Origin of the sequence: Marinobacterium arenosum (assembly GCF_019795155.1) — a bacterium.
GTDB classification, from domain to species: domain Bacteria; phylum Pseudomonadota; class Gammaproteobacteria; order Pseudomonadales; family Balneatricaceae; genus Marinobacterium_C; species Marinobacterium_C arenosum.
In genome coordinates this window covers 57,672-114,991 of sequence record NZ_JAILYN010000002.1, presented here as the reverse complement: position 1 = coordinate 114,991, position 57,320 = coordinate 57,672, and the positions used below count along the sequence as shown (strand labels likewise).

Below are 57,320 nucleotides of genomic sequence, written 5' to 3'. Positions count from 1 at the left end.
GCTGGAGTCCGAAGCGCGCACCCTGACCGCCGAAGAGCGTGAGCGAAAGTAAGGGGCAGCCATGAGCTTCACAGTGATAATTCCGGCGCGCTACGCGTCGACCCGCTTTCCCGGCAAGCCGCTGGCGGATCTGGCCGGCAAGCCGATGCTGCAACATGTCTACGAGCGTGCCTGCCAGAGCGAGGCCAATCGTGTCATCATCGCCACCGACGACGATCGCATCGCCGCTGCTGCCCGTGGTTTCGGCGCCGAGGTCTGCATGACCTCCAGCGAGCACCCGTCCGGCACCGACCGGCTGCAGGAGGTAGTCCACCAGCTGGGTTTCTATGCCGACGATATCGTGGTCAACGTACAGGGTGACGAGCCGCTGATCCCGCCGCGGATCATCAATCAGGTGGCCCATAACCTGAAGGCGGTGCCCAGTGCGAGTATCGCCACCCTCAGCGAGCCGATCGAATCACTCGAAAGCCTGCTCAATCCCAACGTGGTCAAGGTGGTCAGTAGTGTCGACGGCAGGGCGATGTACTTCAGCCGGGCGCCGATCCCCTGGCCCCGTGACCAGCATCAGCAGGCTTTGGAGAGCGGCGAGATGCCGACTGGCTTCAGCTGGCAGCGCCATATCGGTATCTATGCCTACCGGGTCAAGCTGCTGAACGACTTCGTCAAATGGCCGCCGGCACCGCTGGAGCAGACCGAGTGCCTGGAGCAGCTGCGCGCCATGTGGCAGGGCGCCGGTATTCATGTCGAGCAGGCGGATGAACAGCCGCCGGCCGGCGTCGATACGCCGGAAGATCTTGAGCGTATCCGTGCGCTGCTGGAGGGTTGACGGATGACCCGGGTGTTATTCGTTTGTCTGGGCAATATCTGTCGCTCGCCGACCGCTCACGGGGTGTTCCTGCACAAGGTGAGCCGGTCCGGTATGGCGGATCTGATCGAGGTGGATTCCGCCGGCACCGCCGCTTACCACATCGGTAAGGCGCCCGATGCCCGCGCCACCGCGGCGGCGGCTCGGCGTGGCTATGATCTGAGCCCGTTGCGGGCTCGCCAGGCCAAACCGGTCGATTTCCAGCGCTATGATTATGTGCTGGCGATGGACAGCCAGAACCTGGCTGACCTGCGGGATATCTGTCCGGCGGATTACCAGGGCCATCTGGGGCTGTTTCTGGAGTTCGCCGGGCTGTCCGGCGCGGAAGTGCCCGATCCCTATTATGGCGGCGACGCGGGCTTTGAGCGGGTGCTCGACTTGGTCGAACAGGCGGCCGACGGCTTGCTGCAACGGATCCGGACCAGCCGATGAGCCTGCAGATCGTCGAAGACTATCCGCTGACTCGCTGTAATACGCTGGGCTTTCATGCGGTCGCCGAGCGTTTTGTCGAGATCGCTTCGCTGGATCAGTTGCAGCAGGCCCTGCAGTTGGCCGACCAGCAGGCATGGCCGTTACTGGTGCTGGGCGGCGGTAGCAATCTTATCCTGGCTGACCGGCTGCCGGGGCTGGTGGTGCGGCTCGAGAACCGCGGTATCGAACTGCTCGAGGAGCAGGGCGGCCAGCTGCTGGTCGAGGTGGCCGCTGGTGAGTCCTGGCATGGCCTGGTTGAGAGCGCGCTTCAGCGTGGCTGGCATGGCCTGGAAAACCTGGCGTTGATTCCGGGTACTGTCGGCGCCGCTCCGATTCAGAATATCGGCGCCTATGGTGTCGAGCTGAAAGACAACATGGTTTCGTTGACCGCCTGGGATCGTCAGCAGCAGCGGTTGATAGAGTTCGGCAACGATGACTGCGGTTTTGGTTATCGGTGGAGTCGTTTCAAAGGTGAGGATGCCGGTCGGTATATTATCTGGTCGGTGCGCTTCAGGCTGAGCCGTACGCCTGTCGTCAACCTGGCCTATCGTGCGCTGGCTGAACAGCTCGCAGCGGACGGTATTGTAGAGCCGACCCCGCAGCAGCTGTTCGACACCATCGTTGCGATTCGGCGCAGCAAGCTGCCGGATCCCGCCCAGCTGGGCAATGCCGGCAGCTTCTTCGAGAACCCGATTGTCGAGCAGAGCGTCTATGAGGCTCTGAAAGGGCGTTTCCCGCGCTTGGTGGCGTTTCCCGATAAGCCGGGTCATATGAAGCTGGCGGCCGGCTGGCTGATCGACCAGGCTGGCTGGAAGGGGTATCGTCAGGGCGCTGTCGGTGTCTATGACCGGCAGGCGTTGGTATTGGTCAATCATGGTGGTGGTGATCGCCAGCAACTACTGGCGCTGGCCGGCAGTATCCAGCGGTCGGTGCAGCAAACCTTCGGTGTGCAGCTGCAGATCGAACCGCGTCTCTACCCACAACCGGCTTAAGTCGGTTTTTTTACAGCTATTTTTTACAGTTAAGAGTTGTCAGTGTTGAGTTAACAGTTTTGCCTGGCGGTGGCTTATAGCAGGGTGGATAGGTTGGTATCTGTTTAAGTCTATGCAGCTAGGCGAGATGCTGTCGCCGGGCTTGTTACCAGTGGCGGGGCCGGATGCTTACTGTTTACTCAACTCTGTCATCTGTTCACTGCGAACAAAAAAATACCCGCATCCAAGGATGCGGGTATTTGCTTTCAGCTTAAGGCGTTGGCCGTTTCGATCAGCCGTCAGACTGCTGGCGGCGCGCTTCGCGTGGATCGTTCGGGGCGCGGCGGCTGCGACGACGGCGCGGACGCTCTTCGGCGGCCGGTTTCTCCTCGACCGCTTCTGCTTCCGCTTTATCCTCAGTCACTTCAACCGCGACGACGGGTTCTGCTTCGGCAGCTTCGGTCGTTTCGGCTTTGGCTTCGTCGGCGCTCGGCTTCGGAGCCTCTTCTGCGGCTTCAGCTTCGGTCGCTTCAGCAGTTGCTTCGGTCGGAGTTTCGACGGTCGCGACAGCTTCGGCAGGGGCTTCGGCTTCTGTAGTTTCGTCGGCCGGTGCTTCCGCCGTTGACTCGGCTGCTTCGGCTGCCGGCTCTGCGGTTTCGGTCTCGGCTGTTGCAGGCTCGGCGGCCAACTGCTGCTGCTGCTGCTGCTGCGGCTGTTCTTCGGCTACTGCCGCTGCTTCCGGCTCAGCCTGTTCCTTTGTGGCTTCGACGGATTCAGTTTCTGCAACCGCTTGTCCGGTCGGGGCTTCGGCTTCGGCTGTTTCGGTTTCGGCCGGTTCCAGCTTGGTCTCGGCTTCGCCGATAGCGGTTTCCGCTTCTGCGGCTGCCGTCTGCTCGATGGCTTCGGCTGTTGTGCGCTCTGTCTCAACCGCTGCCGGTTGCTCTGCGGTCTGAGCTACCTGCTCAGGCGCTTCGCTGGTGGCTGTCTGTACGGCTTCGGTTGCTTCCACCACATCGGTGATCTGACCGTTGACCGGTGTCGGCATCGCTTCGGCCTCTACGGCGGCTGCGCTGTCGGCAGCGGCTGCTACCGCCGGAATGGCCTGTTCGGCGACTTCGCTGCGCTGGGCGACCCGTTCCTCGCCGCGGCGACGACGACCACGACGGCGCGGATTGCGGGCGACCACTTCCTCTTCGGGTGCGGCTTCGGTTGCTGCTTCGGCGCGATCGGCTGCCACGGCGCTATCGGCAGCGTTGGCGGTTGCCTTGGCTTCCAGCGGCGGCTGCTCCTCCTGCTCCTTGCGGGATTTGCGGCGGCGGCGGCGCGGTTTCTGCTGCTCTTCGCCTTCTGTTTTCTCCGGTTTGGCTTTCGGCAGCGGCTGATCCGGTTCCGGCTGGATGGTGATCACTTCGTCCTGCTCTTTGCTCGGACGGCGGCGGTCACGATCATTGTCGCGGCGACGGGACTTCGGCTTGCGGCGGCTGTCGGAGCGGCCTTCCGGGCGTTCCTTGCGCGCCGGTTTTTCCTCTTTTTCAACAGGTGCCGGTTCTGCTTTCACTGCCGGTTCGGCGGTGGTTGTACCGGTGCCGAACAGGGCGCCGATGATACGACCGAACAGGCCCGGTTTGGCGGCTGCCGGTGCGGGAGCCGGGGCTGCTGCCGGTGTCGGTGCCGCTGCTGCCGGTTTGCTTTCGCTGCCGGCGGTGGCCGGGCTCTCGGCAGGTTTCTCAGTGACCGGGGCAGGCGCCTTCGGAGCCAGGGTTTTCACCGCCGCTACTTCGCGCGGTGCGGGGGCCGGCGCGCTGGTTTCCAGTGACAGGTCCAGCTCCGGTTCCGGCTGCAGGTTGTAGCTGGCGTCGTTGGTGGTGGTGACGCTGTGGTCGTCACGCAGCCGTACCACTTCGTAGTGCGGGGTTTCCATGTTCGGGTTCGGCACGATCACCACCTGCACGCTGTGGCGCAGCTCGATCTCGTGTACCGGGCGGCGCTTCTCGTTCAGCAGGTAAGTGGCCACGCTGACCGGCAGGATCGCCCGGATCTGGGCGGTGCGGTCCTTGGCGGACTCCTCTTCGATCAGGCGCAGGATCGACAGTGCCAGCGATTCGGTGTCGCGGATGATGCCCTGGCCGGAGCAGCGCGGGCAGACCACGCCGCGGGTTTCGGCCAGCGACGGACGCAGCCGCTGGCGGGACATCTCCAGCAGGCCGAAGCGGGAGATGCGGCCCATCTGAACGCGGGCGCGGTCCAGCTTCAGCGCGTCGCGCAGTCGGTTTTCCACCTCGCGCTGGTTCTTGATCGGCGTCATATCGATGAAATCGATCACGATCAGGCCGCCGATATCGCGCAGACGCAGCTGGCGGGCGATCTCTTCCGCCGCTTCGAGGTTGGTGTTCAGCGCGGTTTCCTCGATATCGCCGCCACGGGTGGCGCGCGCCGAGTTGATGTCGATCGATACCAGTGCCTCGGTCGGGTCGATCACGATGGAACCGCCGGACGGCAGTTTCACTTCGCGCTCGAAGGCGGTCTCGATCTGGGTTTCGATCTGGAAGCGGTTGAACAGCGGGGTCTGCTCGCTGTAGTGCTTGATCTTCTGTTCGTAGCTCGGCATTACCTGCTGTACGAAACTTCTGGCTTCGTCAAAGACGGCCTTGTCGTCGATCAGTACTTCACCGATATCGGCGCGCAGGTAATCGCGGATCGCGCGGATCACCACGTTGCTGTCCTGGTAGATCAGGAACGGGGCTTTCTTCTCTGACGCCTGGGTGATCGCTTCCCACAGGGTGGCCAGGTAGTCGAGGTCCCACTGCAGCTCTTCGCTGGAGCGGCCAACACCGGCGGTGCGGATGATTATGCCCATCTTGTCGGGCACGGTGACGCCGGACAGGGCTTCCTTCAGCTGTGTCCGCTCGTCGCCTTCGATGCGGCGTGAGATGCCGCCGGCACGCGGATTGTTCGGCATCAGCACCAGGTAGCGGCCGGCCAGACTGATGAAAGTTGTCAGTGCCGCGCCCTTGTTGCCACGCTCCTCCTTGTCGACCTGAACGATCACCTCGGTGCCTTCTTTCAGCACCTCCTTGATGTTCGGGCGGCCGCCACGTTCAGGCTGCTTGTGGAAGTATTCGCGGGAGATCTCTTTCAGCGGCAGGAAGCCGTGACGTTCGGCGCCGTAGTCGACGAAGGCCGCTTCCAGGCTGGGTTCGACGCGGGTGATGCGGCCTTTGTAGATGTTGGCCTTTTTCTGTTCCCGGCTACCGGATTCGATATCCAGGTCGTACAGGCGCTGGCCATCTACCAGCGCGACACGCAGCTCTTCCGGTTGAGTTGCGTTGATTAACATTCGTTTCATCTAGAAGGTCTCTAAAGTGAAACGCTTTTCATGCCAGGAGTCTCGTCGCCGGTGTATCCGAGGCGCGGTCTTGTGCTGTGATGCGCCACTGTGCCTGTATCGTCCGTAGCTGTATCCGGGAAGCGCTTCTTTTTTGCGCTTACTCAGCAGGTCTGGCCGCAGCCGGTAGGCCGGTGCGGTGATCAGGTAGTGTTCGGGTGCCTTTTGTGCCAGCACCCCATTACAGCGCGGTGTAGGAAACGTCGACCTATGTTGTTCTTGTTACTTGTTGTGGCTGCGTGTGATCGCAGGTTCCTGGTCGGCGTGCGTCTGCACCTCCAACTGCGCCTTGTCGCGGACAGTTGGTCAGAAAAGCGTTACATCTAATTAATAATTCGGCATTGCCGCTACGTTATGGGGCTGGGCCTATCTTGTGATTTACGGACAGACCGAAAATGAAATAAAGTACAGCCTTCCTCGCACGGCAGCGTTAAAATATAACAGCTATCAAATACCGCATCAATTTTCGACGCTTAACGGCTAAATTTCCTATGTCTGAACAACAGGGCGCCAACGCCGCGCAGGTCCGTTTCGTTACAATCACGGACGCGCAGGCGGGGCAGCGCATCGATAACTTTCTCCGTACCGAGCTGAAAGGTGTCCCCAAGAGCATGATCTACCGCATTGTTCGCAAGGGCGAGCTGCGGGTCAACAAAAAGCGCGTCAAGCCGGAATACCGGCTGCAGATCGACGATCTGGTGCGGATACCGCCGCTACGGGTCGCCGAGCGTGATGCGCCGCCGCCGGTCAGCGACGGCATGCAACAACATCTCGAAGACGCCATCCTGTATGAGGATGCCGATCTGCTGGTGATCAACAAGCCGTCCGGACTGGCCGTACATGGCGGCAGCGGCGTGTCGCTGGGGCTGATCGAGGCATTGCGCCAGATCCGCCCGCAGGCCCGCTTCCTGGAGCTGGTGCACCGGCTCGACCGCGATACCTCCGGTTGCATCATGGTGGCCAAGAAACGCAGTGCATTGAAGTTCATGCATGAAGCGCTGCAACGCAGCAAGGTGACCAAGATCTATCATGCGTTGGTCTGCGGTCACTGGTCGGCCAGCAAGCGGCGGGTCGATGCACCACTACGCAAGAATGAGCTCAAATCCGGCGAACGAGTGGTCAAGGTCCAGGCCGACGGTAAGGCGGCGTTAACCGAGTTTAAGGTATTAAACCGGTTCGGCCGGCAGGCGACCCTGGTAGAGGCGCGTCCGATCACCGGGCGAACCCACCAGATCCGTGTCCATGCCCAGTTTGAAGGGCATCCGATTGTCGGTGATGATAAGTACGGTATTGACGAGATCAATCGGCAGATGAAGACGATCGGCTTCCGGCGTCTGTTTCTGCATGCGGCGGAGCTGCGTATTCCGCTGCCGTCTGGCGGCCGCAAGATAATCGAGGCGCCGCTCGACGAGACATTGATCGCTGCCATGGAACGACTGGCCGCAGGGCAGCGCGGTCAGCAACAACAGAAAGTAAACGGTCATGGGTGAACAGATGCTCAGCGAACAGATTTTTCAGGTTGCGGAAACGCTGTTGTTGGATGGTAAGGAGCCGCAGCCGGCGCTGATCGCCGAACAGGTGGGCTGCGAGCTGGCGGCGGTGGAGGCGGTTTGGTCGGAGCTCTGGCGCAATCTGCCGAGTCGGCTGCTGGCGCGTGAATCCCAGGTGATGCTGACCGAGGTGCCGGCAGTCTTGAATCAGGCATTCGTGCGGATCTGGCAGCATGCCTTGCAAGAGGCCAACGCCCGGATGGCACTGGAGAAACATCAGGTCGACCTGGGCGCCGAGGAAGCTCGGCGCAGCACCGATGATGCGGTGCGGCGTGCCCAGTCACAGGTTGTTGAGAGCAACGAACGGCTCCGCCAGGAGCAGGAACGACTGGCCGAGGCCAATAGCCAGATCAAAGGGTTGGAGGCGGAGATCCAGGTACTGAAGACCAACCTGGGTTCGGAAACGTCACTGCGCAAAAAAGAGGAGCAGCGACGCTCCAACCTGGAGCAGGAGCTGGCGCATCTGCGTAAGGCCCACGAGGATTCGAAGCGCACCTTTGATCAGCGCATCAAGGACGAGCAACGCCACTCGGTGGAGGCGGTCAGCAAGGCGGAGGCGGACGTACGCTATTTCCGCAACGCGCTGGAAAAGCTGCGTGACGAAGTCGGCAAGAAAGAGTCGGCGATGACCCGCACGATCCATGACCTGCAGGCTGAACTGGCCAAACGTGACGTTAAGATCGACGGTGCTAAGCTTCAGATTAAATCGCTGGAAGAGGATCTCAAGCAGCAGCAGACCGACAGCAGCGGTCGCAGCCGGGATATCGCCAAGCTAAGCAGCCAACTGTTGTCGGAGACCAACAAGAGCAAGCGGCTGGAGGACAAGGTGCGTGAGCTCGAGGAGGAGATCAAGCGTCAGCGCTCCAAGCAGACCAACACGGTCACGGAGGCATCTCGCCGCGAGAACGGTCTGCGCATTCAACTGAAAGACAAGGATGAGGAGCTGATGCGGGCCAATGCCAAGCTGAACTCGCTGGAGCGTCGCCTGATCGCTCAGGAAGAGGAGCTGCGTCGACTCAGTGCCCTGAGCTAATTAGGACCTGCGGATGCTGAATGCGCTAGACGCATTTTCCTGTTAACAGGCCCTGCCCAGATTATTCTATAGTGTTATAGTTAGCGCCGATTTAATTCTATAAACGATATAAGGCTGCACTATGAAACTGCAACAACTGCGTTATATCTGGGAAGTGGCCCGTCACGACCTGAATGTATCCGCAACCGCACAGAGCCTTTACACCTCCCAGCCGGGCATCAGTAAGCAGATCCGGCTGCTGGAGGACGAGCTGGGGGTGGAGGTTTTCGCCCGTAGCGGTAAGCACCTGACGCGGGTAACGCCGGCCGGCGAGGCGATTCTCGATGTGGCCGGGCAGATTCTGCAGAAAGTCGAGAGCATCAAGCAGGTCGCCCAGGAGTTCTCCGACGAGAAAAAGGGCAGCCTGGCGGTCGCGACCACCCATACCCAGGCACGTTACGCGTTGCCGCGTCCGATTACCCGGTTCATACAGCAATACCCTGAAGTGTCGCTGCATATGCATCAGGGTACGCCGATGCAGATCTCGGAGATGGCGGCTGACGGTACCGTCGATTTTGCGATCGCCACCGAGGCGCTGTCGCATTTCAGCGATCTGATCATGATGCCCTGCTATCGCTGGAACCGTTCGGTGGTGGTGCCGAAGGACCATCCGCTGACCCAGGTTTCCAAGTTGACGCTTAAAGACGTCGCCGCATTCCCGATCGTGACCTACGTGTTCGGCTTTACCGGCCGTTCCAAGCTGGACGACGCCTTCAAGCGTGAGGGGTTGCAGCCGAAAGTGGTGTTTACCGCAGTCGATTCCGACGTGATCAAGACCTACGTCCGGCTTGGGCTAGGTGTTGGCATCATCGCCTCGATGGCCTACGAGCCGGATCAGGACAGCGACCTGGTGGCGCTGGACTGCAGTCACCTGTTCGAATCCAGCACCACCAAGATCGGTTTCCGCAAGGGGACCTTCCTGCGCGGTTATATGTACGACTTTATCGAGCTGTTCGCACCGCACCTGAGCCGCGAAGTGGTGATGCAGGTGCAGGCCTGCGGCAATCGGGCCGAGATCGACGAGCTGTTCGCCCATCAGGAATTGCCGGATCTCTGATCGGTTTCGGCGCGCTCACTTGAACGGTGGCTTTGGCCACCGTTTTCATTTCGGGTGGTGACCGGCCGGCTGATGCTGGCCACGGGCGGCGGTGCCGTCGCCGATGGTCGCGTTGCAAGGGGGCGGGGCAGCAGGTACATTGTCGACCGACCCACTACCGCGCAGGCCGCCACCACCTATTACCTGCAACCGGCTGGCTGCGCGATCAACCTGCACATCATTAAGGAGTCTCCTGTGGAACTCGCCTGCCTGGACCTGGAAGGGGTCCTGATCCCGGAAATCTGGATCGCCTTTGCCGAAGAAACCGGTATTGATGAACTGAAAGCCACCACCCGCGACATCCCCGACTACGATGTGCTGATGAAACAGCGCCTGCGTATCCTGGACGAGCACGGCCTGACCCTGCCGCAGATTCAGGACACCATCAGCCGGCTGTCGCCGCTCGAGGGCGCACGCGAGTTCATCGACTGGCTGCGTGAGCGCTTCCAGGTGGTGATCCTGTCCGATACCTTCTACGAGTTCGCCGCCCCGTTGATGAAACAACTCGGCCATCCGACCCTGCTGTGCCATAAGCTGGAAGTGGATGGCGAAGGCCGCATCACCGACTATACCCTGCGTCAGCGCGATCCCAAGCGTCAGTCGGTACGTGCGTTCCAGCTGTTGAATTACCGGGTAATCGCCACCGGCGACTCCTACAACGACACCACCATGCTGACCCAGGCGGAAGAGGGTATCCTGTTCCACGCGCCGCAGAATGTGATCGAGGAGTTCCCGCAGTTCCCGGCGGTCCACAACTACGAAGATCTGAAGAAGGCCTTTATCAAGGCCAGCGACCGCGCGTTGACGCTGTAAACGGATTGCACCAATCAGTGCGTGGGCACAAAAAACGTGCCCACCCTGCCGTGCTGTAGGGCGCCACCCGGGGTGCCATCGCCGCCGGCGGTTGATGCCGTTGTCGTTGTTTGACCGGCCGGATCTTCCGATCCGATGCGCCGCTTGCCGCTTTTCCCTCCTTGTCGCTGGAAGCTTTTAGCTCCCTCCGCAAAAACATCTGGTCCGTTAATTGCTTGCATGTAAGCGATGAAACCTTTGCCAAGGAGCGAACCGATGTGGTTTCTATCGCCAGGACTGGATCTGCTGTGCCGCTTTTCACCGGCTGTCGCCGGGTCAATCATCTCACTTCTCTGGGCGGCATTGGCCGCCGGACTTTTTCTACAGCTGCCGGGTTTGATCTGGCTACTGCCGCTGATGCTCTATCTGCAGGGATGTTACTGCCTGTTGTTCGGGCAACGCTGGCATAGGTTGCGTCAAATCAGTGCAGACTGCCGTCGTCAGCGGCTGCAGGCCCGCACCGGTCTGCCGCCGATCGATCGACCGTTGGCGGAGGTCGCGGAAGGTTTTTATGCACTGTTGCGTAGCTATCACGAGTTGCAGACCCTGTCGCAGCAGTTGGCTGGCGAGATGTGTTTTTCCAGCCATGAGTTGGAGGCGCAGGCGACGAATGCGCTGGAGGGTTCCAGGGCGCAGCAACAGCAGCTGCTGACCGTGGCCAGTGCATCGGAACAGATGAGCCAGACGGTACAGCTGATTCGTGAGCATGTGCTGAGCACCCGGGGCGCGGCGGAGCAGACCAGCGACCGTTGCCAGGACGGTGCTGCGCAGGCGGGACAGCTCAGCGACACCCTGCAGAATATGCAGGCCCAGCTGGGCGATACCTCCGCCAAACTGACCGAGCTTAGCCAGGCCGCACAGGCGATTCAGGATTTTGTCGTCACCATCGAGACGGTGGCCTCGCAAACCAATCTGTTGGCGCTGAACGCGGCGATTGAGGCGGCCCGAGCCGGCGAGGCCGGTCGCGGCTTCGCGGTGGTGGCCGATGAGGTTCGTCAGCTCGCTGGCAGCACCGAACGGGCGACGGCAGATATCACCAGGCTGATGGATTCGATTCTGGCCGGTGTGCATTCGGTGATCGACAGCGCCGTGGCCAGCGAGCAGCGTTTGCAGGATGGCTTGCAGGTCTGCGAGCGGATGGTAGAACTGCTGGAGCAAATCGCCGACGACAGCCGTGGCAGTGTCGAGTTGATCCAGCAGGTTGATCGATCCATCGAGGAGCATGCCGGTGCCAGCGAAGCGATCAGCGAGCAGCTCAGCCGGCTGGGTGTCGCGTTGCAGAACCACAATGACCAGGCGTTGAACCTGCGTGAACTGACCGGCTACCTGGAACAGCTGACACAAGGTTTCCAGCAACAGGAGGCTGAGCGATGAGTGAGCTCTACGTGCTGACCTGGGTGATAGTTGGGTGGCTGTTGGCGGCACGCTGGCATGCGCTGAATATCGCTCGACGGCGGCGTCAACAAGTGAAACAGGGTATTGAGCAGCTGGCGTTACTGCTGGAACTGGTTCAGCTGCTGCAGCGCCATCGCGGGCTCTGCCTCAATGAGGCGGCAGTCGGCGGGGCGGAACAGCGAAGCCTGGCAACTCAAATCGACCAGCATTGGCGCGAGTTGTCAGGCAATGGTTATCCCGGTGATAGGCAGCGCCTGGCGCAGCAGGCCCATCACTGGCAGCAACTACGGCCCGGTCATGCGGACAGCTTCCAGCAACACTGCCGGTTGATCGACCAGTTGCTGCATGAGCTGACCGTGGTCGCCGATAACAGCACACTGACCGCAATGACGGATCAGGCGGCGAGCCGCCAGTTGTGGGACAACCTGCTGTATCGGCCCTACTACGCGGAGGCACTGGGGCGTATTCGTGGGCTCGGCAGCCTGGCCGCACGGACCGGCCACTGTTCGGCACGATTGCGGGTGCAGTTGCAGTACCTCGGCCGCGAGCTGGCGTGCTACCAACTGGCCGACAGCCGTAGCCAGCAGGTACTGGCACTGTTGAACGAGCAGATACTCAGGCCGACGACTATCGATATGGAGGCGCAGAGGTTTTTCGCCCAGATGTCGGCCTTTATCGACGAGCAGATCCAGCTGACCCAGGGTTACCTCGTACGATTGAAGGTCGGCTGAGTTCGGGGCTGTCGAGTTGTTAGGGGGCAGCAGGGCGAGCAGTCGGTCGCTGTCATATTACCGTCGCATTGGCTTTCTATACTGCCGCGCAATCTGGTTACTGGATAATCAGCCTCATATCTGTTTGGCGCAAAGGAAATAAAAAGGAGACTTTGATATGCCATCCATCCCGAGACTGCTCGCGGCAGTTGCGATCTCTGTTGCTATGCCCGTGCTGGCGACCGGTAGCCAGGGGACGCCGGACGAAGCCCTGGCACTGGTCAAGAGGGCGGTTGCCTTCTACAAGCTCAACGGGCAGCAGAAGACCATGGCGGCACTGAACGATCAGCAGGGCGACTTTATCGATCGGGATCTCTACGTATTCGTACACGATGACCAGGGGATCTATTACGCAATCGCCCCCAAGCCCAAGTTCATTGGCAAGAACCTCTCCAAGGTGCGCGACGCCAAGGGTAAGTTCATCGTTCAGGAGCAGCTCGACATGCTGAAAAGTGCCGACAGCATGTGGCAGGAGTATCACTGGGAAAACCCGGTATCCAAGAAGATTCAGCTGAAGAAGACCTACTGTGAAAAGGTTGACCAGCTCCACTTCTGTTCCGGCGCCTACGCCGTCAACTGACAGGACGTTGAATCATAAAGACCGGCCGGCCAGCCGGTCTTTTGTTATGGAATCGGCAGATGAAAATTCTACATCGTATTTTGATTGCACCGGCGCTGGCGGTGCTTTTTCTGGTGCTCTGCGGCCTGGTGGCGTTCGACGCCATCTCCCGGCAGCAGTCGGCAATGGATGAGATCAACAATGTTCGCTTTGCCCACCTGACCAAGGGGGCCGCCGTGGCGGACCAGATTGCCCAGGTGCATACCGATATGTTCCGCCTGGTCAGCTGGTACAACGCTTATGACGAAGCCACTCAGAACGCGATGAAGGCCAAGGTCGGTAAAGATCTGGCGTCGATCACCGAGCAGCTGAGCCGTTGGCAGCAGCAAAGTGAATTCAGTGACCAGGAGAAGGCTCAGCTGGAACAGATTCTGATGGGCCTTGCGAGCTATGCCTCAGCCACCGAAGCGGCGATCTTCATGGTCGACCTGGATCAGACCTCCGCACTGGGCGATATGCGCCATATCGAGCGGCAATTCATTGCCTTGAAAGAGCTGTTCGATGGGTATAACAACCTGCAGGCAGAGATGTCGGTGTCGCTGTTCGATACGGTAGCGGATGAATCCGGCCGGGCAACGTTGATCAACCTGTTGCTGGTGGCTGTGGCGGTGCTGATCTCAGGCCTGGTCGCGGTGGCCACGGCGCGCAGCCTGATGCGCCAACTGGGCGGTGAGCCGGCCGAGGCGGTACGGATCGCCCGGCAGATCGCGGCCGGCGACCTGACCGAGCAGCTGGCGCCGGCGACTGAGGGCAGCATTTTGGACGCGGTGGCGCGGATGCAGCAGAGTCTGCGCGGTATGGTCTCCACGCTGACCGACAACGCGCATCAGCTGGCCGACAGCGCCGAGGCACTGACCCAGGCGGCGGATACGGTAGCGCAGAGCTCCGGCAGCCAGAGCCAGGCGGCTTCATCGATGTCGGCGGCGATCGAACAGTTGCGTACCAGCATCGGCGAGGTGTTCCACAATGCCCAGTCGGCCAGTGAAACCTCACGCGAGTCGGGTGAGCGGGCAGTGAGTGGCAGTGGCATCATGCTCGATACCACCCGCTCGATGGAGCTGATGGCCGAGGCGGTGAAAGCGGTCTCCAGTTCGGTGCAGGATCTGGGCGATAAAACCGATCGGATCTCCTCGGTGGTGAACGTGATCCAGGGGGTGGCCGAACAGACCAACCTGTTGGCACTGAATGCGGCGATCGAAGCGGCCCGGGCCGGCGAGCAGGGCCGTGGTTTCGCTGTGGTGGCCGATGAGGTGCGCGAGCTGGCCCAGCGGGCGGCCCGTTCAACCGATGAGATCAGTACCATTATCCGCGAGATCCAGCTGGGGGTAGCAGCGACCAGCGAGGCGATGAACACTTCAGTGCAGCAGGTCGAAGAGGGGGTGGCCTTGGGCAATGAGGCCGGTGACTCGATCACCCGTATCCGCGTCTCGGTCGAGCAGGTTCTGACGGCGGTGGAGGGGATCTCACAAGCGTTGCAGGAACAGACCGCATCGACCGACGAGATCGCCGACGGCATTATCCATATCGCCGAGATGTCGGTTGATAACAGCGATCGCGCCCAGGCCAGCGCCGAAGAAGCCCGGACGGTGGCGCAGCTGTCGAAGAATATTCACAGTGCGATGGGGCAGTTCCGCTGTTGAACGACGGCCGTCGTTGAGGCGAGGTTAGTCGCTCAGGGTTTCGCTCTGGAACAGCTCGACCTGTACCTGGTCGCTCCAGAAGTCCGTCGGCAGGCCGATTTTGCGCTTCAGCTGGCGGACGAACTCGTCTGGCTTTGGCAGGCTCTGCCAGACGGCGGGCAGAAAGAGTCCCCGTTTTTTACCAAAACCGATGATCAGGCCGTGGCGGTTCGGTTCCAGCGCAGTCAGCAGTTCCGCTTCACTGGCGACGGGGAAGGGGCGGGGTTCGCTCAGTACCGAGATCTCGATTCGGCAGCGATCCAGCTCTTCCGGCTGCAGCGGTAGGAAGCGCGGGTCGCGGAAGGCCGCGGCGCGCGCGTTATGTTGCACCGCTTCAGCCAGCGGCCGGTCCTCCTCCAGCGTGCCCATGCAGCCGCGCAGCTGGTCGGCCAGCAGCAGGGTGACGAAGCAGCAGGACGGTTGCTGCAGTCGCGTCAGCCCGGCGCAGTCGATGGAAATACCGCTAGTGAGTTTGTCCGGCGATTCGGCCTGCTCGAAACAGTCGCGGATCGACCGGCGGGCAAGCGTCAATAGCCGGTGTTTTTCCAGCTCAGTAAACGGCGTAGGCGCCATAACCCACCACCTGGGCCTTGTCGCCGGCGGTATCGCCGGAGTTACAGCGGGCCAGTTGCTCCAGTCGGTAGCCCTTGCCTTCGCAGGCCGCCAACAGGCCATTGATTGCATTGCTGCCACAGGCCTCTTCCGGTATCAGCGAGGCCTGCTGGCTGAGGATCTTGTTGCTGGTCAGCCGGTCGATCTGCTGACAGGCCTCGTAGTCATGGTAGTGGCTCAGGTCGGAGCTGATCAGGGTCAGTACCTGATCGTCGGCCAGCGCGTCGTGGATCAGCGCGGCAACCTGCTCTTTAGCAGCCTGGCCCACCACCACCGGCAGGATCGGCCCCTGGATATCGAGAAACTGCAGAAACGGCAACTGAACCTCCAGGCAGTGCTCCAGCCGGTGCGGTTCGTCGGCGCTTTCCACCAGGCCCTGTTGCCGCAACCGTTCCTGCTCATCTACCGCCAGCGGCACGGTGCCCAGCGGCGTCTCGAACTGCTGTGCGCTGGGGACCGCCATGCCGTGTAGTGGTACCCGATGGTTGGGGCCCAGCAGCAATATGTACTTGTAGTGGTGGCCGGCGACAGTTTGGTAGGCCTGGGCGGCGACAGGGCCGGAGTAGATCAACCCGGCATGGGGCACAATCAACGCTCGCGGCACGCTCTTAAGCTCCGGCGGTAGTGGCAGGCAGAGCTGTTCCAGCAGGGCTTCCAGGTCGGCGCGATCGGCCGGATAGAACATCCCGGCCACCGCGGCGGGGCGGGTTTTCATCAGTGCTACTCCGAGGTTCAGCTAATCTGAAAGTATAGCGTTATTGAGGATTCTGCCATGACCATGCCCGCCAGCCAGGTGCCCGCCAGCTTCTGGCACAAGTTTGACGACAAGAAGCTGCAATGCGACCTCTGCCCGCGTTACTGCAAGATCGGCGACGGTCAGCGTGGCCTCTGTTACGTGCGTGGCAACGAGGGCGGCAAGATGTACCTGTACACCTACGGCCGCTCCAGCGGGTTCTGTATCGACCCGATCGAAAAGAAACCGCTCAACCACTTCCTGCCGGGTACGCCGGTGCTGTCGTTCGGCACCGCCGGCTGCAACCTGGCCTGCAAGTTCTGCCAGAACTGGGATATGAGCAAGGCCCGCGAGATGGACCGGCTCTGCGACAGCGGTAGTCCGCAGCAGCTGGCCGATACCTGCCTGCAGATGGGCTGCCGGTCGATCGCCTACACCTACAACGATCCGGTGATCTTCCTGGAATACGCCGAGGATGTGGCGGCGGCCTGTCGGGCGGTTGGCGTCAACAGCGTGGCGGTCACCGCCGGCTATATCACCGACCAGGCCAGGCCGCGCTTCTTCGATGCGATGGATGCCGCCAATGTCGACCTGAAGGCGTTTACCGAGCGGTTCTACAAGCACATCTGCGGCGGCCACCTGTCGAACGTGCTGGATACCCTGTTGTACCTGCACAACGAGACCGAGGTCTGGTTCGAGATCACCACCTTGCTGATCCCCGATGAGAACGACAGTGATCCGGAGATCGAAGCGCTGTCGCGCTGGGTGATGGATAACCTGGGGCCGGATATTCCGCTGCATTTCACCGCCTTCCATCCGGACTGGAAGATGATGGACAAGTCGCATACGCCACCGGAAACCCTGCAGCGCGCCCGTCGCATCGCCCGTCAGCACGGCTTGCACTACGTTTACGTGGGCAATGTCCACGACAGCGAAGGCAGCTCGACCTACTGTCCGAACTGCGGCCTGCGGCTGATCGAGCGCGACTGGTACCAGCTGGGTGAGTGGAACCTCAAGGATGGTTGTTGTATCCACTGCGGCACCGAAATTCCCGGCCGCTTCGAAGCCGAGCCCGGCCATTGGGGCGCCCGTCGCCAGCCGGTTTTTCTGCAGGGTTGAATGAGATGTTTCCCGCCATCCAGCCGACAGCCTCTATCTGACTGCTGTCTGCTAGATTGAGACTACAGGCTGCTGCGGTCTGTGGTCTCCGGAAACTTGCTAAATCTCCATATGTTGCTGATCTCCGGGGTGGTCCGCTGGCGGTTCACTCCTTACATGGATGTCCTGTCCGATCCATCAGATTAGATGCAAGGAGATCAACATGACTGCACTAACCATAGCCACACTGGAGGGTGGTCAAACCCAGGTAGAGCAGGCCGAGCTGGATGCGCTGGCCGAGACATTGAGGGGCGAGCTGTTGATGCCCGGCAGTGCGGGTTACGACAATGCCCGAACCCTCTGGAACGCAATGATCGACAAGCGGCCGGCGGTCATTGTCGAATGCCGGGGCGCGGCCGACGTGATCCGGTCGGTCAACTTTGCCCGCCAGCATAACCTGCTGCTGGCGGTGCGCGGCGGGGGGCACAATATAGCCGGCAACGCGGTCTGCGAAGGCGGGTTGATGATTTCGCTCGGCCAGATGCGTTCGGTACGGATCGACCCGCAACAACGTACCGCCCGGGTGGAACCGGGGGTGACGCTGGGCGAGTTCGATGCCGAGGCGCAGATGCACGGCCTGGCGACGCCGATCGGCATCAACTCGACCACCGGTATTGCCGGGTTGACGCTAGGCGGCGGCTTCGGCTGGCTGAGCCGCAAATATGGCCTGACCGTCGATAACCTGCTGTCCGCCGATGTGGTGACCGCCGATGGTCGGTTGTTACAGGCCAGTGCGCAGCAAAACGAGGATCTGTTCTGGGCGATCCGCGGCGGCGGCGGCAACTTCGGCGTGGTGACCTCGTTCGAGTTCCGTCTACATCCGGTCGGGCCCGAGGTGTTGGCCGGCTTGATCGTCCATCCGTATAAGGATGCCCGCGCGGTACTGGATTTCTATCGGCAGTTCGCGGCGCGGGCGCCGAATGAACTGAGTGTCTGGCTGGTGCTGCGCAAGGCACCGCCGTTGCCGTTTCTGCCGGAGTCGGTGCACGGTAGCGAGGTGGTGGTACTGGCCGCACTCTATGCCGGTGATATCGCGGAGGGGGAGGCGGTATTGGCGCCGCTACGCGCGTTTGGTGATCCCATCGCCGATGTGATCGGCCCCCACTCCTACTGCGCTTTCCAGGCCGGCTTCGATCCGCTGCTGGCACCGGGCGCCCGCAACTATTGGAAATCCCATGACTTCTTTGAGCTGAGCGACAGCACAGTCGATACGCTGCTCGACTTTGTCGGGCGCTTGCCAGGGCCGCAATGTGAAGTCTTTGTTGCGCAGATGGGCGGTCAGACCAACGAGGTGCCGACCGGTGATACCGCGTACTGGAGCCGGGATACCGAGTTCATTATGAATGTGCATGGCCGCTGGGACGATCCTGCTGACGACCAGGCCTGTATCGGCTGGTGTCGTGAGCTGTTTGAGGCGACCGAGCCAGAAGCCAGCGGCAGTGTCTACGTGAACTTTATGACCGCCGACGAAGGGGGCCGAGTAGAAGCGGCTTACGGCGACGGTTATGAGCACTTGAGTCGACTGAAGCGCAAGTATGACCCGACCAACCTGTTCCGTATGAACCAGAACATTAAACCGGGCTAAGCCGTAGCTACGATAGCGGTGGCGGCTGGAACGTGGCTGCGACGAAAGCGATCAGCAAAGGCCGGTAGCCCGAAACGGTTACTGGCCTTTGCTGAAGGCGGTGTTTTTATCCTCTAAATTGGTGTCCGGCTTCACTAGACCACTACAACCATTTCAGACCGAAACAGGCGAGTGTTGAGTTGAAAATGTCATCCAGGTGCCGCGAGGGGCGGCCGTAGCCGGGCGTTTTTGAAGGAAAAGGTTAAAAAACGGTACTGGATCAACGCTCGTCAAGTATTTGTTGTTGGAGTTGTCGCCGCGCAACAGAGGCCATTATTAGCTCGTTCCGGAAATGGGTTTTAGCCATTATTTACCGTAAATAGGCGGATAGATTGATAGCCGTTCTGCCGATTGGAGAGGGCCTGCTTGCCTATACTTTTGTTACTTGGTCCCGGCCGTGGGGGGCAAGTTGACGCAGGAGACAGCCATGAACATAACCAAGCTGCTATTTACCGTTGTATCGGTATGCCTATTTGCAGCCTCGCCAACAATGGTATTTAGTAAGGCGCATATTCCGACACATAAAGTACAGGTTTGCCACCTTCAAAAAGGTGAAAGCGTACCAGTGACAATTACCGTAGGCGCGGGAGCATTGGACGGGCATCTGGCCCATGGTGATTGCCAGTTGCCGGCCTGTGATTTTAATAACATCTTTCGAACCGGCGATCCCTGTCCGATTACGGATACCAGCGGCGATGGCCGTTGCGATCTGAGTTTTCCACGAGACAGTGCCGAAGGTGTGACCGAGGCTTGCCCTGAGGGAACCTACTGACGTATTGATATAGCTGCAGTCGATCGTTGAGCGCTATACGCCTTCCGTATAGCGCTTTTTCGAATCAGTTTCAGGGCTTCAATCCAGGCTGAAACTAAACGAGGCCCAGTAGCTCTCCCAGTCCACGTCAGTACAGGCCACAACATCCGACTGATCGCGACAAGGCAGCAGGTGCATCAGGCGAAGCAGCCAGGAGCCACTGCCGGTGAGGCTGAAACTCGCCATGCCGTTGTCGTCGGTATGTTTTATGTAGCTCGAGACTACGCCCTGTTCGTTCGCATGATAGGCGGTAACCGCCTTGCCGGGCAGTGGTTTTCCCTCAAACAGTACCTGGGCGGTCAGTTCATCACCGGTCTTGAGTAAGTAGGGATTCTGTAACAGCACGATTTCGATTCTCTGGCCTATGGCCCGTCGGTGCAACTGGCTGCCTGCAGGCTGAAGCTGGGGCTTTTCAGGGGAGCCAACTTGCAACAGGCTCTTGATAGAACGGCTATAGCGTTCACGCTGTATCGAGCGTTCTCCCATATGAGCCAGATAGTTATCGCGGGCTAGGTTTTCGTGAGCCAGGTACTTCCTGAATTCTGTCGAATGGTGGTCCATATAGATAAAATCATGCTCCATCGCCAGCAGCGTCAATCCGGCAGTATTCATGGTTCTCTGGAAAACAGGTTTGATGACCGGCACTGACCGTTCACTGGGTAGTTTTGCCAGGAGGTCGATTGAACCTTCCGAGTTCAGCATTTCAAATGTCCCGGTCAGACGCCTGAGCAGTGGCAACTCCTCCATTTTGCCCGGTTCAAGGCTGACTTCGTCTCCCGCCAGTTGACGGACCCTGAGGGTATCGCCTAGTGCCGGCGTGAACTGTTCGGGCAGCAACCAGATATCGTGAGCATTGCCGGTGGTGGTTAGACAAAGCATCAGGGCGGTTATCAGCCAGCGGATCATGAAGGTATTTTTCATTCGCACGTAGAATCCTCCCCAGGCTGTATCATTGCCGCTGGCAATCGTGGCGGTTTATTGGCCCGAGTTTGCAAATAAACGGGCGTACCCTAGAGTTTAGTAACGACCCGCCAATCCGTGGCTGGTTATAGATCTGGTGTTTCCGACGATCATGGATCGCGTGTCGCCTCAAGCTTGCCAATGAAACCATTCCTTCATCTGCGTCTTTTAAACATTCTGTTATCTGCCGTTGTTTCGCTGATGTGCTGGGGGCTGCCATATCTGGCGGAAGCCGCTGAACATCCGATGGACCCGCTTTCAAAAGTGGAATATGAACGCGCTTTCGCGATCTTGAAGGAATCGGGTCATATTGGTGCCGGTACGCTTTTTCACCAGCTTTCCCTGTTGGAGCCAGCCAAGACTGAGGTGCTTCAGTGGCGAAAGGGAGATCCGTTTACTCGGTTGGCGAAAGCAATTATCCGCCAGGGGAGTCGCACTTTTGAGGTCGTTATCGATATCCGCAATGGCCGGGTGAAGGCCAGCCAGGAGCTTCAAGGGAAGCAGCCGGGGTTGTTGCTGTCTGAAGAGTGGTGGCTCGCCTATCGCCTGGTGTTGGCCAACCGGGAATGGCGTGAAGCGCTTCAGCGAAGGGGTATTGCATCCGTCAAAGGCATTGTCTGTATTCCCTATACGGTCGGCTATTACGGCCAGCCGGAGGGGCGGCAAGTTAAGGTTGTCTGCTACCAGTCGGAAGGGGTGGCAAACTATTGGGGGCGTCCGATCGAGGGGCTGATTGCAATCGTCGATCTGGATAAGGGAGCCGTGGTGCGGGTTGTCGATTCGGGCGCGGTAACGCTACCTTCGGCAGCGGTCGACTTTGCAAGTGCTTCCGTAAAACCACAGAGAAAAGCCCCGCATCCGATCTCGCTGGAGCAGAAACAGGGGCCGAGTTTCAGTGTTCGTGGACATATTGTCGAATGGCAGAAGTGGCAATTTCATTGGCGAATCGATCCGCGGGTTGGGCCGGTCATCTCCCTGGTCCGCTATCAGGATCAAGGCCGCAGCCGCTCCATCCTTTATCAGGGGGCCTTGTCCGAGCTGTTTGTGCCCTACATGGACCCGTCGTCGGCTTGGTACTTTCGCACGAATCTGGAGGCGGGCGAATACGGCATGGGCAAGCTGGCCGTACCCCTGCAGCCGTTGCAGGATTGTCCTTCTAACGCAGTTTTCCTGAAAGCGGTTTTTGTCGATGACTGGGGGCAACCCCATGAAAGCCAGCGTGCCGCCTGCCTCTTCGAGCGTGATGCCGGTGATATTGCCTGGCGTCACTATGAATCCCATAGCGGCCGTACGGAGGTCCGCAAGCGAACCGATCTGGTACTGAGATTCATTGCCGCGCTCGGTAACTACGATTATGTGTTCGACTGGATTTTTCGTCTGGATGGCACCTTGAAAGTTGCTGTCGGGTCCAGCGGCACGTTACAGGTTAAAGCCGTAAACAGCCGTCGGGCGCAGGACGATGAGGGCGGACGGGAGGCCCGCTATGGCCGTCGGGTGGCCGAGCATACAGTGGCGGTCAATCATGACCACTTTTTCTCTTTCCGACTTGACCTGGATGTGGACGGCCCGACAAACAGCTTCGTCATTGATCGATTGGTGCCGCAAACGACGTCGGGCCAGGGCCCGCGGAGCAGTCTGTGGGTTTTGGATCAGGTAGCGGCGAGTAGAGAGCAGGATGCGAAACTGCGGATCAATATACGCAAACCGGCCCTGTGGCGGGTCGTCAACCCTGCGACGACAGGCCCGTTGGGATACCCCACGAGTTATCAGTTGAAACCGGGCGCCAATGCCCTGTCCTTGCTGGAGCCGGACAGTTTTCTCCAGCGGCGAGCCAGCTTTACGAACTACCATGTCTGGGTTACCCCGTATGATCCGCTGCAGCGGTACGCTGCTGGTGACTATCCCAATCAGGGGCGGGGCGATGATGGGCTGGCGCACTGGACGCGGCACAACCGCCCGATAGACAGCCGGGATATCGTGCTCTGGTATACCCTAGGTTTTCACCATGTACCACGAGTGGAAGATTGGCCGGTCATGCCGATGGTGTGGCATGGTTTCGAACTCAGGCCGTTCAATTTCTTCCAGAACAATCCAGCGTTGGACCTGCCCGGCAACGACCCCACCGAGTGACTGTCGGTCAGCATCGTCCGGAGTCAATGGCCGGTATACGAGTCGACGACTCGGTAGACGCGACACCGCTGGCTGCCCTTGTGGTTTTCGCATCTAGACCAGTAGGCACAGGCCTTGTCCTCTTACGCGGTCCATAAAAAACCTCTCAGCCGGTGCATCGGCTGAGAGGTTTTTGGTGGTAGTTTTGGTGGTAGGTTGCCGGTGGTCGCAAGCTCGGAATATCGACCGGCTGGCTCCGTTGTCGCGCTCAGCGGCGGCTCAAATAGCGGCTGACCATGGGTGAAATCCGGAGTTGGTCAGGCTTTTGCCGGGGCTGCCGCATTGGCGGCCTGGCTACGCGGAAAGCCGACCAGGATCGACGCCAATGCGACCAGCCCCAACAGCCAGCAGTAGTGTACCGAGCCGACCAGCTCAAGCGGTGACAGCTTGGCGATCGAGCCGGCCAGCAAGACCTGGGCACCGTAGGGCAGCAGCCCCTGCACCACGCAGGAGAAGATATCCATCAGACTGGCGCTGCGGCGCGGGTCGACGCCGTAGCGACCGGCGATATCCTTGGCCAGCGAACCGCTGATGATGATCGCCACGGTGTTGTTGGCGGTGCAGGCGTTGGTCAGTGCCACGGCGGAGCTGATACTCAGCTCGCCGGCCCGCGGAGAGGGTTCGCGGGCGCCGCCGCGCTGGGTCAGCGTGTCGATCAGCTTGGCCAGGAACTCCAGGCCGCCCTGGGCCTTCATCAGTGCGCCCAGGCCGCCGATCAGCATCGACAGGATCAGGATCTCCTGCATGCCGGTATAGCCGGCGTAGATATCCTTAGACAGCTGGGCGATGTTGTAGTCCGGCAGCTGGCTCATGCCGACCAGGCCGGCCAGCACGATGCCGCTGAACAGCACCAGCATCACGTTCAGGCCGCTGACCGCCAGTACCAGCACCGCCAGGTAGGGCAGTACCTTGATCAGCTCCACCTCGCCCGCTTCGGCGATGGTGCCGCTCTGGCCCTGCAGGAACAGCCAGACCAGGGTCAGCAGCGCCGCCGGCAGGGCGATCTTGATGTTCATACGGAACTTGTCGCGCATCTCGCAACCCTGGGTGCGGGTTGCGGCGATGGTGGTGTCGGAGATGATCGACAGGTTGTCGCCGAACATCGCGCCGCCGATCACGGTGCCAACGGTCAGCGCCAGCGACAGATCGGTGGCTTCCGACAGGCCGACGGCGATCGGCGCAATCGCGGCGATGGTGCCCATCGAAGTGCCCATCGAGGTTGCCACGAAGGCGGTGATCACGAACAGGCCCGGCAGTACCAGCGCCGGCGGAATGACATTGAGGCCCAGCGCAACGGTGGCGTCGACGCCGCCGACCGCCTTGGCCACGCTGGCGAAGGCGCCGGCCAGCAGGTAGATGATCACCATGGTGATGATGGTGTTGTCACCGACGCCGCGGATAAAGGTTTCGATCCGCTCGTTCAGCGCGCCGCGACCGAGCAGCAGTGCCAGTACGATGGCCGGCAGGATCGCGACCGGCGCGGAGATCTGGTAGAAGGCGAACTCGACGCCCTGGGTCTGATAGTAAACACCACTGCCGATAAACAGGGCCAGGAACAGCAGCAGCGGCAACAACGCAAGTGGACTGGCTTTCATGACAAGCTTCCGTGAATTCAATCTGCCGATCAGGCAGAACAGCAAACGGCAACAGGCGCTTGTGGCGTCGGTTACCTCCAAAGGGTCAGCCCGGCGGTGACTCGCCGGTCTTGGAAAGGCGCGCATTATACAAACGTCTAAGGCATCGGCTAAATACCGATTGCTTTATTTTATATATCTAATTTGCATAGTTGTTCTAGTATTTATATTCCTAACGGAAATATGAATTCGGTTCATCTTGGTTGCCTCGGGCTCCTTCTGATTGACTGATCTAAGGTGTAAGCAACCGGGGGGCGGTTTTTGCAGCTTATCGCCGGTTGAAATCAAGGGAGGGTGCCCATGTCGACCGAACAACTGAGCGACCTGCTGCTTTGGGGGGCGGTAATCAACTATGGGCTGCTGCTGTGGTGGCTGTTGCTGATCGTCACTGCCCATGACTGGCTCTACCGGCTGCACCGGCGTTGGTTCAGGCTCACCATGGAGCAGTTCGACCTGGTGCACTACAGCGGCATCGCGCTGTACAAGCTGGCGATCCTGATGCTCTACCTGGTGCCCTTTATCGCTATTCAGCTCACCCGTTAGCCGGTTGGCTGCCATACTGCCCCATACCATATAGGTTGCGATGGGAGGCTGTGCCATGACCGAACCGGCCCTGGTTTCATTGATCGGCGATACCCCTTTGATCCGCTTGCACCGGGTGTCGGAGTTGACCGGCTGCGAGATTCTCGGCAAGGCGGAGTTTATGAATCCCGGCGGCTCGGTGAAGGACCGTACCGCCTGGGGGATCGTGCGGGATGCCGAGCAGCGTGGCCAGCTGCGCAGTGGCGGGCGGATCTTCGAAGGCACCGCCGGCAACACCGGTATTGGCCTGACGCTGATCGGCAATGCGCGCGGCTACAAGACCACCATCGTGATGCCGGAAACCCAGAGCCAGGAGAAGATCGATATGCTGCGGGTTATCGGTGCCGATCTGGTACTGGTGCCGGCGGTGCCCTATGCCGATGACAACCACTACACCAAGGTGGCCCGGCGGCTGGCGGAGGAGGCGATGGCGCAGGGCGATGGCAATGCGATCTGGGCCAATCAGTTCGACAACACTGCCAACCGGCAGGTGCACGAAGACACTACCGGTCCGGAGATCTGGATGCAGACCGGCGGCTTGGTGGACGCCTTCTGCTGTGCGGTCGGCACCGGTGGCACCCTGGCCGGAGTGGCACGGGCGTTGCGCCACAAGCGGCCGGAGGTAAAGATCTTCCTAACCGATCCGATGGGGGCCTCGCTGTATCACTACTATACCGATGGCGAACTGCGCGCCGAGGGCAGTTCGATCACCGAGGGGATCGGCCAGAGCCGGGTCACCGACAACCTGCAGGGGCTGCAGTTGGACGGCGCCTTCCAGATACCGGATGACGAGGCGCTGCCGATTCTGTTCGATCTGCTGGAATACGAGGGGCTCTGTCTGGGCAGCTCCAGCGGCATCAACGTGGCCGGCGCGGTGCGGGTCGCCAAAGCGTTGGGGCCGGGCCATACCATCGTTACCGTACTCTGTGACCCGGGCACCCGCTACCAGAGCAAGCTGTTCAATCCGGCGTTTCTGAACAGCAAGAGCCTGCCGGTGCCGCATTGGCTGGTGGAAAAGGAAGGGTAAAACGGCTGATGGGGCGCGACTGAACCTATCCGGCCGGAGCCGCTCCTGCGCGAAAATCATCCTTCAGGGAGCCCCGGCTGGCGCCCTACACTCGAAACATCCCGGCTACCTTGTAGCAGCCCACTCGTGGGCGACAAACTCTACGGTCGGCAAACTATGGGCTCCGGAAGCCTTCCTCAATGGTCGCGGCTGAAGCCCCTCCTACACGAGGAGGGGGTTCAGCCGCGACCCTATGTCATTCTGTGAAATAAAAAGAAAACTAAAGCGTCGCTTCCAGCGTCTTCAGCAGGTTATTGACCTTATTGAAAGTCTCCTGGTACTCCAGATCGATCTCGGAATCCGCCACGATGCCGCCGCCGGCCCAGCAGTGAATCTTGCCCTGTTCCGCCAGCAGGGTACGGATGCAGATGCTGGTATCCATCCGCCCGCAGAAGCTGACATAGCCGATCGAGCCGCAGTAGATGTTGCGCCGGTGCGGTTCCAGCTCCTCGATGATCTCCATCGCCCGCAATTTCGGTGCGCCGGTGATCGAGCCGCCCGGGAAGCAGCTGCGCAGCAACGCCAGCGCGGAGCTGTCTTTGTCCAGCTCGCCAGTCACGGTGCTGACCAGATGGTGCACGTTGGCATAGCTTTCCAGCGCGAACAGTTTGGGGACCTTGACGCTGCCGAAGCGGCACGCCTTGCTGAGGTCGTTGCGCAGCAGGTCGACGATCATCAGGTTTTCCGCCCGGTCCTTGCTGGAACCGAGCAGCTCGTCGGCCAGCGCCTGGTCTTCCGCCGGATCGGCGGCCCGCGGCCGGGTGCCTTTGATCGGCTTGGTCACCACGTTCTGGCCGTCCAGCTCGAGGAAGCGTTCCGGCGACAGTGACAGCACCGCGCCTTCCGGGGATTCCAGGTAGGCGGCAAACGGGGTGGGGGCCTGTTGACGCAGTTTCAGATAGGCCTGCCAGGGATCACCGCTGAACCCGGCAGTGAAGCGCTGGGCGAAATTGACCTGGTAGCAGTCACCGGCGTGGATATAGTCGTCGATCCGCTGCAGCCGCTGGCGGTACTGGTCGGCGCTGACATTGGCCCTGAACGGCGCGGTCAACTGGAATCCGCTGCCGTCGTCCGGTTCATTCCCCTCAAGCGCGTCCAATACCCGCTGCTGGTCGGCGTCGGCCATGGTCGGCTGCATCACCAGTTCGCAACGCTCTGTCTGGTGATCGACGATCAATGCCCACAGATAAAGGCCGACCTGCATATCGGGGTAGGCCATGTCATTTACCGCCAGCTGCGGCAGGTGTTCGATGCTGCGGCCCAGGTCGTAGCCGAAATGGCCGATCAGCCCGCCGCAGAACGGCAGCTCCGGCTGCGGCTGGCATTCCACCGCATAACGGTCCAGCAACTGCTGCAGCCGGTCGAACGGACAACCGCTGTCTTGGCCCTGGCGATAGCGGATCAGCTCCACCGGCGCGGCGCTGAGGATATCGTAACGCCCCATCGGCGCGGCCGGCTGACAGCTGTCCAGCAGGACCGGATAACCCAGTGGCCGGATGCGTGCGAAGTAGCGGCTGCTGTCAGCCAGATAGGGAAGCGAGCGTCGAATGATCAATGTACCTACTACCGACCCGAAAACAAACGCGCATTGTAGCGAGCCACCCTGATCGAGTGAACCTCTAACAACCGCGGTTGTGCGTCAGTCGCGGCAGCCAAACAGGTCAAATTTGTAGACTGTCGACGTTCTGCCTGATTTTCAGTTGATTACGGACTCGTAATGCCTGCCCGGGAGGCGCTGAACACCTATAATAACCGGTTCCCGTAGTCAGACATTGTAGACATCTCAGCTTATGCAACATCCCTGTCAGATCGAGCAGCGCCAGCTGGAACTGCCCGATCAGCACCTTCACTACCGTATCTACCGCAACCCCAACGTGGCCGGAAGCCGTCGGCTGGTGCTGTTGCACGGCGCCGGCGTGGCCGGCGAGGACACCTGGGGAATGATAACGGCGTTCCTCAGCCACTGGCGCGAAATCCTGGTGCCGGATCAGCGCGGCATGGGTCAGACCCGCTCGCCCGATGGTCAGGAGCACCCATATAACGCCGAGCAGTTGATGCTCGATCTCAGTCGACTGGTCGACCACCTCGGCTGGTGGCGTTTCGACCTGGGCGGCTATTCGATGGGCGGCCTGATCAGCCTGCTCTACAAGCAGGCCCACCCGGAGCGTGTCGACAAGCAGTACCTGCTGGAATCGGCGATCCTCGACCGGCCCTGCTGGGAGAGCACCGTTATCCTGCGCCAGCAGTACTCCGGTGCGGCGCAGCTGCTGCGCCAGGGTTCGGCGGAGCAGGGGGTGCGCAACTTCCTCGATACCATCTCGCCAAACCGCAAAGTGTCGACACAGGCCGAGCAGACCACCGTCAGCCGGCTGGCCGGGCGACCGCTGGGTTTTGCCAACGCATTGGACTGTGTGACCAGCGCGATCAACAACATCGACCGTGAGCAGTTGGTGGCTGCGCAGGGCGACGTGACCAGCTTTATCGGCGGCCTCAGTGTCGATCTGATGCACCAGTACCACGAGGCTTTGGCGGAGCGGATGCCGAATTGGCACTACTTCATGGTGCCGGGTACCGACCACTCGCTGCCGTTCCAGAAACCACGCCAGATCGCCCGCATCATGGATGCCGAACTGGATCGTTACCTGGCTGCGCGGGATACCTGACGGAATAGTCGCAGAGTCGTCCAGAACGGCTAGACTTTTGTTTAATGTCGACAACTTTTCGGTTTGCTTCGGTTGACGGCTCATTTTAGCCGGAGTATCGTGGCCCTACGTCGAGATTGTCGACAATCTACAGATTTGGGTTGTTATGACAGAGAAATCCATGCTTGAACCGCTTCATCCTGAAACCCGTACCCTGGCAGACCGGGTCTGCGACCAGATCGCCACGGCGATCGTCAAGGGCGAACTGTCACCGGGTCAGAAGATCAGCGAGCCGGAACTGGCGCGCAACTACGGCATCAGCCGTGGTCCGCTGCGTGAGGCGATCCGCCGCCTGGAAGGTTGGCGGCTGGTCGAGCGCAAGCCTCATGTCGGTGCCCGGGTGGTGCAGCTCAGCGCTCGCGAGCTGATCGAGATCTACCGGGTTCGCGAGGCGCTGGAAGGGATGGCGTGTCGACAGGCGGCTACGGATATGCCGCAGGAGGAGATTGACGATCTGCGTGCACTGCTCGATGCCCACGAAGCGGGTGTCGATCAGCAATCCGGTCGCGCTTATTTCCAGAAAGAGGGTGATCTCGACTTCCATTACCGCATCGTGCAGGGCAGCCGCAATGGCAAGCTGCTGGAGTTGCTCGGCGGTGACCTCTATCACCTGGTACGCATGTACCGCTATCAGTTCAGCGTATCCAGCTCGCGCCCGAAACGGGCCCTGAAAGAGCACCGTCAGATCGTCGATGCGATCGAAGCGCGTGATCCGGAGCTGGCCGAGATGTTGATGCGCCGTCATATCAGTAACGCGCGTAAGAACATCGAAGACAAGCTGAACGCACAGACTACTGAATAAAGGGGAGAAACAATGGCTGAGAAACTGACTCCGGGTGGACGTTTTCGCAAGGCACTGGCAGACAACAAGCCGCTGCAGGTAGTAGGTACCTGCAATGCCTACCACGCAATGATGGCGACACGGGTCGGCCACCAGGCGATCTACCTGTCAGGCGGTGGTGTGGCAAACGCTTCCTACGGTCTGCCGGACCTGGGCATGACCTCGCTGAACGACGTGCTGGAAGACGTGCGCCGCATCACCAGCGCCGTTGAAACCCCGCTGCTGGTGGATATCGACACCGGCTGGGGCGGTGCCTTCAACATCGCCCGTACTGTTAAAGAGATGATCAAGGCAGAAGCGGCTGCCGTGCACATCGAAGACCAGGTGGCGCAGAAACGTTGCGGCCACCGTCCGAACAAAGAGATCGTCTCGCTGGAAGAGATGGTCGACCGCGTCAAGGCGGCTGTCGATGCCAAGACCGATGACGACTTCTTCATTATCGCCCGCACCGACGCCTTCCAGCAGGACGGGCTGAACGCTGCGGTCGAGCGCGCCCAGGCCTGCCTGGAAGCCGGCGCCGACGGCATCTTCGCCGAAGCGGTGCACACCCTGGAAGACTATAAAGCCTTCTCCGACGGCATCAACGGCCGTCATTTGCTGGCCAACATCACCGAATTCGGTGCGACGCCGCTGTTCAACAAGGATGAGCTGGCCGAGAACGGCGCCACCATGGTGCTGTACCCGCTGTCCGCCTTCCGTGCGGCCAACAAGGCGGCACTGAACGTGTTCGAACATATCCTGAAGGATGGCGACCAGAAAGCGGTTGTCGACAGCATGCAGACCCGCATGGAACTGTACGATTTCCTGAACTACCACGATTTCGAACAGAAGCTGGATGCCCTGTTTGCCCAGGGTAAGAACAAGTAACCGCGGGCCAACGAAAGCGAAACTCTAACAGGAGCGGGCCGTCGCCGGGCGCCTGATCAGAACCCCGATCAGGTGCCGATCGCGCGGAGCCCGCCGCGAACCAAGTAAAGGAGCACATTATGGTAGATAAGAAACTGGGCGGTGCTGGTCTGCGTGGCCAATCCGCAGGTGAAACCGCACTCTGCACCGTAGGTAAAACCGGTGCCGGTCTGACCTACCGTGGCTACGACATCAAGGAACTGGCGGACAAGGCCCAGTTCGAAGAGGTCGCCTACCTGCTGCTGTACGGCAAACTGCCGAACCAGGCCGAGCTGGATGCTTACAAAGCCAAGCTGAAGAGCCTGCGCGGCCTGCCGGACGCTCTGAAACTGGTGCTGGAACAGATTCCGGCCGACGCTCACCCGATGGATGTGATGCGGACCGGCTGCTCGATGCTGGGCAACCTGGAAACCGAGCAGGATTTCTCCGAGCAGCACGACCATATCGACCGTATGCTGGCGGCGTTCCCGGGCATCATCAACTACTGGTACAACTACAGCCACAACGGCAAGCGGATCGACGTGGAAACCGACGCCGACTCCATCGGCGAGCAGTTCCTGTGGACCCTGCACGGCGAGAAGCCGGACCCGCTGCACGTTAAGGTAATGCACGCCTCGCTGATCCTGTACGCCGAGCACGAGTTCAACGCTTCCACCTTCACCGCGCGTGTCTGCGCCTCCACCCTGTCCGACATCCACAGCTGCGTAACCGGCGCGATCGGTTCCCTGCGTGGCCCGCTGCACGGCGGCGCCAACGAAGCGGCGATGGAGATGATCGAAAACTGGCAGACGCCGGATGAGGCGGAAGACGCGATCATGGGGATGCTGGCCCGCAAGGACAAGATCATGGGCTTCGGCCACGCGATCTACCGCGAGTCCGATCCGCGTAACGCGATCATCAAAGAGTGGTCCAAGAAGCTCTCCGAGCAGGTGGGCGACACCGTGCTGTATCCGGTTTCCGAGCGTGTTGAAGCTGTGATGTGGCGCGAGAAGAAGCTGTTCTGTAACGCCGACTTCTTCCACGCCTCCGCCTACAACTTCATGGGCATCCCGACCAAGCTGTTCACGCCGATCTTCGTCTGCTCCCGAGTGGCAGGCTGGACCGCCCACGTGATGGAGCAGCGCGCCAACAACCGCATTATCCGTCCGTCCGCTGACTACACCGGTCCGGAAAGCGCTGAGTGGGTAGCGATCGAAGATCGCCCGTAAGGCTAAGCGTACACATAAGAAAGTAAGACAGATGGGGCGAGCCCTGGGCTTTGCTCAGGCCGCCCCTTATCGCTTCTTTGACCAATTACTCGATGGACTCCCGACGCCATGAATACTGAATACCGTAAAGCCCTTTCCGGCACTGGGCTGGATTACTTCGACACCCGCGCGGCGGTCGAAGCCATTCAGCCGGGTGCTTACGACAAACTTCCCTATACCTCCCGCGTACTGGCGGAACAACTGGTGCGTCGCTGTGAGCCCGAAGCACTGACCGATTCGCTGAAACAGCTGATCGAGCGCAAGCGCGACCTGGATTTCCCCTGGTACCCGGCACGCGTGGTCTGCCATGACATCCTCGGCCAGACCGCGCTGGTCGACCTGGCCGGTCTGCGTGATGCGATCGCGGAGCAGGGCGGCGACCCGTCCAAGGTCAACCCGGTGGTGCCGACCCAGTTGATCGTCGACCACTCTCTGGCGGTGGAAGCACCGGGCTTCGATCCGGACGCGTTCGAGAAGAACCGCGCCATCGAAGACCGTCGTAACGAAGACCGCTTCCACTTTATCGAGTGGTGTAAAACGGCGTTTGATAACGTAGATGTTATCCCGGCGGGTAACGGCATCATGCACCAGATCAACCTGGAGAAAATGTCTCCGGTAATCCAGGCGCGCCCGGATGAAAATGGAAAGCGTGTTGCATTCCCGGATACCTGTGTCGGTACCGACTCCCACACACCGCACGTTGATGCACTGGGTGTAATCGCGATTGGTGTCGGTGGTCTGGAAGCTGAAACGGTAATGCTGGGTCTGCCCTCTATGATGCGCCTGCCGGACATCGTGGGCGTTAAGATTGTTGGCGAGCGTAAGCCGGGCATCACTGCGACCGATATCGCGCTGGCAATGACTGAATTCCTGCGTAACGAGAAAGTGGTTTCCGCGTATCTGGAGTTCTTCGGCCCAGGTGCTGCGACCCTGTCTATCGGTGACCGTGCGACCCTGTCCAACATGACACCTGAGTACGGTGCGTCTGCAGGTATGTTCTACATCGATGAACAGACCATCGATTACCTGAAGCTGACCGGTCGTGAACCTGAGCAGGTTGCACTGGTTGAACAGTACGCCAAAGAGACTGGCCTGTGGGCGGACGCACTGGAAGGCGCCGAGTACGAACGTGTACTGGAGTTCGATCTGTCGACCGTTGTACGCAACATGGCGGGTCCTTCTAACCCGCACCGTCGCCTGCCTACAACTGCGCTGAACGAGCGTGGTATTGCTAGCGACGAGATGCTGGCGGCGGCTAAAGCTGAAGAAGCTGAAGGCCTGATGCCAGATGGCGCGGTAATCATCGCCGCGATCACCTCTTGTACCAACACCTCCAACCCGCGCAACGTGGTTGCCGCCGGCCTGCTGGCCAAGAAAGCCAACGAACTGGGCCTGGTCCGCAAGCCCTGGGTGAAGACCTCCTTCGCACCGGGTTCCAAGGTCGCCAAGTTGTACCTGGAAGAGGCGGGCCTGCTGCCTGAACTGGAAAAACTGGGCTTCGGTATCGTTGCCTACGCCTGCACCACCTGTAACGGCATGTCCGGTGCGCTGGATCCGAAAATCCAGCAGGAGATCATCGACCGCGACCTGTACGCCACGGCGGTACTGTCCGGCAACCGTAACTTCGACGGCCGGATCCACCCGCACGCCAAGCAGGCGTTCCTGGCGTCTCCGCCGCTGGTGGTGGCCTACGCGATCGCCGGTACCGTGCGTTTCGACATCGAAAACGATGTACTGGCGGTGGTCGACGGCAAAGAGATCACCCTGAAAGATCTGTGGCCATCGGATGAAGAGATCGATGCGATCGTAGAGAAGGCTGTTAAGCCGGAACAGTTTAAGCAGATCTACATTCCGATGTTCGATCTGGGTGACGTAGAGCGCGCCGAGAGCCCGCTGTACGACTGGCGTCCGATGTCTACCTACATCCGTCGTCCGCCATACTGGGAAGGCGCGCTGGCGGGCGAGCGTACCATGAAAGGTATGCGTCCACTGGCGGTGCTGGGTGACAACATCACCACTGACCACCTGTCTCCGTCCAACGCCATCCAGGCGTCCAGTGCTGCGGGTGAATACTGCGCCAAGATGGGGCTGCCGGAAGAGGACTTCAACTCTTACGCAACTCACCGCGGTGACCACCTTACAGCTCAGCGTGCGACCTTCGCCAACCCTAAACTGCTGAACGAAATGGTTCGCGATGAGAATGGCGAAGTTAAGCAGGGTTCCCTGGCACGTATCGAGCCGGAAGGCACCGAAAGCCGTATGTGGGAAGCGATCGAAACCTACATGGAGCGTAAGCAGAACCTGATCATCGTGGCAGGTGCTGACTACGGTCAGGGTTCTTCCCGTGACTGGGCGGCGAAAGGTGTGCGTCTGGCGGGTGTTGAGACCATCGTTGCTGAAGGTTTCGAACGTATCCACCGCACCAACCTGGTAGGTATGGGTGTACTGCCGGTTGAGTTCAAAGCTGGTGATACCCGTCATACTTACGGCATCGACGGTACAGAGACATTCGATATCGAGGGTGAGATCTCTCCGCGTTGCGACCTGACGCTGATCATCAACCGTGCCAACGGCGAGAAGGTAGAAGTGCCAGTAACCTGTCGTCTGGATACGGCTGCTGAAGTGAAAGTCTACAAAGCGGGCGGTGTGCTGCAGCGCTTCGCCAAAGACTTCCTGGCTAACGCCTAAGCAGAACTGACCGGTAGGCGCTGCCTGTTCCGCGCCGATCCGCCGGGATAACCCGGCGGATCGGTATCGAGCCCTCACGGGCAGGTTGCGCGCTACCGATTTTTACCGCGAGATCTCTTACTCACACTTGCTGCGGCGTCGTCGAGGCGTCAGTAAGCGTTATTAAGGGTTTTCCGAACCGCGCCATCGCTCGCGACCGGGTCCGGCCAAGCAGGGCCTGCCGGCGAGGGGCGCTTAGTAATACAGGACAACAATCTTATGGCTCACGTACCTCAGATTAAGATTCCGGCTACCTACATCCGTGGTGGCACCAGCAAAGGTGTATTTTTCCGTCGTCAGGACCTGCCCGAAGCGGCGCAGGTGCCGGGGGAGGCTCGCGATAAGATTCTGCTGCGGGTGATCGGCAGCCCCGATCCTTACGGTCAGCAGATCGACGGTATGGGCGGTGCCACCTCCAGTACCTCCAAAACGGTTATTCTGGATAAAAGTAGCCAGCCGGATCACGATGTGGACTACCTGTTCGGTCAGGTAGCGATCAACAAGGCGTTTGTCGACTGGTCCGGCAACTGCGGTAACCTGACTGCGGCAGTTGGCGCGTTTGCCATCAGCGGCGGTCTGGTGGACCCGGAGCGTATCCCGCAAAACGGCATCTGCACCGTGCGTATCTGGCAGAAGAACATCCAGAAAACCATTATTGCCTATGTACCGATCACCAACGGTGAAGTACAGGAGACCGGCGACTTCGAGCTGGATGGCGTGACCTTCCCGGCCGCCGAAGTGGTGATCGAGTTTATGGACCCGGCCGATGGCGAAGGCTCCATGTTCCCGACCGGCAACCTGGTCGACGACCTGGAAGTGCCGGGCATCGGCACCTTCAAGGCCACCATGATCAACGCCGGTATCCCGACCATCTTCCTCAATGCTGAAGATATCGGTTACAAAGGCACCGAGCTGCAGAAAGATATCAACTCCGATGCTGAGGCGCTGGAGCGTTTCGAAACCATGCGTGCCTACGGCGCCGTGAAGATGGGGCTGATCAAGGATATCTCCGAAGCGGCCGCGCGCCAGCACACGCCGAAGATCGCATTTGTGGCGCCGGCAACCGACTACGAGGCCTCCAGCGGCAAGCAGATCGCTGCCGGCGATATCGACGTCTGTGTACGTGCGTTGTCGATGGGCAAACTGCACCACGCGATGATGGGGACAGCGTCCGTCGCCATCGCTACCGCAGCTGCAGTGCCCGGCACCCTGGTGAACCAGGCTGCCGGCGGCGGCGAGCGTGAAGCGGTCACCTTCGGCCACCCATCCGGAACCCTGCGCGTAGGCGCAGCAGCGGAAGAGGTCGGTGGCGAATGGACTGCCAAGAAAGCGGTTATGAGCCGCAGCGCCCGCGTACTGATGGAAGGCTGGGTACGCATCCCGGGCGACAGCTTCTAAGGTCCTCAATATTGAAACCCCTGGTTTGAAGTAACCATATGGAGGGTTGGCTTCCCTATCAGGGCCACCCCTCCGGTGCTTCTTTCAGCCCTACCTCGGTGGGGCTTTTTTTATTTTTATTTTTTAATTTCTTTTGTTTATTTTCTTTTTTTATTTTCCGGCTCGTCACCCCTCGTCAGTGTTCACAATAGGAATAAGCCGGTGGGAGGAGCTGAGTGGAATGAGTGGGTGGGAGGCGCGCCCCGCGGCGATTTTCATCTGGCTGCAGGGTGCTTTGGGAAACAGCTCCGCTGGCGTGCTTGCGTAGGAACAGAGCCTTCGCGTAACCCGAGACCACCGGTTTCCCGGCCCGACAATACAGCCGCTCCAGCACTTGCCAACAATTAAGTGCCGGTACAAAATGTAAGCCCACTTTGCGCCCCAAGAAGCAGTAGGTGCCCGCAATCGACAGGGAACAGTCGATGACAATATTACCAAGCCTACCGCAACCGTTTACCTCTCAGAATCCGTCTAAAGAATTCGGTGGAGAAAGTCAGAATATACCGCTTCGTCATGTGGCTATGTATATAGGTGTTGCCGACGTTACTCTGTCGCGAATTCACCGAGAGATGGGCTTAACATAGGTTAAGGTGGCGGTAATACGGTTTGTATATGATCGAGTACCGTTTTAGAGGAGTGTCGACATGAAAAAACTATTACCGCCTATTCTATTTTTGATTTTTGTGATTGGTATGGGATTAATATGCTGGGGAGTTGGCTCACCCCATCAAATTCATTACCCATACAACCTAGTGGGATTGCCTGTTATTGGTGTTGGACTTTTACTGGCCACAGCTGGTAAACGACTATTTAAGAAGTTAAACGCTAATATCATGACGTTCGATGAACCAACCGTGCTGGTAACTGAAGGGGTATACAAATACACCCGAAATCCCATGTATCTTGGCTTTGCTATCGCAATGCTAGGTTTTTCTGTGCTTATGGGGGCAGCGATTTCATCCTTTTTACTTACAGTCGTATTTGTTTTCTTAACTGACAGATGGTATATAGCGTTCGAAGAGCAAATGATGCGCAGAAAATTTGGTCAAGATTATGAAAAATACTGCCGTAAAGTGCGACGGTGGATTTAAATATAATAACAGAACGTTTCAGAGAGGTGGCACGTGTGGTATTTTTCATTGTGTTGGACTTGGTGTTTAAGGTGCAATGAAGATACTTTTTTCTTGCGTGCCTGCGCCCCTTAACGCAAAGTTAAACCTATTTACCAAACCCACTGACAGAGGAGGTCAAAATGAGCCATTCGGATATTTCAGAAGACCGATCAGCATCCGAGCAGATCGACCAGAAGATCGCTGATCTTGGCGACTGGCGCGGTGAGATGTTGAGCCGACTGCGCGCGCTGATCAAAGAGGCGGAGCCGGAGGTCATCGAGGAATGCAAGTGGTTTAAGCCCAGTAATCCGTCGGGTGTGTCGGTCTGGTCTCATGCCGGCATCATCTGCACCGGCGAATCCTACAAGTCGAAAATCAAGCTGACATTCGTCAAGGGCGCTTCTCTGCCCGATCCTACCAAGCTCTTCAACGCCGGTCTGGAATGCAAGGTACGGCGGGCGATCGATATTGTTGAGGGGGAGGAGGTCGATGCGGCGGCGTTCAAAGCGCTGATTCGGGCTGCGGTTGCCCTCAACAGCGCTGGTAAAGCAAAGTCAAAGTAACTTGACTGAAAAGGTGTCAGACACAATTACACTTGACCGGACGCCGTTACTCGGAATCAATACGGTCAGTGTTATGCCTTGAAAAGGAATAGGTAATGAGTATCCCGGGTAGCTCTGAAGTATGGACTCTTATGAAAGGAGCTTATTTTTATGACAGTCATTCAACGAAGATTCGTTATGACAACCAGTCTGCACTTGATGTGTATTTCGTGATCGTTAGAGAAACACCCGGGTGGGTCAACTGGCTCATGTCCATGCGCAACAAGATTGTCTCCAAACTGGGTTTGAAGAACTTGGGGCACATGTCAGATATAGACTTCAATAAGCCGAGTTGCGACTACAAGGTTGGCGACCGAGTGGGTATTTTCACGGTTTATGCCAACTCGAACCAAGAGGTAATCCTTGAAGATAAAGACAAACACTTGGATGTGAGAGTATCATTTTATATCGAACCGGAAGGGGATATCGCAACTGTTCATGCGAGTACCGTGGTGCATGTGAAAAATATGTTAGGTAAGGTATATATGTTTTTCGTCGCACCCGTTCATAAAATTATTGTGCCGACGACGCTGAAAAAATTACCCAAGGCATAAAAAGAATTTCGATGGGCGAGAAAGTGTCAGGTCCGATTATAGGTAACAACTTCTGCGCATCTGATTTGGCCGCTTGATATAAGGTGTTAAGTAAATACCGCCACACCTCATTTAGCTTGTGGGCAGCAATACCGCCTGCTTTAAGTGGGTTTTGCTTTGCTTGTTTTCGTACATGCGCTGGTCGGCCAACGCCATGCAATGGGAGATCGAGTCGGTTTCGTCGCTGCTGGCAAGGCCGAAGCTGATGCCGATTTCCGGCCAGCCTGTTTGCTTCAGTTGCTGCTCGATGTTGGCAATGCGGTCGGCGACAGTGGCGGTAAAGTACTTGATCTGTGATGGCTGGTCCGCATCGATCAGCCAGATAAATTCATCGCCCCCGGTCCGAAAGATTTCGCCTTGATCATCGAGCGTCTCCTGCATCAGCCGGGCTACCGTCTGCAGCATCATGTCGCCCTGATCATGTCCGTGCCTGTCGTTAACCATCTTCATGCCATCAAGATCGAGGAAGACCAGCAGGCTATGCTGTTTCAGCTGATGCTGTCGCTCGTTATAGGCATACCGGTTACCGACCTGAGTCAGCGGGTCGATGCGGGCATGGTAGTAGCTGCGATGGTATTCCCGTTTCTGGAGGCTGAGCCACTCTGCCAGTGATAGGAGGATGCAAAGACAGTCGACAGCCAGGGCTGCCAGTACGACGAGTTCCGGTGATACGGTGATGGTGCCCGTATAGGCATGGCTGAGCATGTAGAACACCAGCGAGCCTGCATAGATAATATTGCCGATCAAGTAATAGCGGGCAATGAAGCCTTCTCGCCGCAGCATAGAGAAACCGATCGACAGGGTGGTCACAATCCAGACGGTGGCGATCAGGTGGGAGACCAGGAAGGCCTGCCAGAATGGTAGCCACGGCAACAGGCACCCCAGCAGCAGGCAGCAGGCGGCGAGCCCATTCAGGAAGCGGGACAGGCGCCGGTATTTCCGCGGGCAGCCAAACAGTAACCGGGTAAACTGGCTGGCGCAGGCGATGGCAAACGGGAACATCAGCATGCCGCCGTAGGCGGCATTGAAACCTGTCAGGCGCAGGCTGTCATTGAACAGGCCTGCCGCCGCTGCCCAGCCGATGCCATGCAGGCCGATATAACCGGCACAGGCCAGGGTGACCGGGTAGTGGGTGCGCAGATACAGCATCAGGGCGATCGCCGCCAGTGTCAGCATCACCGCAATAGCGATCAGACTGCTGCTATTGATCTCAAATTGGTAGCGGTTGAACGCGGTCTCATTCAGCAGTTTAAGTGAGAACGGGTAGGCGTATTGCTTCGCCTCGACATACAGCAACAGGGTACCCTGCGTTGAGGCCTGAAGGGGCAGGTTGATTGCCTGATAGTGGAGCAGGTGGGGCGTCACCTGATCGGCCAGTTGGGAGAACTCCGCCAGGCGCACCGGCGAGCCATCATCGGGCTGCCAGTAGGCCACCCCTTTATCGATAAAGTTGGCGTTGAATACCAGATACCAGCGGACCTGTGGCAGGCTGTCGTTTTCCAGTCTGAGCCGGGCCATCACCGGCCCGCGATTGCCCAGCAGCGTGCCCACCGCCGGACCGGATTGTGCGAAGAGCTGCGACAGCGAGGCGTAGGAAAAGTCATCCGCCGGACCGGCGAGAGGGTGCCAGAGAGCCTTATCGGCGACGACATGCTGATCTTCGTTCCCTAGGGTGACGGTCGGCTCGGCATGAAGCAGGGATGCAAAGCCGAGTAGCCAGAAACCGAAAAGCAGCCAGCCTAAACGCGGTGAAACAACCATCCCGGAATCCTTATGAACATACTTTTAATATTGTTCGTTATCGCTTGCCGCATTTAGAGGTCGCGCCCTGAATCTTACACCGCACTTGTTTATCGGCAAACCTCTGGCGCTTGGCGTAAGGCGGATCGGCGCTCGATGGGGGAGTGAATGCTGTATTCGGTTTCCAAGCCGGGTCTATAGAGATAGTCATCAGTTGCCAGCGCCAGCATGGCGATATCGCCAATATTCCCTGCGCATCATAAGGCACAGGTAGCCACCGCTTGTCCCTGATCAACCTAAACTAATCGTTAAGCGATGCGGCCCGCCGTTCGATGTTCTGCCGTCGCTTGGTTGAGTAATCTCACGACGAGAGGGTTCGGCTATGGTATCCGATCAACAGGGCAACCAACTGTCGGGCGCTACGCCGGCGGCGGTCGAGCTGTATGAGCAGGCCGTCACAGCCTTCAATCTGTACCGTGGTGATCCGGTCGCACTGCTGGACCGTGCGATCGAACAGGCGCCAGACTTTGTCATGGCCCATATCCTGAAAGCGTACCTCTACGCGGTGGCCACAGAGCCTGATGCAACCCTGGCGGCTCGCTCATTTGTCGATACGGCGAAAGCGCTGACACTCAATGAGCGTGAAGCCTCCCATCTTGTAGCACTCGACCTGATGCTGCGGGGAAATTGGAACAAAGCAGCCGTGGCATTGGATCGTCATAACATCAGCTATCCGCTGGATCTGATCGGCTTGCAGTGCGGCCACCTGATGGACTTTTATCGCGCGAACGCACGTGATCTGCGCGATCGTATTGCCCGTGTACTGCCGGCATGGTCTGCTGAAATACCGGGCTACTCGATTCTGCTTGGCATGTACGCCTTCGGGCTGGAGGAAACCGGTAATTACGCCCGCGCCGAGGAGCGGGGGCGCCAGGCCGTGGAGATGCAGCCGCTTGATTGCTGGGGCCACCATGCGGTCGCTCACGTGATGGAGATGCAGGGCCGGGCGGAAGACGGTATCGGCTGGATGAACAGCCGAGAGCCTTACTGGTCGGGCGAGGACAACTTTTTCAAAGTGCACAATTGGTGGCACCTGGCGCTCTACCACCTGGATCTGGGTCAGATCGACCGGGCGCTGGCGCTGTATGACGGGCCGGTCCGCGAAGAGCGCAGCGTGGTGGCACTCGACATGGTCGATGCCTCCGCGTTGCTGTGGCGTCTGGCGCTATCCGGTCGGGATCTGTCCGACCGCTGGCAGGAGCTGGCCGACACCTGGGACCGCCATGCCGACGGCAAGCTCTATCCGTTCAATGACTGGCATGCGGTGATGGCCTATCTGGGGGCCGGCCGGGACCGGGATGTGGAACGGATTCGGACCGCCTATCAGGCGCCGTCCAACCAGGCGCCGGAGGTAGTGCGTTGGGCATGGGAGATCGGCCTGCCACTGGTGGAGGGATTTTCCGCCTTTTGGTGTGGCGACTATCAAGAAGCCGCCGAACGTCTGCACGGCGCCCGATTTATCGTTAACAGTTTTGGCGGCAGCCACGCCCAACGGGACGTGATCGACTGGACGCTGACCGAAGCGGCATTGCGCGGTGGTTTAACCGACCTGGCAGAAGCGCTGGCCAACGAACGGCTGGCGTTGAAGCCGCACAGCTGGGTCAACCGCAATTTCCTGTCCCGGGCCAGAAACGGTGTCGACGGTGCTTAGTCTACGGGGGATCAGCAGATGAGCGAAATACGCTATCCAAACGAAAGTCGGGAATATCGCGAGGCGCGGGATTCCTTGCTCAAGGAGGAACAAGAACTGGTAGAGAAAGTCCGCGCAGTGGCGGAAAAACGTCGCAACCTTCCTCTCGGCGGGCAGTTGAAAGAGGACTACCTATTTCAGTGGGCCAACGATGGCAAAGTAGGGCAGAGCGTTAAATTCTCCGAGCTGTTTGAAGATAAAGACACGCTGCTGCTTTACTCATTCATGTTCGGTCCGGGTTGGGACAAGCCCTGTCCCTCCTGTACGTCGCTGGTCGATGGGTTTGATCGAACCTGGTATCAGGTGACGCGACACGCCTCGTTCGTCGCGATCGCCAAAGCTCCGGCCGAGCGCATCAACGCCTGGGCCAGGCAGCGAGGCTGGTCGCAGATTACGTTGGTGTCCGGGGCAGGCTCTAGCTATCAGGCCGATTACCGATGTCAGGGCGATACGGATGATATGCAGTGGCCGGTTATGCACGTATTCAGAAAGCGGGACGGCAAAATCTTTCATTTCTGGGGCACTGAAATGTCGATGAATCACCTCGATACCGTTTGGCCGTACTGGAATCTTATGGACTTTACGCCTGCGGGAAGACCCGACATCCCGACGCCGCCGCAAACGTTCAGGTCGGAATTCCTGGAACAGAACTATCTGAGCAAGGAGTAGCCATGGATTTCACCAACCAACTGTCGGCATGGGGCCACAAACAGGTCTCGATGAGTGTGAAGGGCTTGGTGGAGCTATATTTCTTGTAGCCGACCCATGTTGGAGGCAAGAAGATGTCCGCCACTTTTGATCTAAGCGATCGCCCCGACTACGACCCGGTCATCCAGCAGATCGCCGACTACGTTCTGAACTACAAAATTGATAGCGCCGAGGCGCTGGATACCGCCCGTAACTGCCTGATCGATACCCTCGGCTGCGGCCTGCTGGCGCTACGCTTTCCCGACTGCACCAAGCATCTTGGGCCGCTGGTGGAGGGCACGGTGGTGCCGAACGGTGCCCGGGTGCCGGGCACCCGGTTCCGGCTCGATCCGGTCAAGGCGGCCTGGGACATCGGCTGCATCATCCGCTGGTTGGATTACAACGATACCTGGCTGGCGGCCGAGTGGGGCCACCCGTCCGATAACCTGGGCGGCATCCTGGCGGTGGCCGATCATCTGTCGCAAGTCCGCGTCTCACAGGGTAAGCCGCCGCTACGGATGCGTCAGGTGCTGGAAGCGATGATCATGGCGCATGAGATTCAAGGCGTACTGGCGCTGGAAAACTCGTTCAACCGGGTTGGTCTCGACCATGTGCTGCTGGTGCGGGTCGCGTCCACTGCGGTGGTCACCCGGCTGATGGGTGGTGACCGGGAGGCCATCATGGCGGCGCTGTCACAGGCCTGGGTCGACGGCTCCGCACTGCGCACCTACCGCCATGCGCCCAATGCCGGTTCGCGCAAATCCTGGGCTGCGGGGGATGCCACCTCCCGTGCGGTACGGCTGGCGGATATCTCGATACGCGGCGAGATGGGCATCCCCAGTGTACTGACTGCCAAGCAGTGGGGCTTTTACGACGTGTCGTTCAGCAAGACCAACGCCGACCAGCAGCTGAAGCCGCCGCAAAAACGCCAGTTCAGCATTTCGCAGCGGTATGGCAGCTACGTGATGGAGAATATCCTGTTCAAGATCTCCTTCCCGGCCGAGTTCCACGCCCAGACCGCCGCCGAGGCGGCGGTGAAACTGCACCCGCAGGTTAAAGACCGACTCGAGCAGATCGACAGGATCGTCATCCGTACCCACGAGTCGGCGATCCGCATCATCTCCAAGGTGGGCGAGCTGAACAACCCGGCCGACCGGGACCACTGCCTGCAGTACATGACCGCCGTGCCGCTGGCATTCGGCACCTTGATCGCCGAGCACTACGAAGACGAATTCCACGATGCCCATCCGATCATCGACCAGCTGCGTGACAAGATGGAGGTGGTCGATGACCAGGACTTCAGCCGCGAGTACCTGGAACCGGATAAACGCTCCATCGCCAACGCCATCCAGGTGTTCTTCAAGGATGGTAGCGCCACCGACGAGGTGGTGGTGGAGTACCCGATCGGCCACCGGCGCCGCCGCGCCGAGGGGATTCCGCTGCTGGAACAGAAGTTCCAGGCCAACCTGGCGACCCGCTTTCCGGCGGGCAGGTGTCGGCAGATCTTCGCGCTGTGCAAGGACCAGCCGAAACTGGAAGCCACCCCGGTAAACGAGTTTATGGAGCTGTTCGTGATCTAGCAGTAACCCGTTGGACCGCGTCGGCGGCTGTACCTATCAGCGGCCGCCACGTGTAATACTTGGCCCCGCTCCTTGTGGTTGCGGGGCATTTTTTAGGTCTTTCACGCATTAGCGGGAAAGCTTCGAACCCTTTGATGAAGCTTTAAGTGCCAGGCTAGACGCAGCTCGATCGGCCTGCGCAAGCCCGGCCGCGGTCAGTACCCAAAGGGCATACCAAGCCCGCAGCTACGGGGCCGTGCTTTGTAGCAGCCTGCTCCGTGGACGCCCGGTCATAGCGTCGACGGGACCTGTCGGTTGCGGATAAACCTACCCGGCCGGCTTCACTCCTACAGGGACGGTGCGTTGTAGCAGCCCGCTCCGGGGCGGCACCCGCGGATAATACACCAACCCGGTCGCGGTCAGAGCCCGCTGCTACGAGGGTTTTCCCTGTAGGGTGGGCACGTTTTTTGTGCCCACGCACGCTTGTTCACCAGATGTAGATGTTTCCCTCTAATCCTCGACCCGTCCCATGAGCTCCACCACCTGGTTGTCGAGGGGGTATTGGCGCTACTCGGCAGTCGCCGGCTGCGCCGCTTGCTTTGCCTTTCGGAACTCCTGCGTCATCTGATGGCCTTTAATGGCGGGTACCGCGATCGCACTAAAGCTGAGCTTGCCGAAGGTGATCAGCACGGCGGTGGCCAACGCATCCAGAAACCAGCCGAAAAACGGACCGGCCGCGCCCAGGTGGTGCGGCATCTCCGCCAGTGCCGGGATGGTCTGGATGCCGGTCACTGCATGCAGCGCCAGGGCGATCCAGAAGCCGAAGCAGTAGGGGCAGCGCCAGGCCTCGTACAGATAGGCCAGCGGGCCCGGTAGCCGGGCGATAATCGCGTTAAACCAGGTGCCCCAGTCGGGCAGTTTTTCCCAGATCAGCATGTAAATGGCCAGCCCCATCAGTGCCAGTGTGAAATTCATGGTCTGCTCCCAAGGTTAAGTGTTGGCAGTTGATTTGAATGCGGTAACGGTCGACACCGCGATATCCCCACTACGGTATTCGCCACTCTCCACCCGATCGAAACCGGCTGCGGACAGCCTGGCGACAATGGCTGGGACGCTCTTTAGGCCATGGTGGTGATCCAGATCAGGTTCCTGCTGAGCAGCACTGCCGGGCGGTGCCGTCATCGCTACGGGTTGCTCGTCCCATAGATCGTCGACGGAAATAAACCGGCCTGTCGGCTTCAGCACCCGCAGCACCTCCTCGAGCCCTGCCTCCACATCCTGCCAGTGGTGCAGGGTATTGACGGCGATCGCCAGATCGATGCTCGCGTCTTCGGCGGGGATCTGCTCGGCGCCGGCTTGGTCAAACAGGACCGGCACGCGGAATTTGCTCCGCTGGTTGTCCGCCCGGGCGATCTCGATCATCCGTGGTGTCGGGTCTATGCCGATCACGTGCCCGAAAGACATTTGCCCGGCGATGGCCCGTACTGCAGATCCGCTGCCGCAACCTATATCCAGCACGGCATCGCCATCGCGCAGCTCGCATATCCCGGGAATCGCCCGATGCAGCGGGATGTCGCCCCACTGCTCTATGTACCACTCGGCAGTTGCCGTATCCCAGATGCCTTGATGCTCGCTCATACGTCGTACTCCGGTTGCGCCGAGGAAAGAGGGCTATAGACTTGCATAGCGACTTGATCGGCTGTTCTTTCGATGGGTGTAGAATAGGGCTTGTCAGCTATCGGCTATAGAGCCATGTTTTCTGTAAAATCGGCTGATTCTTAGGTTTTCGTTTCGGGTGCCGGTGGCGGTCCCGTGTTTAGGCGGACTATGTGAGCGATCCCGTATGGAATTCGGTTTGCCCATTGAAGTGGGACATGAGTTTTTTGAGCGGATGGAACCGCATCCCCATGCTTCCCATACCGAGCATGTACTGACGCTGCTGGTGCGCGGCCGGCTGAGGATGGAGCATGGCGGGCTGGTGGAGATCGGCCCCGGCGCCGTCACGCTGGTGCCGGCGGGCGTGCCTCATCGTCTGTTGGAAGGCGAGGGGATGGAGGTCTGGTGGTTGGCTTTCTGCGCCTCCTGTGTGGAGCTGGATGAGAGCCATCCGCTGATGAGCAGCTTCCGCCAGGTGCGACTGGGCGCGCTGCCGATGTTCCAGCTGCCTCCGGAACGGCTGCCGTACTGCGTCAAGCTGATGCAGGAGTTGCAGGCGGAGGCGGCCCAGTCCACGCCCGAGTCGTTCGAGGTGATGCGCAGCCTGTTGCTGCTGTTGTTGCGTGAAGCGAAGCGGGCAGCGCCATTGGATGTGAGCGGCGGTGGGGAGCAGTCTCTGGTCAGCGACGCGCTGGCGTTTATCCAGCAACATAGCCTCGAGCCGATCTCGTTGAGGGATGTGGCCGAGGCGGTGCATCGCAGCCCCAGTTACCTGGCGAGCGTTGTGAAGAACAAAACCGGCTATTCGGTTGGCGAGTGGATCAGCCGCAGCCGGCTGAGTGAAGCCTGTTCCCGGCTGGCCCACACCGATGAGCCGGTCGACCGGATCGCCAGCCGGGTGGGCTGGAACGATGTCACCCATTTCATCCGCCAGTTCAAGAAAGCCTATGGCATCACTCCGGCGGCCTGGCGCAAGGAAAATCGGATGCATGGAGGCTGAAAACAGCCATTAAGATGCGGTTCGATCTGACTGTGGAATTCTGTAGCTGTCGGGCGGCTCTGAGGGCTAAACGATCTAGACTCTGATGTAATCTTAATCGAATTCGGCCGATAGGCGGCGATGCCAGAGAGTGCTGGAGCGCAGGGTATCGGCCGAGCTGTCTCGACAAGGAGAGATCTGCAATGAATATCAAATCATGTCTGTTGTTATCGATGGCGCTGCTGCTGCCGGGCACCGCCCTGGCGGAAAAACCGGCCAATGTGGGGCCGGCCAAGCATCAGGTTGGTCAGTCGGCCGATAAGGCTAAAAAGGTTAAAGCGGCCAAGGCGGACGACAACAAGGGGCTGGAGAAGCAGCGGGCCAAGAAAGCCGAGCAGGTACAGAAAGAGCTGGATAAGGGTTCCGAACAGGGCCAGGCATCGCGCGAGAATCGCAAGAAATGGTGGAAGTTCTGGGGCGACTGAGCCGGCCTGGCCGACCGAAGTTCAATGGTGTGGGGCGCGCTCAGTCGTTAGAATGTACCGCGACCTGAACAAGCGAGTATGCCCCCATGAATGAGCGTCCGACCCCGCCAGCCGATAACGAATGCTGTGAATCCGGCTGCAGCCCCTGCGTTTGGGATACCTACTACGAAGACCTGCACGCGTGGCAGGCACAACAAGCCAGCCAGGCCAGTGCCCAGGCGAGCGACGACTGATACCGGCTGAATTCTTTGCCCGGGGTAATTGCCCACGTTCCGGCCTATATGCCTCCTCCTACTTTCCGATTCATCGCGTCTTAGAGGGAAACATCTACATTAGCTGAACAACGCCGCGTGGGCACAAAAAACGTGCCCACCCTACAAGGCTGCTACGCCGAAAAACCTGTAGCAGCGGGCTTGGTATGCCCTTTGGGTACCGACCGCGACCGGCTTGGCGTAGACCGAAGGTGTCGCCCTCAGAGCGGGTTGTTACGGACCGCGGAACCTGTAGCAGCGGGCTCCGACCGCGACCGGGTTGGCGTAGACCGAAGGCGTCGCCCTCAGAGCGGGCTGCTACGGACCGCGGAACCTGTAGCAGCGGGCTTGGTATGCCCTTTGGGTACCGACCGCGACCGGGTTGGCTTAGACCGAAGGTGTCGCCCACAGAGTGGGCTGCTACGGACCACGGAACCCAGTAGCATCAACGGGTTACCTGCCCCAATCGACTGTCTGGATAATAGCTCCGGCGAGAGCGGCTATGCTAGTGGCATCAACCTGCAGACAAGCAAAGGACGATCGCCATGGCCGATATCTTCGACTTCATGGACTCGCTGGGGCCCACCAAGATCATCCATATCCATGAACCCGCTCTCGGCCTGAAGGCGGTGCTGGTGGTCGACAATGTCGCCGCCGGGCCGGCGATTGGCGGTCTGCGCATGGCGCCGGACGTCAGTACCGCCGAGTGCGTGCGGCTGGCACGGGCGATGACCCTGAAAAACGCCGCCGCCGGCCTGCCGCACGGCGGCGCCAAATCGGTACTCTATGGCGATCCGCAGATGCCGGCTGAGCACAAGGAGCTGCTGATCCGCGAGCTGGCTTGTGCCTTGAAGGATATTCGCGACTATATCTTCGGCCCGGATATGGGCACCGACGAAACCTGCATGGCCTGGATTCAGGACGAGGGCGGCCGCTCGGTGGGGTTGCCCCGCGCGCTCGGCGGGATTCCGCTGGATGAGATCGGCGCCACCGGCTGGGGGCTCAGCCACGCGGTCGAGGTGGCAGCCGGCTACTGCGATCTCGATCTGCAGGGCGCCCGCCTGGCGGTGCAGGGATTCGGTGCGGTCGGCAAGCACCTGGCCCGATTTCTGATCGACAAGGGGGTGGTGCTGGTCGCGGTATCGGATTCCAGAGGCGGTATCCATAACGCGGCTGGCTTGGATCTTGACCAGCTGCTGACGCTGAAGGCCTCAGGGCGCAGCGTGACTGACTATAGCGGTGGCCAGCCGTTGACCAATGACGCGATGATCGGCGTCGAGTGCGATATCTGGGTACCGGCGGCCCGACCCGACGTGGTGCATCAGGACAATGTCGACCAGCTCAAGGCCCGGCTGGTGGTGGAGGGAGCCAATATCCCGATCACCGAACAGGCCGAACGCACGCTGCACCAGCGCAACGTGCTGGTGGTACCGGATTATATCGCCAATGCCGGCGGCGTGATCTGCGGCGCCATGGAGTTCGTCCATATGAGCCAGGCGATGGCGTTGCAGGTGATCGAACAGAAGGTCGCAACCAATACCGATCAGGTGCTGAAGCTGGCGATTGAGGGCAAGATCCGGCCCCGTCAGGCGGCACTAGAGCTGGCCACCGAGCGGGTACAGGCAGCAATGGCGACTAGGCGTTGGGGGCTGTTTTGAGCCCTTTTCCAGACAATGAGCGTTGATTGTGGGTTGGGGTGAGTCGGACGAACCCCAACCTACGGCAACGACGGACAGGTGTATTGAAAACCATGATCCTGGCGGTCGATGTTCATTACCGGCAGTGCAGTGCCACCGCTGCCGGCGTACTGTTTGCGCATTGGCAGGATGCGGCAGCGGAGCGGGAACTGGTGACCGAGATTCAAGGCATTGAGGATTATCAACCCGGCCAGTTCTATAAACGGGAGCTGCCCTGCATCCTGCAGTTGATCGCTGCATTCGACCTGCGCCCGCAGGTGATCGTAATCGACGGGTTGGTCTATCTGAATGGTGCCACGCAGCCGGGAATGGGCTGCCACCTTTACGAGGCTTTTGAGCGTTCTGTTGCGGTGGTCGGGGTGGCGAAAAAGCGGTTTCGAACCCTGCCGGAAAGCTACGCGTTATTGCGTGGCGGCAGCAAAAGACCGCTTTATGTGACCGCCGCCGGCATGTCGCTCGAATCCGCCAGGGCACGCATCCTCAGCATGCATGGCCCGAACCGGATGCCACTGTTGCTGAAACGGGTCGATCAGTTGAGTCGCGGGATTGCGGATGCCTGAAGTACCGGCTAAGCAAGACGTGATTTCGGTCGCGGATAAACCTACCCGGCCGGGTCCCCTCCTACAGGGTGCAATAGTGTGGGAGCGGATTTATCCGCGACCATCAACATCCAGATTATCTGACGATCTTGCTGAAGATCGCTTCGATCTCCCGATACATCATCTCCGTCTGCTGCTCGTAGCGGCGTGAGAAATGGAACGGCATCAGCTGTTGCACCCCGGCCTCGGCGGCGATCTCGCCGCAGGCGGTGGTGGTCAGGTGGCCATGGTCGAGGGCGCGCTGCCGGTCGGCTTGGCTGAAGGCCGCTTCGCAGATCAGCGTCTGGGCGCCGCGTGCCAGAGCGACCAGTTTGGCGCGGTTGTCGGCACTATCGGCCAGGTCGGTGGCGTACACCAGCTTTTCACCCGGCTTACGGTGCAGCAACCGATCTGCCAGCGCGCCGGCCGGTTCGCAACGGCCGTTGGGACGTTGAATCGTTCTGTGGCGCTCCCCGGCCAGATAGGCGTCCTTGAGTTCGGCCAGCCAGGGGCCGGCGGCCAGGCCGAGCCATTCTAGCGCCTCCGTATCGACGGTCACCGCCGAGCAGGGCTCGTAGGCGAACGCCAGCACCGGTGTGCCGTGATCCAGCTCCACCGCCCGGATCTGGAAGCGCTCGTCGGTCAGTATCACGCCATCCGTGACGGCAAGATCAGGCAGCGGCTGGATCCGCTCGTCGCCGGTCTGCAGCCGGTAGCGCTTCAAGCTACCGCCGTGCAGTTCGGCCACCTGGAACACCGGCCCGCTATCGCCGATCCGGTCCCACAGGATGCCGCTGAGCATGCCGGCGATATGCCGTGCCAGCCCCGGCGGACCGTACAGACTGCAGGGCGCAGGGGCGCCGAGCCGGGTGCGCAGCAACCCCATAAAACCGCCGATATGGTCGATATGGGCGTGGCTGATGAACACGTCGCTGACGCTGTGGGCGAAGCGCAGCGGCAACCGGCTGGTGTGGCCCAGGTCGAACAGCAGGCAGCGGCGGCTCCAGTGGGGCTTGATCAGCAGCAGCGGATCTTCGAACAACCCGTTGATCAGTTCGGCGGTGATATCGCCACGGCAGACCCGCGGATTGCCCGACAGCGGTTTCAGTGCGGCCGGGTGGGCCAGCGAGGCGGCCGGCTGTCTGACCGATACCGGCGGTTGTTGCGATTCGGCGGTGGTCAGCGGTTGATCCGGCAGGTGGCGGGCGTCGCGCACCAGCAGTTGTTCGATTTTTTGAAGATCTTCCACATCGGTATTGGCGGGGCAGCGCAGGTTCAGTTGGCCACCATTCTGCTCGTGCAATGCGATCACTTCACCCATCAGCCAACGGCCGCCAGCAAGACGCAGACCGGTTAACAGCCCCTGCCATTTCTCGGGACACGCCTGCGGCGGCGGTGTGCCCAGCAGGGGGATGTCATCCAGCGTCAGCGTTGTCTCCCGGCCTTCGGTCAGGTAGTTCAGCCACCGCCCGGTTCGGCTCCGGGCGCGGCTGGACCGGCTGGGCCGGCTGGCCTCTGTATGGGCCTGTATCGGCAGCACCGGCAAGGTCAGACTGCGCAGCTCATTGTGCAGCGGTTGCAGCTCGTCATCCTGTTCCAGCACCGCCAGCGAACTGGCCCGGCAGGTGTTGACCAGCGCCGGCAGCAACTCGGCGGCGGCGATCCCCCGGCTGACGCCGGGCGCGTCGATAATCAGCGGATGCTCGGATACCTGCTCGGCCAGTCGGCCAACCACTTCAATCAGCGGCAGCCGGAAGCGGGCGGCATTGAGGCTGCAGAACGGCTCGAATTCAAGCAGCTGCCAGTTGTCATCGCACCAGCAGCCGAGGTTCAAAGCCGCCGGCAGGCCGAAGGCCGGCGCGCCGGGATCGGCGCTCAGGCAGAAGCAGGGGAGCCCTGCGACCTGTAGCCGGCGTGCCAGTTCGGCGGCCAGATGGCTTTTGCCGCTGCCGGGCGCACCGTACAGCAGCAGGCGGGCCTGCGGTTGCTTCAGTGTATGAAGCAGGGTTTCCAGGCCTTGGGCATAGCTGAGTCGTCCGGTTGGCGTGGCCATGGTGGCGTCCGCTTAAACAGCAAGGAGGTTCTTTAAGTATGACTCGTCTTATTCGAGGTTAATTGAGGGTTTGGCGCAGAGCTTTGGCGCGGGTGCGGCCAACAATCGCCGCGGGGCACGCCTCCCATCTGCTTTTGCTGCTTTTGCTGCTTTTGCTGGTTTTGCTGGTTTTGCTGGTTTTGTTGGTAATCAAAGGTGCTGCAGGCACTTCGGCAGCCCGATCTCCATGGCGATCGGCCGGTGGTCGGAGAGGGTGCAGTCCAGCACCCGGGCATTGCGGATCTCCAGGCTCGGCGAGATCAGAATATGGTCCAGTGCGTGGGCCGGTTGCCAGCTGGGATAGGTGTGCAGGGTCTCCTCGGCCGAAACCAGATCCAGCCCGCGCATCGCCGGCCGGCGCTGCAGATGTTCCAGCGGGTTGTTCATATCGCCCATCAGCACCACATGGGGGTGGTCCTGCACCAGTTCGCGGATATAGCGCAGCTGCCGGTCCTGGGCGCGTGCGCCCAACGACAGGTGCAGTACGATGATCAGCAGCGAGTGTTTGCCCTCGCCGAATCGCACCAGAATCGCGCCGCGGCCGGGGATCAGCCCCGGCAGCGGGTGATCTTCCACGTAGTCGGGTTCGATGCGGCTGAGCACCCCGTTACTGTGCTGGGCCAGTTTGCCGAGGTTGCGGTTCAGCTGCTGGTACCAGTACGGAAAGCGGCCCACATCGGCCAGGTACTCCACCTGGTTGACGAAGCCGGAGCGAATGCTGCCGCCGTCCGCCTCCTGCAGGGCCACCAGGTCGTACTGGCGGAGTATCCGGCCGATCTGCTCCAGCGTGCGGTTACGTTGCCGGTGCGGCAACAGATGCTGCCAGCCACGGGTCAGGTAGTGGTGGAAGGCGTGGGTCTTGATGCCGACCTGGATATTGAAGCTGAGCAGGCGCAGTGTGTCGCGCTCGGGAGAGGGGCGTGTCCGGCCCGCTACCCGGTGAAGGCCGTCGATGGATTGGGGACAGTCTAGGGCGTGCTGCGACATGGCGGTGGCATAGCTCCGTGGCGTCCGTTGGCTCTCAGCTTACTGTAGACGATTCGAAGTCGTCCAGAGCGAGCACTATCAGATGCTTTGATTTCAGGCAGGTGTTTGTCAGAGAGAGGGCTGAAACGTTGCCAGCTCGCTTTTATGCCTGCGGGTGCCGAGGGCGACCGGGAACTTGGTTCGAATGCTGATGCGGGTCGCGGTCGGTACCCAAAGGGCATGCCAAGCCCGCTGCTACAGGTTTTTCGGCGTAGCAGCCCGCTCCGAGGGCGACCGGAAACCTGGTACGAATCCCGATACAGGTCGCGGTCGGAGCCCACTGCTACGGAATTTCGGGGTAGCAGCCCGCTCCGAGGGCGACCAGGAAACCTGGTACGAATCCCGATACAGGTCGCGGTCGGAGCCCACTGCTACAGGTTTTTCGGCGTAGCAGCCCGCTCCGAGGGCGACCGGAAACCTGGTACGAATCCCGATACAGGTCGCGGTCGGTACCCAAAGGGCATGCCAAGCCCACTGCTACAGGTTTTTCGGCGTAGCAGTCCACTTTTTATGCCCGCGGGTGCCGAGGGCGACAGGCTGTTGTGAAGCCTCTCCCAACCGGCAATTTATGGACTATACCCTTAAAGCAATGGTCTTCCGGCAATCGGGCGGCGCTGACGGAGGGGGACGGGTGATGCGAAAGAGAGTCTGGGGCGCGCTGCTGGTGCTGTCGTTGGCGATCGGTTTCGCACAGGCGCGGGCGGATCAGCCTGAACAGGCCGCATCGATCAGCAAGATCGACAACGGCTACCAACTCTGGTCGCACGGCTACGCCAAGCTCAATCTGGTACGGATCGCCACCGAGCTGACCGGCACCCTCCACCTGACCGGCCGGGCCAGCGGTGGGCCGGCCAACGTGATGATGTGGTCGCGGGTCAACGGCCAGTACTACTTCTCTCGAATCCCGGCGTTGCAAAACTTCCAGGCCGACCAGCCGACCGAGTTCAGCATTCCGTTCACCTCGCCGGACGACCCGGTGACCGAAGTGGTGTTGTCGGTCGAGCTGCCGCAGGGCGGCACCTTCCAGGTGACCGATCTGAAACTGTCCGGGCCCTGAGCGGCCCGGCCATCTTTGCGGGGCTGGCGAGCGCCGTCTATGTTGATCGATAACCCATATCACTGAACAGGCAGGGCAGATCATGGCAGACCATATCTACAAGAAAGTGGAAGTTGTAGGCACCTCGACCGTCAGCATCGACGATGCGATCCAGAAGGGCATTGCACGGGCCGCTGACACCATCAACCATGTCGAATGGTTTGAAGTCAGCGAGATTCGCGGCCATGTCGCCGGCGGCAAGGTCGACCACTTCCAGGTGGTGATGAAGGTCGGTTTCCGGCTCGATTGAGCAGATTGACGGGATAGAGGAATCGGCGGTCAAGCCGCCGTTTCATCAAGCGCGATTTCCAACTGCTGGAAATGCTGCCAACCGGACGGGGTTACCTTGAGCTGTCGGCTGCTATCGACTCGTTGCAGATAGCCGAGCGCTAGATAGCGTTCCAGCAGAGCGTGCGCCAGCGGGCCGGCCAGATGGAAGCGGCGCTCGCTCCAGTCCAGGCAGGGGCGTAGCGGCGGCAGATCCGCCAATGTTATCCCCTCGCCGATGCCCAGCTCGTGCAGATAGCTCTGCCCAGCCGGTTGCAGTACCACTGCGCCGCCGGGTTGCTCCGTTATAAATCCTCGCTCGATAAAGCCCTGGTACAGCGTTACACCCAAACTGCCGGCGATGTGGTCGTAACAGCTGCGTGCAAACCGCAAGCTGGCCGGAACCTTGGGGCGGGGCCGGGCCGGCGCATCCAGCTGAGTCAGCCGCTGAAGGGCTTCCAGCGCCTGTGCTACCTCGTCGGAGGCCAGCCGGTAATAGCGGTGGCGCCCCTGTTTGACTACCGACAACAGGCCCTCGTCCGCCAGCCGGACCAGGTGGCCACTGGCGGTCTGCGGCGTCAGCCCTGCGGTACGGGCCAACTCGCCTGACGTATAGGCCCGGCCATCCATCAGTGAGACCAGCATGATGGCGCGACTGGGGTCGGCGATCAGCCCGGCTAGGCGGGCGATCTGAAAATTATCCTGCATCGTTTTTCTTCGCGGCGACAATTGCCGAATTATTACCTGGAAGTTTGTCATTGTACGGCCGACTCGGTGTGCCGTTTCCGATGTAGGGGCGACTTCAATCGACCACGAGGGCCGTGTTATGTCGGTTTGGCTCCGGCCGGGCAGGTTCAGCCGACCGAACGCCGGTAGGCGTTTCAGCCCCACGCTGAAGTTCGACGTTCACCGAATCCACAGGGTATTCCAGCCACCAGCGCAATTTAGCAGCGCACTATACCCGACAACCCTTAAACCTCCGAGCCCGCACGAGCCTGGATATTACGGTCCGCGCCGAAACATCCGTCCAATCTCTGCCGTTAGGCTGGGTAGCTGTTTTGCCAATCAAGTTTTCCAGTCTTTTCTAAGTAAATGGATCACCAAGGAGATGACCATGATCGCGGTACTGTTTGAAGTGGAACTGCACGACTGCCATAAGCAGCGTTACCTGGACCTGGCCGCCGAACTGCGCCCGTCGCTGGAGCGGATTCCCGGCTTTATCAGCATCGAACGCTTCCAGAGCCTGGCCAACAACGACCGTCTGCTGAGCCTGTCGTTCTGGCAGTCGGAACAGGCGGTACTGGAGTGGAAACGGTTCGAAGCCCATCAGCAGGCCCAGCAGGAGGGGCGCGCACGGTTGTTCAAGGATTACCGGATCTCCATCGCCCAGATCGTGCGCAGCTACGATATGGCCAGCTCGAAGGCGGAGGCCTGAGATGACGCTGTTACTCGACCAGGCGCAGATCGCCGACCCGATCTCTCACTACCGTAGCTTCCAGCGGCAGAGATCGGTCTATTTCGATCCGCTCAGCCAGAGTTTTGCGCTGTTCCGTTATGCCGACTGTCGGGCGGTGCTGGCGGCGGAGCAGGCGCAGGTGGCGACGCTGGCCAACGACGAGCGGCGTCGCCAGCTGCCGGAGCGGCTGGTGATGCTGATCGACAGCCTGGTGCGAGTCAGTAATCCGCCGCACCACGGCCCATTGCGAGAAATGACCGGCAGGCTGATGGAGTCGTTGTCGTCACTCGAGGATGGGGGGCCGGAAGAACTGTTGGATCGATTGCTGGTCGGTCACCGGGGCGATCGGCTGGATTGGAACCTGTTCGCCCGCCAGTTGATGCCGCAAATGCTGCTACAGTCGGTTGGCATGGCGGAGGCGGCCCGGCAGCGGGTGATCGAGCTGTTGCCGACACTGGTTCGACTGATGTTGCCACAAAAACGGTCTGATGACTGGCAACAGATCGACCGGGCCCTGGTATCGATCCAACAGCGGCTATTACGGCTGCCATTATTCGAGGTAACCACCGATATTGAACCGGAGCGCAGAGTGATGGCCTTTATCGGCCTGCTGATCCAGAGCTTCGATGCCGGCCGGGGGCTGCTCTGCCACGCTTTGCGAAGGGCGCTGCTAAGCGATGCCGAACAGATCGGCAGCGGCTTCGTACAAGAGGTGTTGCGCTTCGACAGCCCGATTCAGCTGACCCGCCGTACCCTGGCCGCCGAGCTGCAGTTGCCGGTCGGGGACGATGAACCGGGGGCAACTGCCGAATGCGTTGGGACGCTGCCGGCCGGGACCAAGCTGGTACTGATATTGGCAATAGCCAACCGGGATGCGGAACAGTTCGCTAACCCGGACATTTTCCAACCCGGCCGCTCCAACAGCGATAGCCACCTGACCTTCGGTGTTGGTGGCCATAGCTGCCTGGCACGCCATTATGGCGTGGCGCTGACGGTGCGGATCATCAACCTCCTACTGGCACGCTATCCATCGATGCGGTTGCTGGAACAGCCGCTGGCGATGGAACCGCTGGTCAATGCCCGGTTGCCGCGTCAGTTACCGATCCGACTTGGTTAAGCAGGACCGGTTGTACGACTAACCCGGTGGTTTAGGCTCGGCAGATTTTTCGACCACCGGCTCAGGCTGGGCCTCTGGTATCGGTCCCAGCGGCTTTTCCCGGGAAGTTTTCGGGGGCGTCTCCGGGGCCTGTTCGGGCGTTTGCTGCCGCAGCAGGCCGATCAGTCCCTTGGTGTACTGGCGGGTGGCGCGCCTCAGCAGCGACAGGTACTGGCTGCAGTTCTCCATCTTGCGCATATCGATGCGGCCGTTGCTGCCGGCTTCGATCAACAACGCCTGGCCGGTGTCGTACTGCTTCTCGAAATCATGCAACAGGGCGGTTAGCGCCTTGGCATCCTGTTTTGCCAGTTCCTGACCGCTGTTGGCAAGCCGCTCGACCAGCTCGCGCAATTTGATCACCGCAGTGGCAAGATCGTCCGGCAGGGTGCTGATGGTGATCTCGTGCTCGCGCAGTTCACGCAGGCTCTCGATCATCGTGGCACTGCGGGTATTGATGCGCAGCGCCTGCTGCAGGGTTTGGGCGACGTTGGCGGCCAGCGCGCGGCGGGAACAATCGGCTATAAAGTCGTTGATCGCGCTGATCAGCTGAGACACCACGAAGCGCGCCTCCGGTGTCTTGCTGCCCAGAGTCGCCTGGCTGGCA

General features: G+C 60.1%; 53 protein-coding genes (2 of these 53 cut by a window edge). 39 read left to right on the top strand and 14 right to left on the bottom strand.

Annotated elements, in window-relative coordinates:
• The 4 genes in view from K6T12_RS01485 to murB are tightly spaced (at most 9 nt apart) and all read left to right on the top strand, a layout consistent with a single transcriptional unit that may run on beyond the window.
• On the top strand, positions 1-52 hold the 3' portion of the coding sequence (locus K6T12_RS01485; protein ID WP_222218769.1) for a Trm112 family protein. Its footprint begins 134 nt before the window's first position; the window shows 52 of its 186 coding nt (coding positions 135-186); its start codon lies beyond the left edge, outside the window; it ends in the stop codon at positions 50-52.
• A gap of 9 nt (positions 53-61) precedes the next feature.
• Positions 62-826 carry a 3-deoxy-manno-octulosonate cytidylyltransferase gene (gene kdsB / locus K6T12_RS01480; protein WP_222218767.1) on the top strand — a complete coding sequence of 255 codons (765 nt, stop codon included), beginning with the start codon at positions 62-64 and terminating at the stop codon, positions 824-826.
• A 3-nt stretch (positions 827-829) separates the two neighbouring features.
• A complete protein-coding gene (locus K6T12_RS01475; protein ID WP_222218765.1) occupies positions 830-1,297 on the top strand; it encodes a low molecular weight protein-tyrosine-phosphatase in 468 nt (155 codons plus the stop codon).
• Complete coding sequence (murB, locus tag K6T12_RS01470; protein ID WP_222218763.1) at positions 1,294-2,328, top strand: UDP-N-acetylmuramate dehydrogenase; 1,035 nt, start codon at positions 1,294-1,296, stop codon at positions 2,326-2,328. Before K6T12_RS01475 ends, murB begins: the two co-directional genes overlap by 4 nt.
• A 271-nt stretch (positions 2,329-2,599) precedes the next feature.
• Here the strand turns inward: murB and rne are convergent, their stop codons facing one another.
• Positions 2,600-5,653, bottom strand: coding sequence for a ribonuclease E (gene rne / locus K6T12_RS01465; RefSeq protein ID WP_222218761.1), 3,054 nt, complete (start codon positions 5,651-5,653; stop codon positions 2,600-2,602).
• A gap of 530 nt (positions 5,654-6,183) precedes the next feature.
• On the opposite strand from rne, the gene rluC reads away from it, so the two are divergent.
• From rluC to cysB, 3 genes are all read left to right on the top strand, one after another.
• Entirely contained in the window at positions 6,184-7,182 is a 999-nt protein-coding gene (gene rluC / locus K6T12_RS01460; RefSeq protein WP_222218759.1) for a 23S rRNA pseudouridine(955/2504/2580) synthase RluC, read from the top strand.
• Positions 7,175-8,275, top strand: coding sequence for a DNA-binding protein (locus K6T12_RS01455; protein ID WP_222218757.1), 1,101 nt, complete (start codon positions 7,175-7,177; stop codon positions 8,273-8,275). Before rluC ends, K6T12_RS01455 begins: the two co-directional genes overlap by 8 nt.
• 121 nt (positions 8,276-8,396) lie before the next feature.
• The gene (gene cysB, locus K6T12_RS01450; protein WP_222218755.1) at positions 8,397-9,371 is read left to right on the top strand and encodes an HTH-type transcriptional regulator CysB; all 975 of its coding nucleotides are present in this window, start codon (positions 8,397-8,399) and stop codon (positions 9,369-9,371) included.
• A gap of 45 nt (positions 9,372-9,416) precedes the next feature.
• Here the strand turns inward: cysB and K6T12_RS01445 are convergent, their stop codons facing one another.
• Positions 9,417-9,587: a hypothetical protein gene (locus K6T12_RS01445; RefSeq protein ID WP_222218753.1), complete on the bottom strand. Its 171-nt coding sequence runs from the start codon at positions 9,585-9,587 to the stop codon at positions 9,417-9,419.
• Between the two features lie 18 nt (positions 9,588-9,605).
• Between K6T12_RS01445 and thrH the strand changes: the two genes are divergently transcribed.
• The 5 genes from thrH to K6T12_RS01420 all read left to right on the top strand — a co-directional run bounded on the left by thrH (position 9,606) and on the right by K6T12_RS01420 (position 14,686).
• On the top strand, positions 9,606-10,223 hold the full coding sequence (gene thrH / locus K6T12_RS01440) for a bifunctional phosphoserine phosphatase/homoserine phosphotransferase ThrH (protein ID WP_222218751.1): 618 nt from the start codon (positions 9,606-9,608) through the stop codon (positions 10,221-10,223).
• A gap of 255 nt (positions 10,224-10,478) precedes the next feature.
• On the top strand, positions 10,479-11,636 hold the full coding sequence (locus K6T12_RS01435; RefSeq protein ID WP_222218749.1) for a methyl-accepting chemotaxis protein: 1,158 nt from the start codon (positions 10,479-10,481) through the stop codon (positions 11,634-11,636).
• Positions 11,633-12,388, top strand: coding sequence for a hypothetical protein (locus K6T12_RS01430; protein ID WP_222218747.1), 756 nt, complete (start codon positions 11,633-11,635; stop codon positions 12,386-12,388). Before K6T12_RS01435 ends, K6T12_RS01430 begins: the two co-directional genes overlap by 4 nt.
• 157 nt (positions 12,389-12,545) lie before the next feature.
• Complete coding sequence (locus K6T12_RS01425; RefSeq protein WP_222218745.1) at positions 12,546-13,007, top strand: cache domain-containing protein; 462 nt, start codon at positions 12,546-12,548, stop codon at positions 13,005-13,007.
• 59 nt (positions 13,008-13,066) lie between these two features.
• Positions 13,067-14,686: a methyl-accepting chemotaxis protein gene (locus K6T12_RS01420; RefSeq protein ID WP_222218719.1), complete on the top strand. Its 1,620-nt coding sequence runs from the start codon at positions 13,067-13,069 to the stop codon at positions 14,684-14,686.
• 24 nt (positions 14,687-14,710) lie between these two features.
• On the opposite strand, the gene amrA is transcribed toward K6T12_RS01420, so the two are convergent.
• Both amrA and amrB read right to left on the bottom strand, forming a co-directional pair.
• Entirely contained in the window at positions 14,711-15,298 is a 588-nt protein-coding gene (gene amrA, locus K6T12_RS01415) for an AmmeMemoRadiSam system protein A (protein WP_222218717.1), read from the bottom strand.
• A complete protein-coding gene (gene amrB, locus K6T12_RS01410) occupies positions 15,276-16,052 on the bottom strand; it encodes an AmmeMemoRadiSam system protein B (protein WP_222218715.1) in 777 nt (258 codons plus the stop codon). Before amrB ends, amrA begins: the two co-directional genes overlap by 23 nt.
• A 57-nt stretch (positions 16,053-16,109) precedes the next feature.
• Here amrB and amrS point away from each other — a divergent pair, with 57 nt between their 5' ends.
• The 3 genes from amrS to K6T12_RS01395 all read left to right on the top strand — a co-directional run bounded on the left by amrS (position 16,110) and on the right by K6T12_RS01395 (position 19,624).
• The gene (gene amrS, locus K6T12_RS01405; RefSeq protein WP_315853547.1) at positions 16,110-17,189 is read left to right on the top strand and encodes an AmmeMemoRadiSam system radical SAM enzyme; all 1,080 of its coding nucleotides are present in this window, start codon (positions 16,110-16,112) and stop codon (positions 17,187-17,189) included.
• A gap of 202 nt (positions 17,190-17,391) precedes the next feature.
• Positions 17,392-18,813: an FAD-binding oxidoreductase gene (locus K6T12_RS01400; RefSeq protein WP_255611469.1), complete on the top strand. Its 1,422-nt coding sequence runs from the start codon at positions 17,392-17,394 to the stop codon at positions 18,811-18,813.
• Positions 18,814-19,279: 466 nt separating this feature from the next.
• Positions 19,280-19,624 carry a hypothetical protein gene (locus K6T12_RS01395; RefSeq protein ID WP_222218713.1) on the top strand — a complete coding sequence of 115 codons (345 nt, stop codon included), beginning with the start codon at positions 19,280-19,282 and terminating at the stop codon, positions 19,622-19,624.
• 78 nt (positions 19,625-19,702) lie between these two features.
• Here the strand turns inward: K6T12_RS01395 and K6T12_RS01390 are convergent, their stop codons facing one another.
• Complete coding sequence (locus tag K6T12_RS01390) at positions 19,703-20,584, bottom strand: DUF4198 domain-containing protein (RefSeq protein ID WP_222218711.1); 882 nt, start codon at positions 20,582-20,584, stop codon at positions 19,703-19,705.
• A gap of 180 nt (positions 20,585-20,764) precedes the next feature.
• Between K6T12_RS01390 and K6T12_RS01385 the strand changes: the two genes are divergently transcribed.
• Entirely contained in the window at positions 20,765-22,753 is a 1,989-nt protein-coding gene (locus tag K6T12_RS01385) for a copper amine oxidase (protein ID WP_222218709.1), read from the top strand.
• Between the two features lie 296 nt (positions 22,754-23,049).
• Here the strand turns inward: K6T12_RS01385 and K6T12_RS01380 are convergent, their stop codons facing one another.
• Complete coding sequence (locus K6T12_RS01380; RefSeq protein WP_222218707.1) at positions 23,050-24,387, bottom strand: Na+/H+ antiporter NhaC family protein; 1,338 nt, start codon at positions 24,385-24,387, stop codon at positions 23,050-23,052.
• 339 nt (positions 24,388-24,726) lie between these two features.
• Here K6T12_RS01380 and K6T12_RS01375 point away from each other — a divergent pair, with 339 nt between their 5' ends.
• Entirely contained in the window at positions 24,727-24,969 is a 243-nt protein-coding gene (locus K6T12_RS01375) for a DUF6868 family protein (RefSeq protein WP_222218705.1), read from the top strand.
• A gap of 55 nt (positions 24,970-25,024) precedes the next feature.
• Positions 25,025-26,035 carry a cysteine synthase A gene (locus K6T12_RS01370; RefSeq protein ID WP_222218703.1) on the top strand — a complete coding sequence of 337 codons (1,011 nt, stop codon included), beginning with the start codon at positions 25,025-25,027 and terminating at the stop codon, positions 26,033-26,035.
• Between the two features lie 259 nt (positions 26,036-26,294).
• Here K6T12_RS01370 and pabB read toward each other — a convergent pair whose 3' ends face one another.
• The gene (gene pabB / locus K6T12_RS01365) at positions 26,295-27,629 is read right to left on the bottom strand and encodes an aminodeoxychorismate synthase component I (RefSeq protein WP_222218701.1); all 1,335 of its coding nucleotides are present in this window, start codon (positions 27,627-27,629) and stop codon (positions 26,295-26,297) included.
• A 235-nt stretch (positions 27,630-27,864) separates the two neighbouring features.
• Here pabB and K6T12_RS01360 point away from each other — a divergent pair, with 235 nt between their 5' ends.
• The 9 genes from K6T12_RS01360 to K6T12_RS01320 all read left to right on the top strand — a co-directional run bounded on the left by K6T12_RS01360 (position 27,865) and on the right by K6T12_RS01320 (position 38,202).
• Entirely contained in the window at positions 27,865-28,737 is an 873-nt protein-coding gene (locus K6T12_RS01360; RefSeq protein ID WP_222218699.1) for an alpha/beta fold hydrolase, read from the top strand.
• Positions 28,738-28,897: 160 nt separating this feature from the next.
• Positions 28,898-29,578 (top strand): GntR family transcriptional regulator, encoded by a 681-nt coding sequence (locus tag K6T12_RS01355; protein WP_255611468.1) that lies wholly within the window; start codon positions 28,898-28,900, stop codon positions 29,576-29,578.
• A gap of 12 nt (positions 29,579-29,590) precedes the next feature.
• Entirely contained in the window at positions 29,591-30,484 is an 894-nt protein-coding gene (prpB, locus tag K6T12_RS01350; protein ID WP_222218695.1) for a methylisocitrate lyase, read from the top strand.
• 119 nt (positions 30,485-30,603) lie between these two features.
• Entirely contained in the window at positions 30,604-31,731 is a 1,128-nt protein-coding gene (gene prpC / locus K6T12_RS01345) for a bifunctional 2-methylcitrate synthase/citrate synthase (RefSeq protein ID WP_222218693.1), read from the top strand.
• Positions 31,732-31,839: 108 nt separating this feature from the next.
• Positions 31,840-34,458 (top strand): Fe/S-dependent 2-methylisocitrate dehydratase AcnD, encoded by a 2,619-nt coding sequence (gene acnD, locus K6T12_RS01340; protein ID WP_222218691.1) that lies wholly within the window; start codon positions 31,840-31,842, stop codon positions 34,456-34,458.
• 258 nt (positions 34,459-34,716) lie between these two features.
• Complete coding sequence (gene prpF, locus K6T12_RS01335) at positions 34,717-35,895, top strand: 2-methylaconitate cis-trans isomerase PrpF (protein WP_222218689.1); 1,179 nt, start codon at positions 34,717-34,719, stop codon at positions 35,893-35,895.
• Between the two features lie 683 nt (positions 35,896-36,578).
• Positions 36,579-37,025, top strand: a complete 447-nt coding sequence (locus K6T12_RS01330) for a methyltransferase family protein (protein ID WP_222218687.1) — start codon at positions 36,579-36,581, stop codon at positions 37,023-37,025.
• 161 nt (positions 37,026-37,186) lie between these two features.
• The gene (locus K6T12_RS01325) at positions 37,187-37,609 is read left to right on the top strand and encodes a DUF1801 domain-containing protein (protein ID WP_222218684.1); all 423 of its coding nucleotides are present in this window, start codon (positions 37,187-37,189) and stop codon (positions 37,607-37,609) included.
• Positions 37,610-37,704: 95 nt separating this feature from the next.
• Complete coding sequence (locus tag K6T12_RS01320) at positions 37,705-38,202, top strand: DUF2867 domain-containing protein (protein WP_222218682.1); 498 nt, start codon at positions 37,705-37,707, stop codon at positions 38,200-38,202.
• Between the two features lie 111 nt (positions 38,203-38,313).
• Here K6T12_RS01320 and K6T12_RS01315 read toward each other — a convergent pair whose 3' ends face one another.
• Complete coding sequence (locus tag K6T12_RS01315) at positions 38,314-40,002, bottom strand: GGDEF domain-containing protein (RefSeq protein ID WP_222218680.1); 1,689 nt, start codon at positions 40,000-40,002, stop codon at positions 38,314-38,316.
• Between the two features lie 361 nt (positions 40,003-40,363).
• Here K6T12_RS01315 and K6T12_RS01310 point away from each other — a divergent pair, with 361 nt between their 5' ends.
• The 3 genes from K6T12_RS01310 (at position 40,364) to prpD (ending at position 43,998) form a co-directional block, all read left to right on the top strand.
• Positions 40,364-41,692: a tetratricopeptide repeat protein gene (locus tag K6T12_RS01310; RefSeq protein WP_222218678.1), complete on the top strand. Its 1,329-nt coding sequence runs from the start codon at positions 40,364-40,366 to the stop codon at positions 41,690-41,692.
• Positions 41,693-41,710: 18 nt separating this feature from the next.
• A complete protein-coding gene (locus K6T12_RS01305) occupies positions 41,711-42,400 on the top strand; it encodes a DUF899 family protein (protein WP_222218676.1) in 690 nt (229 codons plus the stop codon).
• Between the two features lie 113 nt (positions 42,401-42,513).
• Positions 42,514-43,998 (top strand): 2-methylcitrate dehydratase, encoded by a 1,485-nt coding sequence (gene prpD / locus K6T12_RS01300; RefSeq protein ID WP_222218674.1) that lies wholly within the window; start codon positions 42,514-42,516, stop codon positions 43,996-43,998.
• 546 nt (positions 43,999-44,544) lie between these two features.
• Here prpD and K6T12_RS01295 read toward each other — a convergent pair.
• Positions 44,545-44,952, bottom strand: a complete 408-nt coding sequence (locus K6T12_RS01295; RefSeq protein ID WP_222218672.1) for a hypothetical protein — start codon at positions 44,950-44,952, stop codon at positions 44,545-44,547.
• A 15-nt stretch (positions 44,953-44,967) separates the two neighbouring features.
• Complete coding sequence (locus K6T12_RS01290; RefSeq protein ID WP_222218670.1) at positions 44,968-45,615, bottom strand: class I SAM-dependent methyltransferase; 648 nt, start codon at positions 45,613-45,615, stop codon at positions 44,968-44,970.
• 217 nt (positions 45,616-45,832) lie between these two features.
• Here K6T12_RS01290 and K6T12_RS01285 point away from each other — a divergent pair, with 217 nt between their 5' ends.
• The 5 genes from K6T12_RS01285 to K6T12_RS01265 all read left to right on the top strand — a co-directional run bounded on the left by K6T12_RS01285 (position 45,833) and on the right by K6T12_RS01265 (position 49,605).
• Entirely contained in the window at positions 45,833-46,633 is an 801-nt protein-coding gene (locus K6T12_RS01285; RefSeq protein WP_222218669.1) for a helix-turn-helix domain-containing protein, read from the top strand.
• Positions 46,634-46,815: 182 nt separating this feature from the next.
• Positions 46,816-47,097, top strand: a complete 282-nt coding sequence (locus K6T12_RS01280) for a hypothetical protein (protein WP_222218667.1) — start codon at positions 46,816-46,818, stop codon at positions 47,095-47,097.
• Between the two features lie 86 nt (positions 47,098-47,183).
• Positions 47,184-47,330, top strand: coding sequence for an oxidoreductase-like domain-containing protein (locus K6T12_RS01275; protein ID WP_222218665.1), 147 nt, complete (start codon positions 47,184-47,186; stop codon positions 47,328-47,330).
• Between the two features lie 563 nt (positions 47,331-47,893).
• A complete protein-coding gene (locus tag K6T12_RS01270; RefSeq protein WP_222218663.1) occupies positions 47,894-49,006 on the top strand; it encodes a Glu/Leu/Phe/Val family dehydrogenase in 1,113 nt (370 codons plus the stop codon).
• Between the two features lie 92 nt (positions 49,007-49,098).
• Positions 49,099-49,605, top strand: coding sequence for an endonuclease V (locus K6T12_RS01265; RefSeq protein ID WP_222218661.1), 507 nt, complete (start codon positions 49,099-49,101; stop codon positions 49,603-49,605).
• Positions 49,606-49,720: 115 nt separating this feature from the next.
• On the opposite strand, the gene K6T12_RS01260 is transcribed toward K6T12_RS01265, so the two are convergent.
• Both K6T12_RS01260 and K6T12_RS01255 read right to left on the bottom strand, forming a co-directional pair.
• Positions 49,721-51,676, bottom strand: coding sequence for a Clp1/GlmU family protein (locus K6T12_RS01260; RefSeq protein ID WP_222218659.1), 1,956 nt, complete (start codon positions 51,674-51,676; stop codon positions 49,721-49,723).
• 189 nt (positions 51,677-51,865) lie between these two features.
• A complete protein-coding gene (locus K6T12_RS01255; RefSeq protein WP_222218657.1) occupies positions 51,866-52,702 on the bottom strand; it encodes an endonuclease/exonuclease/phosphatase family protein in 837 nt (278 codons plus the stop codon).
• Between the two features lie 673 nt (positions 52,703-53,375).
• On the opposite strand from K6T12_RS01255, the gene K6T12_RS01250 reads away from it, so the two are divergent.
• Positions 53,376-53,798 (top strand): hypothetical protein, encoded by a 423-nt coding sequence (locus K6T12_RS01250; RefSeq protein ID WP_222218655.1) that lies wholly within the window; start codon positions 53,376-53,378, stop codon positions 53,796-53,798.
• A gap of 82 nt (positions 53,799-53,880) precedes the next feature.
• Complete coding sequence (locus tag K6T12_RS01245) at positions 53,881-54,087, top strand: dodecin (protein ID WP_222218653.1); 207 nt, start codon at positions 53,881-53,883, stop codon at positions 54,085-54,087.
• Positions 54,088-54,116: 29 nt separating this feature from the next.
• Here the strand turns inward: K6T12_RS01245 and K6T12_RS01240 are convergent, their stop codons facing one another.
• Entirely contained in the window at positions 54,117-54,812 is a 696-nt protein-coding gene (locus K6T12_RS01240; protein WP_222218651.1) for an ArsR/SmtB family transcription factor, read from the bottom strand.
• A gap of 406 nt (positions 54,813-55,218) precedes the next feature.
• On the opposite strand from K6T12_RS01240, the gene K6T12_RS01235 reads away from it, so the two are divergent.
• Both K6T12_RS01235 and K6T12_RS01230 read left to right on the top strand, forming a co-directional pair.
• Entirely contained in the window at positions 55,219-55,539 is a 321-nt protein-coding gene (locus tag K6T12_RS01235; protein WP_222218649.1) for an antibiotic biosynthesis monooxygenase family protein, read from the top strand.
• A gap of 1 nt (position 55,540) precedes the next feature.
• Entirely contained in the window at positions 55,541-56,677 is a 1,137-nt protein-coding gene (locus tag K6T12_RS01230; RefSeq protein WP_222218647.1) for a cytochrome P450, read from the top strand.
• A gap of 18 nt (positions 56,678-56,695) precedes the next feature.
• On the opposite strand, the gene K6T12_RS01225 is transcribed toward K6T12_RS01230, so the two are convergent.
• Positions 56,696-57,320, bottom strand: the 3' end of a protein-coding gene (locus tag K6T12_RS01225; protein ID WP_222218645.1) for a Na/Pi cotransporter family protein. 1,094 nt of this gene lie beyond the right edge of the window; 625 of the gene's 1,719 nt are visible here — the last part of the coding sequence; its start codon lies off the right edge, out of view; its stop codon occupies positions 56,696-56,698.

Coding starts and splice junctions, on each gene's coding strand:
- kdsB (WP_222218767.1), top strand. CDS start 62: ATGAGCTTCACAGTGATAATTCCGGCGCGCTACGCGTCGACCCGCTTT.
- K6T12_RS01475 (WP_222218765.1), top strand. CDS start 830: ATGACCCGGGTGTTATTCGTTTGTCTGGGCAATATCTGTCGCTCGCCG.
- murB (WP_222218763.1), top strand. CDS start 1,294: ATGAGCCTGCAGATCGTCGAAGACTATCCGCTGACTCGCTGTAATACG.
- rne (WP_222218761.1), bottom strand. CDS start 5,653: ATGAAACGAATGTTAATCAACGCAACTCAACCGGAAGAGCTGCGTGTC.
- rluC (WP_222218759.1), top strand. CDS start 6,184: ATGTCTGAACAACAGGGCGCCAACGCCGCGCAGGTCCGTTTCGTTACA.
- K6T12_RS01455 (WP_222218757.1), top strand. CDS start 7,175: ATGGGTGAACAGATGCTCAGCGAACAGATTTTTCAGGTTGCGGAAACG.
- cysB (WP_222218755.1), top strand. CDS start 8,397: ATGAAACTGCAACAACTGCGTTATATCTGGGAAGTGGCCCGTCACGAC.
- K6T12_RS01435 (WP_222218749.1), top strand. CDS start 10,479: ATGTGGTTTCTATCGCCAGGACTGGATCTGCTGTGCCGCTTTTCACCG.
- K6T12_RS01430 (WP_222218747.1), top strand. CDS start 11,633: ATGAGTGAGCTCTACGTGCTGACCTGGGTGATAGTTGGGTGGCTGTTG.
- K6T12_RS01425 (WP_222218745.1), top strand. CDS start 12,546: ATGCCATCCATCCCGAGACTGCTCGCGGCAGTTGCGATCTCTGTTGCT.
- K6T12_RS01420 (WP_222218719.1), top strand. CDS start 13,067: ATGAAAATTCTACATCGTATTTTGATTGCACCGGCGCTGGCGGTGCTT.
- amrA (WP_222218717.1), bottom strand. CDS start 15,298: ATGGCGCCTACGCCGTTTACTGAGCTGGAAAAACACCGGCTATTGACG.
- amrB (WP_222218715.1), bottom strand. CDS start 16,052: ATGAAAACCCGCCCCGCCGCGGTGGCCGGGATGTTCTATCCGGCCGAT.
- amrS (WP_315853547.1), top strand. CDS start 16,110: ATGACCATGCCCGCCAGCCAGGTGCCCGCCAGCTTCTGGCACAAGTTT.
- K6T12_RS01400 (WP_255611469.1), top strand. CDS start 17,392: ATGACTGCACTAACCATAGCCACACTGGAGGGTGGTCAAACCCAGGTA.
- K6T12_RS01395 (WP_222218713.1), top strand. CDS start 19,280: ATGAACATAACCAAGCTGCTATTTACCGTTGTATCGGTATGCCTATTT.
- K6T12_RS01390 (WP_222218711.1), bottom strand. CDS start 20,584: ATGAAAAATACCTTCATGATCCGCTGGCTGATAACCGCCCTGATGCTT.
- K6T12_RS01385 (WP_222218709.1), top strand. CDS start 20,765: ATGAAACCATTCCTTCATCTGCGTCTTTTAAACATTCTGTTATCTGCC.
- K6T12_RS01380 (WP_222218707.1), bottom strand. CDS start 24,387: ATGAAAGCCAGTCCACTTGCGTTGTTGCCGCTGCTGCTGTTCCTGGCC.
- K6T12_RS01375 (WP_222218705.1), top strand. CDS start 24,727: ATGTCGACCGAACAACTGAGCGACCTGCTGCTTTGGGGGGCGGTAATC.
- K6T12_RS01370 (WP_222218703.1), top strand. CDS start 25,025: ATGACCGAACCGGCCCTGGTTTCATTGATCGGCGATACCCCTTTGATC.
- K6T12_RS01360 (WP_222218699.1), top strand. CDS start 27,865: ATGCAACATCCCTGTCAGATCGAGCAGCGCCAGCTGGAACTGCCCGAT.
- K6T12_RS01355 (WP_255611468.1), top strand. CDS start 28,898: ATGCTTGAACCGCTTCATCCTGAAACCCGTACCCTGGCAGACCGGGTC.
- prpB (WP_222218695.1), top strand. CDS start 29,591: ATGGCTGAGAAACTGACTCCGGGTGGACGTTTTCGCAAGGCACTGGCA.
- prpC (WP_222218693.1), top strand. CDS start 30,604: ATGGTAGATAAGAAACTGGGCGGTGCTGGTCTGCGTGGCCAATCCGCA.
- acnD (WP_222218691.1), top strand. CDS start 31,840: ATGAATACTGAATACCGTAAAGCCCTTTCCGGCACTGGGCTGGATTAC.
- prpF (WP_222218689.1), top strand. CDS start 34,717: ATGGCTCACGTACCTCAGATTAAGATTCCGGCTACCTACATCCGTGGT.
- K6T12_RS01330 (WP_222218687.1), top strand. CDS start 36,579: ATGAAAAAACTATTACCGCCTATTCTATTTTTGATTTTTGTGATTGGT.
- K6T12_RS01325 (WP_222218684.1), top strand. CDS start 37,187: ATGAGCCATTCGGATATTTCAGAAGACCGATCAGCATCCGAGCAGATC.
- K6T12_RS01320 (WP_222218682.1), top strand. CDS start 37,705: ATGAGTATCCCGGGTAGCTCTGAAGTATGGACTCTTATGAAAGGAGCT.
- K6T12_RS01315 (WP_222218680.1), bottom strand. CDS start 40,002: ATGGTTGTTTCACCGCGTTTAGGCTGGCTGCTTTTCGGTTTCTGGCTA.
- K6T12_RS01310 (WP_222218678.1), top strand. CDS start 40,364: ATGGTATCCGATCAACAGGGCAACCAACTGTCGGGCGCTACGCCGGCG.
- K6T12_RS01305 (WP_222218676.1), top strand. CDS start 41,711: ATGAGCGAAATACGCTATCCAAACGAAAGTCGGGAATATCGCGAGGCG.
- prpD (WP_222218674.1), top strand. CDS start 42,514: ATGTCCGCCACTTTTGATCTAAGCGATCGCCCCGACTACGACCCGGTC.
- K6T12_RS01295 (WP_222218672.1), bottom strand. CDS start 44,952: ATGAATTTCACACTGGCACTGATGGGGCTGGCCATTTACATGCTGATC.
- K6T12_RS01290 (WP_222218670.1), bottom strand. CDS start 45,615: ATGAGCGAGCATCAAGGCATCTGGGATACGGCAACTGCCGAGTGGTAC.
- K6T12_RS01280 (WP_222218667.1), top strand. CDS start 46,816: ATGAATATCAAATCATGTCTGTTGTTATCGATGGCGCTGCTGCTGCCG.
- K6T12_RS01275 (WP_222218665.1), top strand. CDS start 47,184: ATGAATGAGCGTCCGACCCCGCCAGCCGATAACGAATGCTGTGAATCC.
- K6T12_RS01270 (WP_222218663.1), top strand. CDS start 47,894: ATGGCCGATATCTTCGACTTCATGGACTCGCTGGGGCCCACCAAGATC.
- K6T12_RS01265 (WP_222218661.1), top strand. CDS start 49,099: ATGATCCTGGCGGTCGATGTTCATTACCGGCAGTGCAGTGCCACCGCT.
- K6T12_RS01260 (WP_222218659.1), bottom strand. CDS start 51,676: ATGGCCACGCCAACCGGACGACTCAGCTATGCCCAAGGCCTGGAAACC.
- K6T12_RS01255 (WP_222218657.1), bottom strand. CDS start 52,702: ATGTCGCAGCACGCCCTAGACTGTCCCCAATCCATCGACGGCCTTCAC.
- K6T12_RS01250 (WP_222218655.1), top strand. CDS start 53,376: ATGCGAAAGAGAGTCTGGGGCGCGCTGCTGGTGCTGTCGTTGGCGATC.
- K6T12_RS01245 (WP_222218653.1), top strand. CDS start 53,881: ATGGCAGACCATATCTACAAGAAAGTGGAAGTTGTAGGCACCTCGACC.
- K6T12_RS01240 (WP_222218651.1), bottom strand. CDS start 54,812: ATGCAGGATAATTTTCAGATCGCCCGCCTAGCCGGGCTGATCGCCGAC.
- K6T12_RS01235 (WP_222218649.1), top strand. CDS start 55,219: ATGATCGCGGTACTGTTTGAAGTGGAACTGCACGACTGCCATAAGCAG.
- K6T12_RS01230 (WP_222218647.1), top strand. CDS start 55,541: ATGACGCTGTTACTCGACCAGGCGCAGATCGCCGACCCGATCTCTCAC.